Raw genomic sequence first — 57671 nt, 5'->3', positions numbered from 1 at the left:
GCGCCTGGGTCTGGAAGCCCACGGTCAAGGCGATATCCACGAGCGCAATTTCGGCCTGCTTGAGCAGCTCCTGGGCACGCTCGATGCGACGCCTCAGCAGATACTCGTGAGGCCGAACACCGACGGCCGCGCGGAACTGTGCGGCGAAATGCATCCTGCTCAGCCCGGCGACGGCGGCCATGCCCTGAAGCGTCATTTTGGCAGTCAGATTCTCGTCGATATATTGCAGGACGCGCTTGAGACGCCAATTCTGCAGCGACCGTACGGGCCGGCCGGCGTCCTCCTCTTGAATGGCGTCGGCCGGGTCGAGCTCGGCCCGTGCGCTGGAGGCCTGCCGGCTGAACGTCCGGGTGAGGATCGCAAGCCGCAGGGCGTCGGCCATGATGGCGGAATGGGCGTCGTGCGTGGCTTCGGTCACTGCGAGCGCATCGGAAAGGCGCCGCATAACCGGATCGGTGAATTCTCCCGCCGCAAACGCCCGCTCGCTCTCGGCAGGCGGCCCCGCGAGAAGTTTTGCGGAGAGCCTGAAGCCAGGCCCGCGAACGGCGGAACGTTCGACGTCTGCCGCATGCTCGACCGCCAGGGCCATGTCCAGATGGACGAAAGACAGCATTGACCCGCCTTCGTCGAACCGGCCAGGGAGTTTCGATAGCCCGAGCCGATCGCGATCGATTGCCGAGATATCGATCGCGCGAACGTCATGATCCTTGATTGCCTGTGAGCGTGACATCTGCAGCGACATCGTCGAATCTCCTTGTTCCCGTTTTCGATCCGGCCAGGCCTGACTGCCTTGCCCGAATGTCATGGGAACAGCGTAATTCGGCGGTGCGTGCGATCCATTCTACGCGCGGGTGCGTCGATAGGTTCTCAGGTTGACCGCATCATACCTAGGTATGATCGCAACGCGCTCGTCGGGTGAGCGCATTGGCGCGACGTCTCACCGGCATCGCGGATGCGGCAGGACTTGCGGCGTGACGCGCCTGCGGTAAGTTGACGCGCTTTTTGCGCACCATCCACCGGTGGGACCACGCGAGCGCCCCGGTTTTTCCGGGGAATGCCACCTGCCGGCGCTTTCGTCGGATTGAGCGGCGCGACAGGTCTTCCACGAGAGCACGAAAATCGTGCGGCTGGATGTTGTGAACGCGATCAAATCGCGGCATCAACGCTGCTGATATGAGAAGAACGACTTCCAGCGACGATGACGACTCATGATCGGACCAGGGGCTCATCCATGAGCCGCGCCGGCTTACGGTTCTGGTCCGCCGTCCTCGCCTTTGCGGTTTTCCTGGTTGACGTGCTGACGCCGCTCGAGGGCGCGGTGGCGGTTCTCTACGTCGTGGCGATCCTGCTCGCAGCGAAGACCAACCGGCGCGACGACACCATCGTCGCCGCAGCTGGCTGCATAGCCCTCACGATAACCGCCTATCTGCTGTCGCACGATCTGCGGACCATCGCCTCGCCCGCGCTTCGCGTGCTGGTGAGCCTCGCGGCAATCGGGATCACGACCCTGCTGGCGCTGCAGAATCACGCGGCAACGAAGCGCCTCGCGGCGCAGGCGCGCCTGCTCAACCTCTCGCACGACATGATCTTCGTCAGGGATTGCGGCGGCGTGATCACCTTCTGGAACAAGACGGCCGAGCAGATCTACGGCTGGTCGGACGACGAGGCGCTCGGGCAGTTCGCCGACGAGCTCCTGCAAACCAGATATCCCGACCGGCGCGAGGTCATCGAAGCGGGCCTGCTCGACACCGGTCGATGGGAAGGCCGCGTGCAGCAGCGAACGAAAGACGGCGCCGCCCTCACCGTCGATGCCCGATGGGCCTTGCAGCACGACCGCCTCGGCACGCCCGTCGGGGTCCTTGAAACGCACACCGACGTCACCGACCGCATGGCCGCACACAGCGCGCTGGTGCAGAGCGAGCAGCGATACCGCCGGATGTTCGACGCAAGCCGGATCGGCGTGGTCGAAGAGGACTGGAGCGAACTCCGAACCGCGCTGCAATCGCTGAAGACCGCAGGAGCCGGCCTGCGCGACCATCTGGCGCGACACCCCGATTTCGTCCGGCATGCCCGCCGGCTCGCTGGAATCACCGACGTCAATCCGGCCCTGCAGGCGATGGCAGGGGCAAACGGCGCCGCGATGTTCATTGAGAACGTGGACCGGCTTCTCGGCGAGAACGACCGGAATTTCCTCGGCGCATTGGTCGCGTTTGCGGAAGGCGAGCCGTTCTACGAAGGCGAGACCGAGCTCGTCAGGCTCGACGGACGCAAGGTTCCCGTGCTGTTTACGATCGCCTTTCCCTCCGGGCCCGACGGCGATCGCAACGTGCTCGCCTTCGTCATCGACATCACCGAGCGCAGGCAGGCGCAGGATGCGTTGCTCGCGGCGCAGGCCGAACTCGCTCATGCCGCGCGCGTCGCCACCCTCGGCGAGCTCACCGCCTCCATTGCCCACGAGGTCAACCAGCCGCTGGCGGCAATCGTCACCAGTGGCGAGGCCGGCCTGCGCTGGCTGCGGCGCGAGGTGCCTGATCTGGACGAGGTTGGAGCCACGATCGTCCAAATCGTCGCGGAAGGCCGCCGTGCCAGCGAGATCGTGGCGCGCATCCGGACTTTCCTGAAGAAGGCCCCTGCCGAGCAGGACAGTCTCGATATCGCCGAGATCATCCAGGAAGCGGCCCTTCTGGTCGCACGGGAACTCGCGAATGATGACGTCGTCCTCACAGTCGAGACGGAACCTGGCCTCAAGCCAATCCGCGGCGACCGGATCCAGCTTCAGCAGGTGCTCGTCAACCTGCTGGTCAATGCCGGCCAGGCCATGTCGGACCAGCGCAAATCCCGCGCTGTCAAGCTGCGCACCAGCGATGTCGACGGCGAAAGCCTCGCCATCATGGTGCAAGACAGCGGCCCCGGCATCCTTCCCGACGATCTGCCGCGCCTGTTTGATCCGTTCTTCACGACGAAGCGCGGCGGAATGGGCATGGGACTTGCGATCTGCCGAACGACGGCGGAAGCTCACGGCGGCCAGTTGTCCGCCGAGAGTACCCCCGGCGCGGGAGCGACATTCCGCCTGACACTGCCATACAGCCAAGAAAACACTCGACCATGACACGACCAGATCACGCGCAACCGCCGGGCGGATCCCTCAACTCCGTCGTCATCATCGTTGATGATGATGCGGGAATCCGCGCCTCGCTCGACAGCCTGTTCCGATCCGTCGGCCTCGAGACGCGCCTGTTCGGCTCGCCGGCCGAACTGCTCGGCGGCTCGCTGCCCGACGGCCCTGGCTGCATCGTGCTGGACATCCGCCTTCCCGGTGTGAGCGGGCTCGATCTGCAGAGCCATCTCGTCCGGCAGGGCATTAGCTATCCGATCATCTTCATGACGGGCCATGGGGACATTCCGATGTCCGTGCGTGCCATGAAGGCCGGCGCCATCGATTTCCTCTCCAAGCCGTTTCGCGACCAGGACATGCTCGACGCAGTGACGGCGGCGCTCGAGCGCGATGCACAGCACCGGACCGAAGCCGCGACCAAGGAGGACATCCGCGCCCAGTACGAGACCCTGACGGCGCGCGAGCGCGAGGTGATGGGCCATGTCACCGCCGGCCTGATGAACAAGCAGGTCGCCGCCCTGATCGGCCTCAGCGAGATCACGGTCAAGATCCACCGCGGGAACGTCATGCGCAAGATGGGGGTCCGGTCCTTCGCCGACCTCGTTCGTAAGGCCGAGGCACTCGGAGTTTCCCAGACCCGCAGGACTACGGACCAAACCTGAGTATAATTCCGGCGGGACTGCCTCGGGTGCATAAGGTCCTATCGGCCGCGCAAAGGGAGATTCTCTCCTTGCGGAACACCGCGGTCAGGATCACGCGCCCATGGCCAAGACCCCGGTGATTGCGATCGTGGATGACGACGAAGGCGTTCGCGCGTCGCTGGCGAGCCTCGTGCGTTCGGTCGGCTACGAGGCGCGGGCCTACGAAACCGGCATGGACTTCCTGCAAAACGCGCCGGGAGACGATCCGGCCTGCATGATCGCCGACGTCCAGATGCCTGTCATCACCGGAGATGAGCTGCAGGCACGGCTGGTTGCCGCAGGCCGCCATTTCCCGATCATCTTCATGACGGCGTTTCCGAGCGAATCCGTGCGTCAGCGCGTCATGGCCGCTGGCGCGCATTGCTTTCTCGGCAAGCCTTCCAGCGGTGACGAGATCATCCGCTGCCTCGAAGAGGCGCTGGCGGGCCACGGCCGCAATAGTCCGGCCCGCGGCTGAGCGGACGACAGCCCTTTTCTCGCGACCCAACGTGCATTCCGGCAACCAGATTGGTGAACCGGAAATACCGGCGAACCCGGCACATCTCATACTCGGAGGCGTATCACGACATTGGCAGCGCCGACCGCTCTGCCGGGAGGATCTCGCGCGATGCAAATCAATGCCGATGCTGCCGCCGAGGCGCGCCGGTTGGTCTTCGCCGGGTTTCCGGCGAGCTGCTGGGCCTTTGCGCTGCGGGTGTGGCTCGCGATGCTTCTCGCGCTCTATGTGAGCTTCTGGCTCGAGCTTGAATCGCCCTCGTCGTCAGCCCTCACGGTAGCGATCCTGGCACTGCCCACGCGCGGTCAAGGCATGGAAAAGGCCGGTTACCGGCTGCTTGCAACCGGCATCGGCGTGGCGGCATCGATCGCGATCGCCAGCATGTTTTCCCAAACCGACGGTCTCCTGCTCGCGGTGCTCGGCATTTGGGTTGGCCTTTGCGTCTACGTCGTCGGGATGCTCGACGGCAATCGCGCTTATGCAGCGTCTCTCTGCTGCACCACGGTCGCGCTGATTGCTATTCAGCAGATCGACAACCCGCTCAGGGTATTCCCGACCGGCATCGCGCGCGGCGCCGCCATCGGCATCGGCGTCCTTGCGGTGGCGCTGGTCAACGAGGTGCTGGCCGCGCCGGACTACCATCCGGTTCTGGCAAGCCGCCTGGAGGCGCTGCGCCGCCGCGTCTTGGACTTCGCGCAAGGCGCCGATCGCGGTGAAGCTTCATACGTACCGATCGCGGCAGGTCTTTTGCACGATATCGCGGCGCTGCGTCCGGAGATCGCCAGCCTCGCGACGGAGTCAAGCAACGGCTCGGCGAGAACCGCGGCCGCGCGCTCGGTGCTCGTCGATCTCGTCAGCGCGTTGTCTCTCGCCCGCATGCTCGCAGCGCTATCCGTCGCTTCCGTCGCGGCCAGGGACGATCCGCATCACGGCAGATCGGCCCTGATGACGATCTGCCGGACTTACCTTCGCAGCGACATCGACCGCAAGAACGCAGACGTGCGCCGCAGCCTCAATGCACTGCACGACGGAAGGTACCCCTCCCACGCGTGGCGTGCGCCCCTGTATCGCTCGCGCCGCATCGCGGCCGAAAGCGGCGCGCGGGCGGCGATCTATTTCGCGCTGGGCGCGGGCTTCTTCATGCTGGCGGGCTGGCCCGCTACCGAGCTCTGCCTTTCGCTGGTCGCGGTCATTACGGGCCTCGGCTCGACGTCCCCCGAGCCACGCAGTTTCACCATGACGGCAATGATGGCAACGCCGATCGCGTGCGTGCTGGCCGGCGTCCTGAAATACCTCGTTTTCAACGCGTATCCGAGTTCCAACTGCTGGCGATCGGTCTTGCGCCCGTCGTCATCAGCCTTGCGCTGCTGATATCGCTGCCAAGCCGCATATTGTCACCACTGGGACGCCTCACACTGGTGTTCACGCTCGCCACCCTCACGCCGACCAACCCTCAGAGCTACGATCCAGAGGTGTTTCTGGTGACGTGCCTCTTTGTCTGTCTGTCTTCAGCCCTGGTCTTGGCGGCGCAGCTTTTGCTCCCTCCCCTGTCGGGCGAGCAGCGGATCGGGCTGTTGCTGGAAGAGGCAAAGCGCGAGCTAGATCACCTGGACAGCGGGCGAACCCGGCATCTCGCACCCGGGGAAGCCACGTTTCGCGATGCGGCACGGATCGAGCAGATCGTAACGGCCAAGGGCGCTTCCCCGATTGCCGATCAGACCGTCGCCGAAGCGATGCACTGTTTCGACAGGGCGGCGATTCTGCGGCGATGCCGCGCGGAAATAGAGCGGCTAAAGGCAGGACCGCTTGCCGGTGCCGCGCGTGCCGCTGAAACAGCAGTAGCGCTGCGGAGCGGTGCAGCGATCCTCGGGGCTGCCGAGGCGCTGCGCCAAGCGGCAGCTCAAAGCGGCCTGTCTGCCGATGCGGCTCTTGCCGTGCTCGTCCCTGCGAGCATTACGTTCGGAGCGCGGCAGACTCTCACCGGCCCCAGCCAAGAGAAGCGGTCATGATGAACACGTATCGGGAGCTCGTCTTTGCTCCCATCGTCTCCTATGCGGCTATCGCGCTGATCGCGTTCCTGATGCTTCGGCCGGTGCTGCGCCTCGTCGGATTTGCGGAATGTTTCAGTAACCCGTCACTGGCCGAGCTCAGCCTCTATGTGGCGATGTTCGGTCTGTTGGCATTGTTTTTCTAGGAGAAGAGTCATGGCTAGCGCCCTTCCCCAAGATACCTCTCCACTGTTCTATGACGAAACGCGGGGCGGAGCACAGCGGGGTGCCTCCGACACCGTTGATCGATCCGGCCTCGACGAACCCGAGGCGCGCGACACCAGAAATCGGAGCGCCGACGACAAAGCGCCCTGGCAGGCGCCGCCCCCCGCGATGCCACGACGCAATCCCCTCGGACGGTTCAAGGCCGGCGTCGGCAGGCATCTTGCGACCCTCGCAATCGCGCTGGTCGCCGTCCTGATATCGGTCGCGACGTGGCAGCATTACGTCACCGCGCCCTGGACGCGGAATGGCAGCGTGCGCGTCCAGGTCGCCAATGTCGCGCCGCAAGTTTCAGGCAAGATCGTGGAGCTGCGGGTGGCCGACAACCAGTTCGTCCACAAGGGCGACGTCCTCTACATCGTCGACCCGTTCGACTTCGACGTTGCCGTCCGCGTCGGCAAGGCCGTCCTCGACCAACGGGCGGCGGACCTGGAGGTCAAGCAAGCCCAGTTCAACCGGCGCCAGCATCTGTCCAATCTTGCGACGACACCCGAAGAACAGCAGATCTTTGCAGGCAACGCAGCGCAGGCAAAGGCCGCCTACGAGGCGGCAGCGCACCAGCTTGCACAGGCGGAACTAAATCTGAAACGGACCAGCGTGACCAGTCCCGTCGATGGCTACGTCACCAATCTCCTGCTGCGCGCAGGAGACTATGCCGCCACTGGCGTCAGCAACATTTCAATCATCGACTCCAACAGTTTCTGGATCGACGGCTATTTTGAGGAGACCAAGATGGCCCGAGTCTGCGTCGGCGATCGCGCCGAAGCGCAACTGGTCGGCTACTCGAAGCCGATTCTGGGGCATGTGAAGACCGTGACGCGCGGTATCAGCGTGTCGAACGCCGCCACGGGCACGCAGGGCTTGCCCAACGTCGACCCCATCTACACGTGGGTGCGGCTTGCGCAGCGCGTTCCGGTTCGCGTCGCCATCGACGCGGTGCCGCCGGAGGTGCCGCTAGTCTCCGGCATGACGGCGACGGTGACGATCCGGCAGCCCTCGAGCGAACCCCAAACCCCGTTTGAACGGTTGCGCGCGAATTTCGTCGATCCCGTCGCCGATCTGTTCGGCGCGGGACATCCGCCTCGCGCGAACTGCCTTCAAGCCACATCCCAGCAGCGCCCCGAGGTGGAAGCGGTTCCGTATTCGCGCGAACTCGTGGCTCCCCCGGCGGACACGATCGCACCCGGCCTCGGCGCCTCGCCACGCCTGCCCTGAATCGCACGAAGAAGCCCGGCCGGGGAGACCGTACCGCATGCACCTCTGGTCCGGTGGTGCCGCGCCTAACATCAGACATCACTAGACATGTACTTGATCTCTTTGGTTCAATTGAACTTTTCGCGACATGCGGTCGCACCTCTCGCATTTGCAAAATCTAATACCGCTTAAGCTTCCTTAACGAGCCTTTCGACAAGGTCGCACCTATCGTTCGAACAAGGATCATTTGCATTCAGCAGCCGTCGCGACGGCAGCAGAATCCAGGATACGGGGACGAACGATGCTCACTGATATGCAAGCGGCCGGCGCCCGGGTGACGTATCAACCCAGCCAACACGAACCGGATTCCCCGCAAGAGTCTCGCGCAATTTCCCTCGAACGCAGGTGGCGCCAGCCTAACCAACGTGCCGGCACCGCGTCCGAGGACATTACGATCTCGCGTTGGATCTCTGCGCAACCGGCCAGAAGGCACGAAGAAGCCCGGACGCCTTGCGACCGATACTTCCTGGCCATCGCCTTAAAGACAACACGCGTCAAACTGACCAGAGGCCGTCACACCATCTTCGACGGCGTCATGCCGGCAGGCACGCTGTATATCGGCGCACCGTCGCAGCAGCTCAGTGCGCAGTTCTACGCGCCGTGCGATTTCCTGCACTTCCACGTCTCCGCCGGCGGCTATTTTTCGCCTCTGCGGCCTGGAGCAGGACCCACCGCGCCGGAAGGCCTCAACGACCTCGTCCTGCTCCGCGACCCGTTTGCCGAGCAGCTCGCGAAAGCGCTGACCGAACGCGGCCATTGGGCCGACCGGGAATTCGCGCGCTGCATCGGTCAGACGCTAGCAATGCACATTGCCCGGCGCGAACTCCCGCACGCGAAAGTCAATGCGTTGCCGAAATGGCGGCTGCGGCGCATCGAAGAGTATGTCGGGACGCACTTCGACCACTGCATCACCCTGTCCGAGCTTGCCAAGGTCGCGGGACTGTCCCGGATGCACTTCGCGGCGCAGTTTCGCGCCGCCACTGGATACCGACCGCGGGAATACCTGCTGCATCAGCGCATCGAGCGTGCGAAATCGCTGCTATCGAATTCCGAAACGGCCCTGGTCGAGGTGGCGCTGACCGTCGGCTTTTGCACGCAGGCGCATTTCTCGACCGTCTTCAGGCGGATCACGGGCGAAACTCCCGCGCGCTGGCGATGCGCCAGCCGGAACGCGTCGGCTCCCTCCAGATTCGCCGGCAGCGATCTGGCTTCGACCTGCAAGGCCGTGTCTTGCGTGCTGCCCGCGGACTTCACGTGAATCATGCGAAATGAGAAACAGCCGGGGTTCGTGAAATACTTCGGCCGCGGGATTGGCGATGCTGCGCGTGTTAGGTGACTGAGACCCCCAAGTCACGGCTCGAGCCTTTCTCCTCCCTGGGCATACGAGCATTTTGGGGCCGTCCTCCCCCCAAGGACGGCCCCTCTTTTTCGACGACGCGATCGACGGCATCGTCTCTCTTGTCGCGTTTAGGCGCTCAGGTGAGGCGCAACCCAGGCGCGGACGCCCTGAAGACTCCTGAAATCATCCAGAGAGCGAGCCGGAAGTCCGGCCGCGATTTCCGCGGCCATGCTGCTCAGCGCATGTCCCGGCCCCAGATCGAGAAAACCCGTTGCACCCGCTTCGACACAGGCTTGCAGGCAATCTGCCCACTGCACGGTGTACGAGATCTGTGCGGCAAGCTTGTCGAGACCGCTCTCGGCCGAGACGACCGGACTGGCATCTATTCCGCTCAGAATGCGCGCACCGGTCCTCGGCGGGAAGACCACCGGTGCCAGGCGCAAGGTTTCACGAAAGACGGCGGACGCCGCGGCGAGCCGTTTGGTGTGGGAGGCGACCTCGACCGGTAACGTGACGATCCTTGCGGCGTGCATGGCCCGCGCGTCGATGGCAATCCCGCTCAGCGCCTCACGGCCGCCGCCGATGACAAAGGCGTCGCCCGGATTGACGATGGCGATCGCTGCGCCGTGGCACTCGCAAAGGCGACCGATCGCGTCTCGCGAAAGGCCGCGGACGAAGATCAGCCCGTCGCCCGCGCGCGTAGCCGCATCCATGGCCTCTGCGCGGCGCGCCACGAGATCGAGCGTGGTGGTAGCATCGAACAAGCCGCCCACACCCCAGGCGGCGACCTCGCCGACGCTATAGCCGGCAATGATGACGCCATGTGGGATGACCTCCGCGAGCGCGCGCGCCGCAGCGAGCGACTGCAAGGTGCAGAGAATCTGGCCGGCACGGTTGCGATGCATGGCCTCATCGGCTTCGCCGCGCACCAAGTCGCGCGGATCCCTGCCGCCGAGCAATGCGGCCGCGTGCCCAAACAGCTGCGCGGCTTCCGGCGCATCGCCCGTGAGAGCGAACATGTCCCGATGCTGCCTGCCTTGCCCCGCGCAAAGGATCGCAAGCGTCATGGTCCCGGCCTAATGAGGAAAGAGCAGCGCGATCGCGATCGCCAGGGTCACGGCGCTGAATCCGGTGCTGGCGATGACCATGGACCCTGCCCTTGCGGAATCCAGCCGGTAGTTGACTGCGAATAAGATTCCAAAAAAGCCCGAGGGGATGGCGGCGAGCAGAATAGCCGTTTTCGCAGCATCTTGCGTGATCGGAATGACGCAAATGACCGCAACCGCCAACAGCGGGCGCCCGATGTCCGAGGCCACCGTTGCAGCGGTGATCTTCCAATCCAGCCGAAACGACTGCGCCGACAGAATGGCTCCTGTGAGGAACAGGGCGACGCCGGCGGCCGAACTTCCGATCAGCGCGAGGCTCGCATGCGCAAGCGCGTCGAGGCTCACATCCGACAACGAGAACAGGATGCCAAGCCCGGGCGCGAGCACCACCGGTTTGGTGATCGCACGCCGGATTGCCGTCAGGACCTGCAGCGTCGCCATTTGCTCGCCGCGAGCCTTGGCGGCGCCCATTTCCGCGATGATCAACGTTAGCGGACTGATGAGAATCGAGCCCGCCGCCAATGCAACGGCAACCGGGACAGTGCCGGCCGGCCCCACGACCGACGTCATGATCGGAAGGCCCACGCCGGCGAGATTTGGAAAGCCGATCGTCAACGCCTGTAACGATGCCTCCGACCGGGAGACCTTGGAGAACCCACGTGCGGCAAAATACCAGGCGATATAAAGCAGCAGCATCGTCACGCCCAGCACCAGGAAGAGCGGGATCTGCTCGACCATCTCGCGGCGCGACGCCGAGGCGGTCGCGGCGAACAGCGAGGCCGGCAACGCAAAATCCATCACGAGTGCGTTGAGGGCGTCGACATGAAGATTGTCGACGATATGAAATTTTCCGGCGGCATATCCCAGCAATAGAACGAAGAAGACCGGCACCAGCGCCATCAGGATCGCGTTAGACATCATGGAACCGGCCTTTCGTGGGCGTAGACGAAGAGCGTCATTGCGAGCAGGTCGGCCGATCCACCCGGGCTGAGACGGCGGGCGACGAAGCTTTCGTGGATCGATTGCGCCCGCGCACGCCAGCCGGGCGCGCGGACGCCGCCTGAAGCGATGAAGCTCCGCGCCTCGTCATGCGCGAAGCGGAGGCCGTCGAGCCCGCCGCGATGTAGAAGATTGGTGTCTTCGACGGATGCGATCAGGGCGAAGCACGCTTCAACCCGAGCGGCTTCCACATCCTGCGGCACGACAGACGTTGCTCTGCGCAGGGACGGCAAGCCGATCCGGTACACGCTGGGAAATCCCGTCGCGGCCTCGATGCGCGCACCGCCCGCGCGAAAGCGGCGGCGGGCCACGCTGCCGTGACTGTGCAGCAGCACTGGACCATCGAGTATGCTGTCGCCCCACAGGCGCGCCACGACATCGCCGAGCCGAAGCGCGGGATCGACCAACCCGCCGGCTCTCGCGCCGGCCGCCGCGCACAGCAAGCCGAGTCCGAAGATCGCGCCACGATGCGTGTTGACCCCCGCAGTCGCCGCCAGCATGGCGCGCTCCGCTTCAAGGCCGATGATGCGAAGCCGCCCCATGCCGCAGCCATGCGCGCCCGCATCGGCCAGGCGTTGCAGATAGGGTCTGATGGCCGCGGCGCTGCGACGAAACGTGGCCGCATCCATGTCGTCGTGACTGCCATTGTCGACATGGCTCACGAGCCCCGGCTTCGGCCAGGTTTCGAGCTCCTGGACGAGGCAATCGGCGGCGACAGCGCCGACCGCGGAGACATCGGGCCCGATCAGCGCCCGGCGCAGAACCGGCCGTTCCACGCCTCTTGCAGCCGTGGTGATCATGATCCCCTAGCTCTCGAAATGAATTGCTGCCTGCCGAGCAAGACCACCCGCTCGATGCTCTTGACCAGAAGCTCGCCCGCGCCGCCGTGGAATTCGCGCCAGTTGACCGCGGCGCCGTCGGCGCCCATCAGCTCGCCATCAAGCCGCATCGGCGCGCCGGTCTCGACCGCGGCGACTTCGGCAACGAAACGATCGATGTCGGTTTCACCTTGAAACTCGAACAGGACATCGAGGTCGGAACGACCGGTGACGTAGTCGAGCCCGGTCAACGACTGCCAGGCCAGGCTGCCGAAGACGCGCGCGTCCACCGCATGGCGAAGCGCCAGCCCGTCGAGCCGGTCGAGCGTCGGCCACCAGTTGCGCGGCGCGTAAGCCCGCGCCTGCCGCAACAATGGCGGCCTCGCGACCGAGGCGACGTGGTCGATATCAACCATAAGGCAGATCCGTTTCTTGCCGGCCGAGGGCGGCAAGGGCAGGCCCAGCGCGAGGCCGCCTGCCTCGCATGGCAAAGCGCGACGCCTGATCGTCGGCCATCGCATTTTGGGCCAGCGCGCGAGAAGGGAATCGGCTGCGAGATCGTCGCGCGCGTCCAGCATCGCGCGCCATCCCGCGGGCTGACGAAGACGAGGTCATGACGACCCGGTGGATGCTCACCGTGCTTGCAGGGCCAGGTCACGAACACGCTCCGCAATCTCGGCGGCCTTGAGCCGGCCGCCACGCTCCTTGCCGAGCGCATCCCGCCGGTCCTGCGCGGCCGGCATGTCGGCGAGCAACGCCTCCAGCTGGTCGGCGAGCGAACCGGCATTGCTCCATGTCATGTGAACGGCGCCCATCTGCGCAAGATTGGACAAGCCCGGCGCGAACACCGGCGTCGACTTCGCCTTCTCCTGCAGCGCGTCCATCGACAGCTTGGTGACCTTCGCCATCGACGGCAGGTCCATCACCGCGGGATCGGCCCCGGGCAATCCGACCAGCACGCGCGTTGCAAGGCCTGTCGCAAGCAGGGCACCCGCCGCCGAACGACCGTACAGGAGGCCGATGGTCGGGCGACCGTTCATGTCCGCATGGATCAGCACCTTCGCCAGATGCGCGAGAAATTCATTCGGCCCGAGCAGCTCGTCGCGCTTGCTCATGCGCTGGCTGTCGCTGTCGACCAGCACCAGGATCGGACCGGAATTCCGGCCGATCGACTCCAGGACATGGCCTGACAATCTGATCGCCTCGTCGACGCCCAGCGCAGTCCGGTCTGCAACGCCAAGCACGAGCATCCGGCCACCGGATCGCATCGTCGCCGAGCCGAGGATGACGCCCTTGTCGCGCCTCACCTCGTGGCCGTCGGGAAAGAGCGAGGCGATAATATCATCGAGCGTCACGGCTGGTCCTCCCGATCCGGTTGGCAAGGGCAATGAACTCATCGGCCGGCAGCTCGGGAACGGCTTGAGCATCCGCGATGCCTTCCACCGTCCAGATGTCGACGGCATCCGCGCAGGCACCGAAGCTGCGCAGCCGGCCGGCAAGCCGATCCTGTTCGGCCTTCAACCTGTCGAGACCGAAAGGTCCGACCAGGCCGAGCAGTTCCAGCGCGGCCTCGCGAAAATCCTGCACATTGTCGTCGGCGAATGCATCGGCGGCGCCGAGCAGACGGCGATGCTTGCCGCCCATGGTACGCCAGACCAAAGCGCGATCGCGGGAGTCGAATTCCTCAACGCCGCGATTGGTCTCGATGACTTCCGGGCCCGACACCGCGATGCGCCCCGGCTCGGAGACGGCGAGCGCGGAGCAACAGCCTGCGATCAGGCCGCCGCCGCCATAGCATCCGGACCTGCCGCCGATCAGACCGATGACCTTCACGCCGGCGCTACGCGCCTCCATCACGGCGCGCATGATCTCGGCGATGGCAAGCTCGCCGGCATTGGCTTCCTGCAACCGGACGCCGCCGGTATCGAACAGGATCAGCACAGGAAACGAGCCGATCTGGCGCGCGGCGCGGAGCAGCCCAGTCAGCTTGGCGCCGTGCACCTCGCCGAAGGCGCCGCCCATGAAACGGCCCTCTTGCGCGGCGACGAACACGGGCGAGCAATCGAGTCGGCCGTGACCGACGACGATGCCATCGTCGAACTGCTCGGGTAGATCGAAGATCTTCAGATGCAGGCTGACCTCGCGCTGCTCCGGCCCGATGAACTCGACGAAGCTGCCGGCATCGAGCAGCAGCTCCAGCCGCGTGCGGGCCGACGCCTCGTAGAAGCTGGTGCTGCGGGCCCGTTCGGCCGGGGCGATGTCCTTGAGTTGCGCGGTCATTGGTCGTTCTCCGCTATCAATCGCACCGCCTGCGCCAGCCGAAGTGAGACGGTATCGGGACGCGCGCCGCCGTCATTGATCGAGAACTTCAGCCCGCCGGGTGAATAGCGCTCGACGAAATCGCCGATCACGGCACTCCAGACCTCGCCGAAGCCGACCGCCGCGGTCTTGATCTCGATGGCGCATTCCGCGTCCGGCAGCACACGCTCCACCAGCACCTCGAGGTTGCCCGAGGCGACCACGCCGACAATCGCGCTTCGCCTGGCGCCGTCCGCGCGGGAGCGGACCGGATGTCGAAAGCTGAGATCTTCCATGGCGGGTCCTCACCAGTTCCTGAATTTCGACGGAGGTGCGTACAAACCGCCTGACCAGCGCACGAGATCCTTGATCGAGCGCGCCGCCAGCAGGCTGCGATCCGCATCGAGCGGATTGATGCCGAGATCCTCCGGCCGGCGGATCACGCCGCGCTCGCGCAAGCGCGAGACCATGCCGCGGTCCCGCCGACGGCCGACATCGGTATAGCCAGCAACGCCGCGAATGGCCTGCTCGCGCTCCTGCGCGGTGCGGCACAGCAACAGGTTCGCGACGCCCTCTTCGGTGACGATGTGCGTGACGTCGTCGCCGTAGATCATGACCGGCGCGAGATCGAGCTTCAGCTTCTCGGCGAGCTCGATCGCATCGAGCTCCTCGACGAACAGCGGCACGTTCTTGTCGCCGAACGTCTCGCCGATCTGCACGACCAGCTTGCGGCCACGGCGCATCAGTGCCGCGCCGTCCGGATCGGCCTCCGCTCCGGCCTTCAGCCAGGGCTCACTCGGATGACGCCGCCCACGGGCATCCGCCCCCATGTTCGGGGCGCCGCCGAAGCCTGCAATGCGCGAGGTGGTGACGGTCGACGAATTACCTTGTAGATCGATCTGCAGCGTGGAGCCGATGAACATGTCGCAGGCATAGAGCCCGGCGGTCTGACAGAAGGCGCGGTTGGAGCGCAACGAACCGTCGGAACCGGTGAAGTAGATGTCGGAGCGGGCGCGGATGTAATCGTCCATGCCGACCTCCGACCCGAACGAGTGGATCTGCCGCACCCAGCCGGACTCGATTGCGGGAATGAGCGCGGGATGCGGATTCAGCGCGAAGTGGGTCGCGATCCTGCCCTTCAGCCCCAGCCTCTCGCCGAACGTCGGCAGCAACAGCTCGATCGCGGCCGTGCTGAAGCCGATGCCGTGATTGAGCCGCTTCACACCATAAGGAGCATAGACTCCCTTGATCGCGAGCATCGCCGTCAGTATCTGGCCTTCCGTGATCGCAGCCGGATCGCGCGTGAACAGCGGCTCGACGAAGAACGGCTTGTCGGCCCTGACGATGAAGTGGACCCGGTCGGCCGGGATATCGACCCGCGGCACGGTCTCGACGATCTCGTTGACCTGGGCGATCACGACACCGTCCTTGAACGCCGTCGCCTCCACGACGGTGGGCGTGTCCTCGGTGTTCGGGCCGGTGTAGAGATTTCCGTCGCGGTCCGCGCTGACGGCTGCAATCAGCGCGACGTGCGGCGTGAGGTCAATGAAGTAGCGGGCGAACAGCTCGAGGTAGGTGTGAACCGCGCCCAGCTCGATCTTGCCGCCGAACAGCATGCGCGCAATGCGTGCCGATTGCGGCCCGGAATAGGCATAGTCCAGCCGCTTCGCAACGCCGCGGTCGAAGAGGTCCAGATGTTCGGGGAGAACGACACCCGACTGCACCATATGCAGATTGTTGACCTTGGAGAGATCGACCGCCAGCAGCGCGCGGCTCAAGAGATCCGCCTGCTTCTGGTTGTCGCCCTCCAGGCAAACCCGGTCGCCCGACCGGATCACGGCCTCCAGCAGGCGCGTCACGTCGTGCGCTTCGACGATCTTGCCGCGGGCAAGGCCAGCTCCCGCCGCAATGCGCGCATCGCGCGCGGCTCGATTGTTCTGCCAGCTCGTCATGACCGTCATTCCCTCAGACCGGCGCCGCACAGAAGCATCAGCGCTTCTTCGATTGCGTTCGTGAATTTTGGGACAGTCGGGACGGCGGGAGGGTTGTAACTCCCGCCGTCCTTCCTTCTGCCGGTCGTCCGTGCGTCAGGACCAGCGAAGGGTGATCAGCGCGTAACCGACGGCTGGATACTGCGCGCGGCGCGGGTGATGACCGCCGCCACTTCCTTCGGACGCGACTCGTACACCGAGTGGCTGGCGCCCGGGATCACGGTGGTCTGGCTCTTGGCGCGCTCGTAGTACCAACGCTCCAGATCCGGACTGATGATCTGGTCGTTGCCGGCGACGATGCCCCAGCTCGGCTTGGTCTTCCACGCCGCCGCTTTCAGCGGCGTGCTGAAGACCTGGGTCGCGGCCGGGACCTGCGAGCGCGCGACGAACTCGGCCCGCTCGCGCGGCAGATCCGGCGCGAACAATTTCGGGAATTGCACGGGATCGAGATAGGTGAACTTGTCGGGCGTCACCTTGATGACGCCTTCGGTCTTCCCGAGCACGCTCGGCGTCTTCTTGCCCAGCGCCGATTCGTCCTCTCCGACGTCAGGCGCATGTGCGGCGACGTAGACAAGACCAACGACGTTGGGATGAACGCCGGCCTCGGTGATGATCGAACCACCGTAGCTGTGACCGACGAGAAGCGTCGGGCCATCCTGCAGATCGAGAATGCGCTTGGCCGCAGTGACGTCGTCGGCGAACGAGGTCTCGGGCTCCTGCACCATGGTGACGCGGAAGCCTTCCCTGGTCAGGATCTCGTAGACCGGCTTCCAGCCGGACCCATCCACCCAGGCGCCGTGCACCAGCACGATGTTCTTTAGCGGTTCCGCGCGCGCCGGGGCGACGGTCGAGAATAGCGAAACGGCGGCGGCAAAGGCGAGGCCAGCGTTGAGGTGTTTCATGTCGGGATCACTCCGGGTTGGGCTGACGCGAGACTAGTTTCGAAGCTTGCTTGCGTATTTCCGCAAACAACTATCCTTGCCACTTCGCACGCCCGGAAACGTGAGCTGCGACGATCACTGTTCGACCATCCTCCGGACGCGGCCCGGCCGAGAGATGCATTTCCGAGGCTCACGTGATGCACGCTGACATTCATGACATGACATGACCTCTCGCAAGCGTGAACGGCCGGCGTTCGTACACGAAAGACGATCGATACGCGCTCTGTCATTCACGGCAACGTTCCTGACGTCACCCGAAATCCAAGCATAGGATCGAACAATGACATCCATCGCAAAGTACAGCGCCGCCCTCTTCGCACTGCTGTGCGCAACGATGCCGGCTCGTGCCGGAACCTGCACGGATGACATCGCGCACACCCAGGCCCAGCTCGATCTGGCCATAGAAAAGGACGCGGGCTCCCACGGCTGGCAGCCGGAGAGCCTCAGCGCGCTGCGCGGCCATCAACCCACGCCCCGCTCGCTCGCGGAAGCAGCAGGTGGCAACGGCGTCGATTTCACCGACGCGCTCGACTCGCTCGATCGCGCGCGCACCGCCAATCGCGGCGGCGACATCGCCGCGTGCGGCCGGGAGATCGCGCACGCGCGGGCCATTCTGAGATAGCGAAAGCACTTTCAGGGCCGACGACGAGGCGGCCCGCCAAAATGGTCGCGCGAGAGCGAATGCGGCGCACGAAGTGCCTCGTCGTCGTGCAGCCGAGCAGCAGGACGTGCGTTCTGGAAATACCCGCGCTCGCGCGGCTTCCTATTGTTCGATCGCAGTAGCCGGAGCTTTCATCCATGCGACAACAGCATTCAACATACAACGGTGTGATGCTTGCGACCGCCATACTGTGGCTGGTCCCGGCTGCGGCCATCGCGCAAACAACGGTGCCGGGCATGCAGCCGCCTACGGGCATGCTTGCGACGTCACCCCTCAACCCGCAATCCACGCGGCCGGTGGGCATCCCGCTGGGATCGACCGAAATCGCAACCCCCGGCATTTCCCCGATCAATCCTGTGCAAAGCACGATGGGCTGCGCCGGGTCCGGCAACGCCGCATCGACCGGAGCATTGTTCGACGGCGGCGGGTTGTCGGGCACCTCATCGACCAATTGCGCCGGCAGCACCGCAGCGGTCTCATCCCTGCCCTCGACGTCGACGGTCGGCCGCGTCGGAATTCCGCTGGGCGCGACTGAAATCGGCGGCGCCGGAATCAGTCCGTCCGTGCCGGTGGCCGGCCCCACGTCCTTGAACGGCACAACATCGATCGACGGCTCCGGCAATCCCCAAAATCAAGGAGGATCATCACCGTGAAACGGAACCTCACCGTTGCGCTTGTTACTCTCGTTGCGGTCATGGTCGGCGCCGGATTCTGGTTCTTCGGCACCGACCGCACGCCGGGCGTGGCAGCCGCACCCGTGGCCGCTGCCGTGCCGGTGGTCGCCGCCACGGTCACGGGCAAGGACGTTCCGATCTATCTGCGCGGCATCGGCACGGTGATCGCCTACAACACCGACGTCGTGCGCAGCCAGATCCAGGGGCAGATCGTCAAGATCGCCTTCACGGAAGGACAGACCGTCAAGGCCGGCGATCTCCTGGCCCAGATCGACCCGCGTCCTTACGAAGCGCAGATCGAGCAGCTCACGGCCAATCGCGACAGGGACCAGGCGCAACTCACGAACGCCGAGGCCAATCTCTCCCGCTACAATCAGCTCGGGGACAAGGGCTATGCGACCCCGCAACTGATCGAGACGCAGACGGCGCAGGTGGCGCAGCTCAAGGCCGCCGTGAAGGCGGACCAGGCCCAGATCGACGAGGCGAACGTCCAGCTCAGCTATACCCGCCTGTCGTCGGCCGTTCCCGGCATCACCGGCGTTCGCCAGATCGATGTCGGCAATGTCATTCATCCGACCGATGCCAACGGCCTCGTCGTCGTCACCCAGATCGAGCCGATCTCGCTGCTGTTCACCCTGCCGCAGGCAGACCTGCCCATAATTCAGGAGCACGCCGCAAAGGGCTCCCTGAAGGTCGTCGCCTACAGCCAGGACAACAAGACGAAGCTCGATGAAGGCACGCTGCTGCTGGTCAACAACGAAATCGCAGGAACGACCGGCACCGTCCAGCTCAAGGCCGTGTTCCCGAACCATGAGCACCGGCTGTGGCCGGGCCAGCTAGTGAATGCGCGCCTGCTGCTCGACATTCAGAAGGATGCGCTCACTGTCGCCGGCTCGGCCGTGCAGCAGGGCCCGAACGGCACCTATGTCTATGTCGTGACCGACGGCCAGACGGCCGCCTTGCGTCCCGTTCACGTCGTACAGATCCGCGATGGCCAGGCCCTGATCGACCAGGGGCTGAAATCAGGTGACGTTGTCGTGATCGACGGCCAGTACCGGCTCGCGGAAGGCAGTCGCGTTCGCGAGCTGCACGGCAAGGCGGCGCGCGAAGCCGACCTGCAAAGCGCCGTGCAGGACGCAATCCCATGAACCTCTCCGCGCCCTTCATCCTGCGGCCGATCGCAACCGCTCTGCTGATGGCGGGCTTGCTGCTGTGCGGCGTTGCGGCTTATCCCCTGCTGCCGGTCGGCGCGCTGCCGAACGTCAACTACCCGACCATCCAGATCTCGGCGCAACTACCCGGCGCTGATCCCGGCACGATCGCCTCGTCGCTGGCCACGCCGCTCGAACAGCAGCTCAGCCAGATCCCCGGCGTCACCCAGCTCACCTCGTCCAGTGCGCTCGGCGTGGCCCAGCTCACGGTGCAATTCGAGCTGTCGCGCACGGTGGACAGCGCGGCGGTGGACGTGCTGGCCGCGATCAACGCCGCGAGCCCGTTCCTGCCGCCAAACATCCCCTACCCGCCGACGATCCGGAAGGTGAATCCGGCGGAGACGCCGATCATGTTGATCGCGCTGACGTCGGACTCGCTGCCGCTGACCACGGTCGATGCCTATGCGGAAAATATCCTGCTTCCGAAGATATCGCAGGTGCCAGGCGTGGGCCTGGTCGGAATCGGCGGCCAGCAGAAACCCGCGATCCGTGTTCGCGTCAATCCGCAGGCGCTTGCCGCCCGCGGCATCGGCCTCGAAGACGTCCGCAACGTAATCGCCGGCGCCAACGTCGATCTGCCCAAGGGCACGCTCAACAGCCCGCGAGTAACCTATACGCTGAACACCAACGATCAGTTGCTCAAGCCATCTGCCTATGAAGACCTCATCATCGCTTATCGCAACGGTTCGCCGGTACGGATACGCGACATCGGCACGGCGATCGAGGGGCCGGAGAACGACCTCCTGGCCGGCTGGTACGGTAAGGACCCCGCCGTCATTCTGGCGGTCCAGCGCGTTCCCGGCGCCAACGTCATCGAGACCGTCGACCGCATCAAGAAGCTGCTGCCGCAACTGCAGGCCTCCGTTCCGCCCGCGATCAAGGTGACGATCGCCGCCGACCGGACCGCCACCATCCGCGCCGCAGTCTCCGACGTTCAATTCACGCTGATGCTGACGGTCGCGCTGGTGGTGATGGTCATATTCCTCTTCCTGCGGAATTTCTGGGCCACCATCATTCCGGCAATCACGGTTCCCCTGTCGCTGGTCGGCACGTTCGCGGTCCTGTACGTGCTCGGCTATAGCCTGGACAACCTCTCGCTGATGGCGCTCTCGATCGCGGTGGGCTTCGTGGTCGACGATGCAGTCGTCGTGATCGAGAACATCGTGCGCCATCTCGAGCAGGGCATGACGCCGATGGAGGCCGCGCTCAAGGGCTCCGGCGAGATCGGCTTCACGATCGTCTCCATCACCCTGTCGCTGATCGCGGTGTTCATCCCGCTGTTTCTGATGGGCGGTTACGTCGGAAAGCTATTCCAGGAATTCGCCATCACGATCACCGCCGCGCTGCTGCTGTCACTGGTCATCTCGCTCACACTGACGCCGATGATGTGCGCGCGGCTCCTGAAGCACGACCCGCAGAAGAAGCACGGCCGGCTCTATCTCGTCTTCGAACACAGTTTCGATGCACTGCTTTCGCTCTATGCGAGGGGCCTGCGAATCGTGCTGCGCCATCGCTTCGCGACGCTGCTCGTGATGCTCTCGACCGTTGCGTTGACCGGCTATCTGTACGTGATCATTCCAAAAGGCTTCTTCCCGCAACAGGACACCGGCCAGATCGTCGGCATCACCGAGGCCGCACAGGACATATCCTTCCCCGCCATGTCGGAGCGCCAGCAGGCGATCGTCGACATCCTCTCAAAGGATCCGGCGGTCCAGTCGGTGGCGAGTTATATCGGCCCGGGCGGCCCGACCGCAACGCTCAACCAGGGACGCATCTTCATCGTCCTGAAGCCGAAGCCCGAGCGCAAGGCCAGCGCCGATCGGGTGATCGAGCGGCTGGGGCCCCAGCTCGCCCACATCCAGGGCATAAGGCTTTACATGCAGGCCGCCCAGGACATCACCATCGGCGCACGGCTGTCGAAGACGCAGTATCAGTACACGCTGACAGATGCCGATTCGAACGAGCTCACCAACTGGTCGACGACCTTCCTGGCAAAACTCCGCGCGCTCGACCTCATCACCGACGTCGCGAGCGACCAGGCCAATGCCGGCCCGAGGCTGGAGGTCACCGTCAATCGCGAGGTCGCATCGAGCTTCGGTATCCTGCCCACGACGATCGACAATGCCCTCGACGACGCGTTCGGCCAGCGCATCGTCTCCACGATGTTTACCTCGCTGAACCAGTACCATGTCGTGATGGAAGTCGATCCGCGTTTCCAGTATGGCCCCGAGGCACTAAAGGACATCTACCTGAACTCGGCCACCGGCCAGCAGGTCCCCCTGAGCACGCTGGTTCACAGCGTCATCAAGCCCGCGCCGATCCTGATCAATCATCAGAGCCTGTTTCCCTCGGTGACGATCTCGTTCAACCTGAAGCCCGGCATCGCACTGGGCGATGCGGTGACGGCGATCCAGAATATCGAGAGGAGCACCGGCAAGCCCGCCTCGCTCTCGACCTCGTTCCAGGGCAACGCGCAGGCGTTCCAATCCTCCCTGTCGGGCACGCCGTTGCTGATCGGGGCCGCCCTAATCGTGATCTACATCATCCTCGGCGTACTCTATGAAAGCCTGATCCACCCGATCACGATCCTGTCGACGCTGCCCTCGGCCGGCATCGGCGCACTCCTGCTGCTGCTGGCAGTCCACATGGATCTCAGCGTCATCGCCATCATCGGCATCATCCTGCTGATCGGCATCGTCAAGAAGAACGGCATCATGCTGGTCGATTTCGCCCTCGAGGTGGAGCGCCAGCACGGATTCAGCCCCGAAGAGGCGATCTACCAGGCCTGCACGCTGCGCTTCCGCCCGATCCTGATGACGACGATGGCCGCGCTGCTGGGCGGCGTGCCGCTGATGATCGGCTCCGGCACCGGCGCGGAGCTGCGCCAGCCGCTCGGCTACACGATCGTCGGTGGCCTGATGCTGTCGCAGGTCCTGACGCTCTACACGACGCCCGTCGTCTATCTCTATCTCGACCGGCTCGGCAACCGGCTGACCGGGCGGAAGCCACGGGCGACCGAGACATCCGCTCCATCCACGAGCGAAGCAGATACGGGATTGCGCCGTGAATCCGCTTGAGCAGGTCACCGCCGGCATGATGCCGGCTCGATTTCGGATTCGTGCGTTTTGACAAAGCGTCGACGAAAACGCAGAAGACCGCTCTTCGGCGGGGCGGTAAACCGTTTGCATGACGCTCGAACGCCTGGATGGCTCTAACCCCGTACAGCCCCAGCGATGGTGGCGCCGTGTGCTGCCGATCCAGACAATACAGGATCGCATTCTCCTGTGGGCTTGGGGCAGCCTTGTTTTGACCCTGCTGTCCTTCGCCTGCTCACTGCTCGGAGACAATTTCACGGCGATCGCTTTCGCCGCTTTTCTGGCCGCTTCGCTGACGCTCGTCGGCGCGATCATGGACATCACGGCCCTGAGGAAGGCCCATGTCGAGCTGGAGCGGAGCGAGCAGCGCTACCGCCATTTGTTCAGCCGCATGCCGATCGCATTCCGGCAGCTCGATGCCAGCAGGCTGGTCGTGCTGTTCCGGAGATTGCGCGCCGAAGGCGTCAAGGATCTCGGCGCCTATTTCGACAGCCATCCCGAATTCCTCCGAACTTGCATGGACGCGCTCTCGTTTCAGGAGGCCAACGAACGGGCCATCCACATGTTCGGCGGCGGCGCCGGCGACTATGTCGGACGTTCCATGGCCGAGACCTGGAGGGATCGTCCCGATACATTCCGGCGCGCCATGGAATCCCGTTACCGCGGTGAGACGAATTTCGAGGAAGAGACCAGGATGGTCACGTGGGACGGCCGCGTCGTCGACGTTCTCTTCACAACGGCCCGGGTCGGCCCCATCAACGATCTCGAAGTCAGTCTGGTCGGCACCATCGACATCTCACAGCGTGTTCGCGCCCAGCAGAAACTCCAGCAAGTACAGGCTGAGTTCGCGCATGCCGCGCGAGTCTCGATGCTAGGTGAACTCACCGCGTCGATCGCCCACGAAGTCAACCAGCCCCTGGCCGCGATCGCCACCAACGGCGCAGCCGGGCTGCGATGGCTGAACAGGCCCACGCCCGATACCGTCGAGATCCGCAAGACAATCGAGAACATCGTTGTGGATACCCAGCGCGCCGCGAACATCGTGGCGCGCGTTCACGGGATGGCTTCGCGGAAAGCGCCCGAGCAGGCATTGCTATCGTTCGACGAGATCATTCGGGAAGTGCTTCTGTTCCTTCGACACGAGATGGAATCCCGCGGCGTGACGATCCTGCACCGGCCTGATCCGGGCACGCCGCAGGTGCTCGGTGACCGTACCCAACTCCAGCAGGTCATCGTCAATCTGGCCATCAACGCGGTGCAGGCGATGACGCAAGCGGGATATGACGATCGCAGGATCATCATCAGCACGGTCATACAGGACGCGGCCACGCTGTACTGCTCCCTGGAAGACAACGGTCCCGGCATCGCCGCCGAACATGTCGACCGGCTGTTTGAGAGCTTTTTCACGACCAAGGAGAGCGGAATGGGCATGGGATTGCCAATCTGCCGGTCGATCGTCGAAGCGCATGGCGGCCGGATCGGTGCCGAAGGCCATGGCGCGAATGGTGGCGCCCGCTTCTGGTTCACGCTGCCGATATCCGCTTCGCCTGCGGACTCGCCCCGCTGCGACCGCCGGGCCGATACGTGATCGCGACGTTTCCAGCCCGGCCGCTATTCCCCGGACACGGCCGAACGCACGAGGCGGATCGGGACGCCCTTATATGACGGCGTGAAGCTGAGAGGATCGCGGGCATAGAGCGGGACCAACGGATTGGTCTCCGGATAGTACGCGGCGCAGCAGCCGGTCGGGAAGGAATAGGCTACGACGCGGAAATTGCGGACGATCCGCTCGGCGCCATCTGTCGAAGCGGTTACCAGGTCAACGCGGTCGCCGTCGGCAAGCCCGCGCTTCCTCAGCTCGTACTCGTTGAGGAAGATCACGTCGCGCTGGCCGAACACGCCACGATAGCGGTCGGACATCGAGTAAAGCGTGGTGTTATACTGGTCGTGACTGCGTACGGTGGTGAGCCAGAGGAAATCGGGATCGCTCTGCGGCGGGTCCTCGCCGCACCCCGGAAAGACCAGGAAATTCGCCTTGCCCGACGGCGTCGCCCAAATGCGCTCGCGTGCAGTCGAGGTGAGATGGAAACCGCCGGGGACGCGGATGCGGGCATTGTAGCCCTGGAAGATCGGAAACACAGCCTCGATCGCATCACGGATGCGGTCATAATCGGCAACGAAGCCGTCCCAGTCCACCACCGTGCGCTCGCCCAGCGTCGCCTTGGCGACGCCGGCGACGATCGCGACTTCGCTGAGCAGATGCTCCGACGCCGGCTTGTTGCGACCACCGGACGCGTGCACCATCGACATCGAATCCTCCACCGTGACCGACTGCGGCCCCGATTCCTGCACATCGATCTCGGTGCGCCCAAGGCACGGAAGGATCAGGGCGGCGCGGCCGTGGATCAGGTGACTGCGGTTGAGCTTGGTCGAGACGTGGACGGTCAGATCGAGGTTGCCAAGCGCCGCCTGGGTCGCCTGCCAGTCCGGAATAGCCGCGGCGAAATTACCGCCCATCGCGAAGAAGGCCCTCACCTCGCCGCGGATCATGGCCTCCAGCGCGGCCACCACGTTGTGACCCGGCGCGACCGGAGGCTTGAAGCCGAAGCGTTGCTCCAGGCGCTCGAGGAAATCTGCCTTGGGAACCTCCGTGATTCCCACGGTCCGATCGCCCTGCACGTTGGAATGACCGCGAACCGGGCAGACACCGGCGCCCTCGCGCCCGACATTGCCACGCAACAGTGCGAGATTCGCGATCTGCTGGACGTTGTTCGCTCCGCGCCAGTGCTGCGTGATGCCCATCCCGTATACGAGGATGGCGCGCTCGGCCCCCATATAGGCGCCGGCCGCATATTCCATGTCTTCGCGGGTCAGACCGGACTGACGTTCGATGTCGGGCCATTGCGTGCGCTTGAGATCGTCGGTCAGCGCCTCCACGCCAACAGTGTGACCGCGAATGAAATCCCAGTCCAGGATCTCGGGCTGCTCGGCCGCACGAGCGGCCTCGTCGGCTTCCACCAGAATCTTCATGATTCCCTTGAGCACGGCGACGTCGCCGCCGACCCGCACCTGGAGCAGTTTTGAGCTGATCGTCGTCGACGACAGCGTGATCATCTCGACCGGGCTCTGCGGTGCCTGGAAACGTTCCAGCGCCCGCTCACGGAACGGGTTGAACGAGACTATGGAGGCGCCGCGGCGTCCCGCATTGCGCAGGCTGGTCATCATCCGCGGGCTGTTGGTGCCCGGATTCTGGCCGAAGATGAAGATGCAGTCAGCCTTGTCGAAATCCTCCAGCAGCACGGTGCCTTTGCCGACGCCGAGCGAGTACGGCAGGCCGACGCTGGTCGCCTCGTGGCACATGTTCGAGCAGTCGGGGAAGTTGTTGGTACCGTATTCGCGCACGAAAAGCTGATAGAGGAAGGCGGCTTCGTTCGAGGTCCGCCCGGACGTGTAGAACTCCGCCATGTTCGGATCCGGCAAGGCCCGAAGCTCGCGACCGATCATGTCGAATGCATCGCTCCACTCCACCGGGAGATAACGGTCGGATGCGGCGTCGTAAGCCACCGGATGGGTGAGCCGCCCGACCATTTCGAGATCGTAATCGTTCCAGCTCGCGAGCTCCGTGACGGTATGCTCGGCGAAGAATTCCGGCGTGCAGCGCTTCGATGTCGTCTCCCAGGCGATCGCCTTGCCGCCGTTCTCACAAAATTCGAAAGACGAGGTGTGCTTCGGATCGGGCCAGGCACAGCCGGGGCAATCAAAGCCCTCCGGCTGATTCATCCGGCTCAGCGTCGCTGCGCCCTTCAGCGGCGCCCGCTGCACCAGAAGCGCCTCGCTGAGCGCCTTGAGTGCGCCCCAGCCGCCGGCAGGTTCACGATAGGGCCGAACCGATTTCGTGGTCATCTCGATATCTCTCGATATGGCAATTCTCCGGTTCAGTTAAGGATCGCGCGGGCAGAGCCGTCTTTTCAAAACGAAGCCGAATTTCGCAATTGCACACGTTCGGTCCCGGGCGGCCGGCCGCAGCAGCCATGCATTCCGGCAAAAAGAGCACCGTTCGCGGAAGCAGAAACGGCAACCGGAAACTAGATTTGTCGGCCAGAGCCCCGTCGCTACGGAGGGCTTTCGACATTTTTCAGGAGCGACCCAACATGTTCTCACGACGTGATTTGCTGGCCATGTCCGCGGCAGGCGCCGCCATGGTCGGTTCCAGCGCGCAGGCCGCAACCTTCGGCAATCCGGACGAGCCGCCGCAAGGGGCCGTGAATGCCAAAAGCCCGGGAAGCCTGACCGATCCCGGTCCGCAAAATCCTGAATTGGCCAAGCAATTCCCCTCCGCGCAAACCCCGCCGCCGACCGATGTTGGCGGCCTGCCGATGGATTGGGCCTCGTTCAACAATGCGCCGAGGCGCATCCAGAATGGCGGCTGGGCACGGCAGGTCACCGTCGAGGATTTCGCCATCTCGAAGGAGATCTCCGGCGTCAACATGCGGCTGTCCGCCGGCGGCATCCGCGAGCTGCATTGGCATCAGGCGGCCGAATGGGCGATCATGACCTACGGCAGCTGCCGCATCACCGTGCTCGACACGCAAGGACGCCCCTATGTCGGCGACCTCAAAGCCGGCGACCTCTGGTATTTCCCACCGGGCGCGCCGCATTCGCTGCAGGGCCTGGGGCCCGACGGCTGCGAATTCGTAATCTGTTTCGACGACGGCCACGCCAATGAGTTCAACACGCTGCTCGTGACGGACTGGCTCGCCCATACGCCGCCCGAAGTGTTGGCGAAGAATTTCGGCGTCCCGGCTGACGCGTTCGCGAAGATCCCGCTGCACAATCGCTGGATCTTCCAGGGCACGGTGCCCGGCGATCTCGCCGCCGATCGTGCCGCAATCGCCAAGCATGCCGAAGCACCGCCCTATCCGTTCATCCATTCGCTTGGCAGTTCGGCGCCGGTAAAGGAGAGTCCCGCCGGCAGCATCCGCGTCGCCGACAGCAGCAACTTCAAGGTGGCCACCACCGTCGCCGCGGCGTTGGTGACGATGCCACCGGGAGCAGTCCGGGAGATGCACTGGCATCCGAACGCCGACGAGTGGCAGTACTATATCAAGGGCAAGGCGCGGATGACGGTGTTCAACACCGGCCCCAACGCGCTGACGACGGATTTCTCGGCCGGCGACATCGGCTATGTCCGGCGCAATCTCGGCCATTATGTCGAGAATGTCGGCGACACCGAATTGCAGTTCGTCGGCGTGTTCCGTGCGCCCCGCTACGAGGAGGTGTCCCTTTCCAACTGGCTGACGCACACGCCCGCCAGGCTGGTCGCCCAGCATTTCAACATCGACCAGAAGCTGGTCGCCCAATGGCCGGACAACAGCCCCGGCGTCATGCCCAAATCCTGAACCAGACCTCTGACAAAGGGGCCTGAACGAGAAAGGCGCCAAAGCCGGCGCCTTTCTTTTCGTCCATGGCGGCCCGCTGCAACTTCGAGCGTGCAGCCGTCAGTAGTGATCGACCGCAGGCGCCGCCTTGCCGCGGAAGACGCGATATCCGACGGCGACATAGAGCAGCATCAGCGGAAATACGAACAGGCCGGCGCCCCAGAACATGAAGGCGAGACTTGCATGAGGCGCCGCGGCCTCGTCAATCGTGACAACGAACGGAATCATGTAGGGCCAGAACGACAGAGCGAGCGTGGCGAAAGCCGCCACGTAGATCAGCGCGACCATATGGAACGGCCAATAATCGTCATGGACGAGGATGCTCTTGGCCAGCATCGCGGCCGCGCCGGCGCCGATCGCGGGAAACACGAGCAGATAGGGCCGGTCGGTCCAGCGCTGCAGAATCGGAAGATGTTCGGCAAGCGCATAAGCAAAGACAACGACCAGGAACACCAGGACGCCGATCGCCAGCGGCGGGATCTGGCGCCGTGCGGCATCCCGAACGGGGCCATCGCTCTTTCTCACCAGCCAGCAGGCGCCGAGCAGCGAATAGCCGAAGCAGAGCCCGATCCCGCACAGGGCGGAAAAGGCGGTCAGCCAGCCGAACGTTCCGCCGGTATAATCGCCGTTGGAGAACTGAAGTCCTTCGACGAGAGCACCGACCATCGCGCCCTGCATGAAGCTGGCCGCAAACGAGCCCGCGACGAAGCTGACGTCCCAGACCCAGCGCGACCGGAGCGCCTTGCCGCGAAACTCGAAGGCCACGCCGCGCAGGATCAATCCGAGCAGCATTACGACGACAGGGATATAGAAGGCCGACATCACCATGGCGTAGACCACGGGGAACGAGCCCCACATGATCACGCCCGTGACGATCAGCCAGGTTTCGTTGCCGTCCCAGACCGGAGCGACCGTGCTCAGCGTGGCATCCCGCTTCGCCTCGCTGCCGGCTACGCCGAACAGCATGCCGACGCCGAGATCGAACCCGTCGAGGAGGAGATAGATCAGAATGCTGATGGCAAGAAGGGCAACCCAGTACATCACCATGGCTATTCTCTCGCCTCGAGATAGCTGCGCGCGGCCGGCACCTGATCGGCGAGCGACATCGGCCGATTGGGCACGGGAACGTGGAGTGGCTTGCCGCCGAGTCCCGCCGGGCCGGCACGCAGCAGCCGATAGATGTAATACGTCCCGAACGAGAAGATGAAGGCGTAGACCGCGACGAACAGGATCAGGGAAGCCATCGCAGCCGACGCGGTCAGGAACGGCGTCACGGCGTCCGCAGTGCGCAATACGCCGTAGATAGTCCACGGCTGGCGCCCCACTTCCGCGGTGTACCAGCCAGTGAGGATCGCGATCCACGGCAGTGGGAAGCTGAGGAAGATGCCCCACAGCAGCAGGCGGCTCCGATCGAGCCGATGCTTGAGGCCGAGCCAGGTCCCGAGCCAGGCCAGCCCCAGCATCACGAAACCGCAGCCGACCATGATGCGGAAAGCGAAGAACGGGATCGCCACCGGCGGTCGGTCCTGCGGCGCGAAGCTGGTCAGGCCGACCTCCTTCGACGTCAGGCTCATGCTGCCGATGATGCTCCCGAGCACCGGAATCGAGATCGCGTATTTGTTCGATTCAGTGCTCGAATCGGGAATTGCGATCAGCACCTCCGAGGCCGGCTGCTCGTCATGCCAGCGTGCCTCGATCGCGGCGAACTTGGCCGGCTGGTAGTCGTGGACATAGTCGCCGACGAGATGCCCGATGAAGAGCTGGGCCGGCAGCAGCACCGCCGCGAGCGCAAGGCCCATCCGCAGCATCACATGCGCCTCGGCGCGATAGGTCCGCTGCAGCAGATACCACGCGCCGGTCGCCGCCACGCAGAACGCGCCGGTCAGGTAGGACGCGAGCAGCATGTGCGGAAATCGGACCCAGACCACGCGATTGAAGATGATCTGCGCCCAGTCATCAGGCACGAACTGGCTGTTCTGCAGGACGTAGCCGGTCGGCACCTGCATCCAGCTGTTGTTGACCATGATCCAGAAAGCCGACAGCGCGGTTCCGAGCGCGACCATCGCGGTCGAGAACAGGTAGAACCACGGCGGCACTCGGGGACGACCGAAGATGAGGATGCCAAAGAAGCCCGCCTCCAGCATGAAGGCGGTGAATGTTTCATAGGACAGAAGCGGGCCCTGGATCGGACCCGACATCTTCGAGAGCACGCTCCAGTTCGTCCCGAACTGAAACGCCATCACCACGCCCGATACGACGCCCATGCCGAATGCCACGCCGAAGATCTTCAGCCAGAACTCGAACAGGGTCCGGTAGACGGGCTTGCCACTGGACTGGTGCATCGCTTCCAGCACGGTGAGCCAGGCGGCAAGCCCGATCGTGAATGCCGGAAAGATGATGTGGAACGAGATGGTGAAGGCGAATTGCAGCCGCGACAGGAGGAGTGCCGTCGGATCCATCGGATAGTCTCCCGTTCGCTCACGCCCGATTCGCCGCCATTGGCGCGCGTGCCGCCGGCTGCGGAATGTTGTCGACCTTGAGGACCTCCGCCGTCGCCGCGCGAATCTGGCGGCAGAAATCCGCGTCGTCGATCAGCGACACGCCATAGGACGGGACGATCTGCTTGAGCTTCGGCAGCCAGGCGCTCGCCGTCAGCTCGCCGGCAAAGCACCTCTCCAGCACGCTGATCGCGATGAAGGCGGCGGTGGAGGCACCCGGCGAGGCGCCGAGAAGGGCGACCAGAGAATGATCGTTCGCGCCGACGAGCTCGGTCCCGAACTCGAGCAGACCGCCGCGCTTGACATCGGGCTTGATGATCTGAACGCGCTGGCCCGCGACCTGCAGCCTCCAGTCCTTCGGGTCGGCCTTGGGGAAATATTCGTCGAGCGCCGCGAGCCGGTGTCCCTCGGATTGCAGCACCTGCCCGACCAGATATTCGGTGAGATCGAAATTGTCCCGCGCCACCGAAAGCAGCGGCTTGACGTTGGCGGGACGAATGGACTCGAAGAGATCCAGCAACGAGCCGTGCTTGAGGAACTTGCTCGAGAAGCCCGCATAGGGGCCGAACAGCAACGAGTGCTTGCCGCCGATCACGCGCGTGTCGAGGTGCGGCACCGACATCGGCGGGGATCCGACCGCGGCCTTGCCGTAGACCTTGGCATGATGTCGCTTGTTGATCTCCGGATCATCGCAGCGCAGCCAGATCCCACTGACCGGAAAACCGCCATAGCCGCGTCCTTCCGGGATACCGGATTTCTCCAGCAGCGGCAGCGCACCGCCGCCGGCACCGATGAAGACGAATTTCGCGCGAACCGAACGCGTCTCGCCGCTCGCGGTGTCCCGTACCTCGATCCGCCACCGGCCGCCCTGCTCCCGGTCAAGACCGGTGACACAGCTGTTGTAGTGGACCGCGCAGCCCGGCTGACTGACAAGATGCCCGATCAGCAGATGCGTCAGCGCGCCGTAATCGACGTCGGTACCGGTGGTGATCCGCGTTGCGGCAACCGGTTCGTCGCCACTCCTTCCGTCCATCACAAGCGGCGTCCATTCGGCGATCTGACTGGGATCCTCGGTATGCTCCATGCCCTCATAGCAATGATGGGCCGACATCGCCTTGAACCGCTTTCGGAGAAACGCGACGTTCTCCGCGCCGTGCACAAAACTCATGTGTGGCACCGGATGAATGAAGGACCTGGGATCCACGATCGCTCCCCGCCCGATCAGGTAGGACCAGAACTGTCGGGACAGATCGAACTCGACGTTGACCTGGAGCGCCTTGGAGATGTCGACGCTGCCGTCGGGCCGCTGCGGCGTGTAGTTCATCTCGCAGTTTGCCGCATGGCCGGTACCGGCATTGTTCCAGGAGTCGGAGCTTTCCCGCGCGCAATCCCCGAGGATCTCGAACGTCTGGATCGACAGCGAGGGTTCGAGCTCCTTGAGAAAGACACCGAGGGTCGCGCTCATGATGCCGGCGCCAATGAGGACGACGTCGGTTTCGCGGTCGGAAGCTGTTGACATGGCTTTTTCCTTCGTTGGCTATTGCTGTTCCAGATGGTTCGATCAGGCCCGCGCCGATTGCCGCGCTTTGGCGCGGAACGGCACGTCCGCTCCCGGCCGCAGGATCACGTAGGCACGGCGCCAGGACGAATCGTCGGTCAATTTCCAGCTGTGCCCGGAGCCTGCGGTATCTTCGGCCAGCAGGACGTTGCCAGGGTGGATCAGGAAGTGGTGGCCGTCACGCGTCTGGAAATCGAGTGTACCGCTCAGCGTGATCACGAGCTGCCGGATCGGCGCAGTGTGCCAGGCGAAGGCCCCGCCTGATTCCGTCTCCTGGAAGGAGATGCTGACGGCATCGATCTTGCCGGTCAGGAAGTCGCCACGCTGGCCCGGCTCCAGCTCGAGAAAGCCGTCCTCGAAATGCGAGTTGTTATCCTTGCCGGTCCATAGACGCACACAGCGGATCATTGTGTCTCTCCTTGCATTGTTGCTGCTTTGCCCGAGCGAGATTGTGCGCGCCGGATCATGGCTCTTGCTCCCTTCAAACGGCTTTCGCGCCGATCGCCAGCGGCACCTTGATCTCGGCAACGTAGGGCTTAACCATCTTGGCGGGATCCACGATGCGGTCGAACTCCGGCTCGGCCACGAAGCCGAGCTTCAGCGCCGCCGACTTCAGCGTGAGATCGTTGTCCATCGCGTAATGCGCGATCCGCGACGCCTTGTCGTAGCCGATCACCGGAGCCAGTGCCGTCACGAGCATCAGCGACCTCTCGACATACTCCTGGATCTTCTTGCGGTTCGGCTCGGTACCTTCGACGAGGAAGGTGCGGAAATTCGTGCAGCCGTCGGTGAGAATGGTGATGGACTGCGCGATGTTGTGGATGATCAGCGGCTTGTAGACGTTCATCTGCAAAAAGCCTCCGGCACCGCCGAACCCGACGGCGACGTCGTTCGCCATCACCTGCACGGCGATCATGGTCAGCGCCTCAGCCTGCGTCGGATTGACCTTGCCCGGCATGATCGACGAGCCGGGCTCGTTCTCGGGTATCCTCAGTTCGGCAAAGCCTGCGCGCGGACCGCAGGACAACAGGCGGATGTCGTTTGCGATCTTGTAGAGCGAGCCGGCGAGCGTGCGCAGCGTGCCGGAAAGCTGCACCAGCGCGTCGTGCGCGCCCTGCACTGCGAACTTGTTCGGCGCACTGACGAAGGGCAGGCCCGTCAAGCGCGCGATCTCGGCGGCGACGGCCTCTGCAAAGCCCGGCGCGGCGTTGATCCCGGTGCCAACGGCCGTGCCACCCAGCGCGAGACGGTAGACACCCTTGAGCGTGTCGTCGATACGCGCCAGATTGTCAGCGAGCATGACGGCGTAGCCGGACCACTCCTGACCGAGCGTCAGCGGAGTGGCGTCCTGCATGTGGGTTCGGCCGATCTTGACAATGTCGTCCCACTGGCTCGACTTTGCCGCGATCGCGTCATGCAGAGCCTCGACTGAGGGAACGAGGCGCTCCGTCACGTTCAGCGCGGCCGCGATGTACATGGCCGAAGGAAAGCTGTCGTTCGACGATTGCGACATGTTGACGTGGTCGTTCGGATGAACCGGCAGCTTGCTGCCGAGCGCGGTGCCCGCGAGCTGGCAGCATCGATTCGAGATCACCTCGTTCACGTTCATGTTGAACTGCGTTCCGCTGCCCGTCATCCAGACGTGAAGGGGAAACATGTCGTGATGCTGGCCCGCGAGAATCTCGTCGCAGACGTGGACGATCAGCTTGTGGATCTTGCCGTCGAGACGACCGCCGGCATAATTCGCGTTCGCCGCCGCCTTCTTCAGGATCGCGTAGGACTGGATCATTTCCCGCGGCATCAGGTCCCGGCCGATGCTGAAATGCTCCAGCGAGCGCTGCGTCTGCGCACCCCAGAGCTTGTTCGCGGGAACGTTCACTTCACCCAGGCTGTCTGTCTCTTTGCGGAGGTCGTTCATCCTTGCCTCTCGTGGCAGTTGATGTCGGAAAGTACCTTGGCGGTACTGATCGAAAGTGTACGAACGGCACGGTGAGCACGCTTCCGCGAACGAACGTGCTTTTGCCGAATGGCATGGTGGGCGCCTCGGCCTGCAGCAAGCGAGCCCTGCGAATGAAGGCTAGAAATGTTGGCAAGGCTTCAGTGCGGATGGCTTGGATACCGGCACAGCCAGAGAACCCATGCCGACGACGCGATCGGCAGAGCGAGGCTCCATGTTCCCAGCCATTTCGTTATGCAACCACCGACGGCGGCCCCGAGCAGGAACATCAGGCAGAGCGCAAGCATGGTTCCGGCGCCGCGCTCCGCATCGCGATCGGACGCCGCAACGAATTGATCGATGGCGCGGAGCATGTTCCCAGTAACGGTCACCGAGAGATACTTCCAGCGGCCGACCTCTCTAAAACTCGCCGATTGCAGCGCGACGCCAAAGGAGATGATAAGGATCACGATCTCATCAGGAAGGCGATGAAGCATCAGCATCGCCGCCGCCAGGCAGACGATCTCTCCGACGAGGCAGCGTCGCGCCGCCCGGCTGCGGGCCGCCACCAGCGCTCCCAGGATGAAGGCAGCCAGCGGAAGGAGATGATGGAGCGCGCGCTGCCATTGTCCGGACTGGGCAAAGACTCCGAGGAAGACGACATTGCCGGTCTGCGAATTCGCGAAGACGCCGAGCGAGAGCCACGTAAAAGCGTCGAGGAAGCCTCCCGACATGCAGAGCAGAGAGGCAACCAGCAACGATCGTTCCGGAGCGTGAATCTCGACGCGTGTCCCGGCCAAAGGCTCCGTTGTTACGGCTTGCATCACCATGTTCGCCGGTCGGCGGATATCAGCGGCCGGCGCGCGGCACGGCCTCGTCAGGCAGCAGAACGCGGCGCGGATGCGTGAAGACGCCGTATCCGTCATCACGGGCGACGGCGAGAAGCGTGATCCCCGCCTCGTTCGCGGTCTGGATGGCGAGCGCGGTCGGCGCGGAAACGGCGACAACGACTGGCACGCCCATCATCGCGGCCTTCTGCACCATTTCCACTGAAACGCGGCTCGTCAGCAGCACGGCGCCGTCGCGGGCCGAGTTGCCGTCGCGGACCATTGCACCGGCGAGCTTGTCGAGCGCGTTGTGCCGGCCGACATCCTCCCTGACCAAGGTAATGCCGGTGCCCGGATGCCAGAAGGCTGCTGCGTGAACGGACCTCGTCTGTTGATTCAACGTCTGGAGAGGAGACAGCGCCTGCATGGCATTCAGCAGGTCCCGCGCGTGAAAGGCAATGCCCGGACCCCCGACCCGCGACGGAGTGCGACGCGCCTGTTCGAGGCTTTCGATGCCGCATAACCCGCACCCGACCGGCCCGCTGATGGCGCGCCGGCGAGCGGCCAGGGCCGCCGCGCGGTCGCCATCGAGCCACATCCGCACTTCCATGCCGAGCTCGTTCGAGATCAGCTCGATGCTCCTGATCTGGCTCGCACGATCGACGATGGCCTCGGTGAGGCTGAAGCCGACACCAAAGTCCTCCAGATCGGCCGGCGTCCCCATCATCACGGCATGGGTCGATCCGTTATAGGTGAGCGCGATGGCGCTCTCCTCGGCCACCAATCGCGACGTCGATGTCGTGCGGCCGCCGCGCCAGGCGATCTCCCGGTGCCGCGTGAATGTCGAACCTGTCATCATGGCTCACACCGTCGCCGGCTCGGCCGAATGCCGCGAGGCCCGGCTCCGGAGCGCGAGCCCGAATGCAATGAAAGCCCAACCTTGGAAGACCAGATCGACGACCAGCATCGCACCGAGCAGCCAGAGGCCAATGGCAGGCCAGACCGCAACCAGTATCACGCCGACGCAGAACGTCACAACGCCGGCAGCCACGATCCAGCGCCAGCCTGCAGCCGGCCGTATATGGAAGCCTGCCCAGATCCGCGTCACCCCGGCAGCGACCAGGAAAGCGCACATTACGAGCGACAGCGAGACCGAGGCCAGCGGCGGATCGTAGAGGATGACGGCTCCGGCAGCGGCATAGACGATTCCGGCGAGCAGCCAGCACAGGAAGCCACGCAGGCCGTGCACCGAAAAGGCATGTACGATCTGGGAGATCCCGGCGACTGCCATCGTGGCGCCAATGACGAGCACGGAGGCGAGGCTCGCCGCCATCAGATTGGCCGACGCAATGCCGCCAAGGATCAGTTCACCGCCCCCCAGCGCAACGAACCAGCCCCACTTTCCGGCGATTGCGTGAATGGCCCTTCCGAGCGACACCTTCGAGTTCGACATATCCGTCATGGCGTGATCCTTGTACGTATGACAGGCCTGCCGGTCATAAATGCGGTCAAGCGTATAGATATCTGCGTCCAGTCATCTTTCGCGGATGCAGCGACATTGTTTCATCCGCACGATGCTGGCCCGGCGCGCCCGCCTGTTCGATCAATTCGAAGACAATCAACCACCAACACGCGGAAGCGAGGGTCTCCCTCGCTTCCGCGCCGCCGCAACGATCGGCCGGCGCTTTCCGGCCGCATGATATACCCAGTGCTTACGAGTTCGGCCCGCCTCGGCCGGTCTCGTACAGGAACCAGATCCGCCGCTCCGTCTCGTCGATCCAGTTTTCCAGCAGGCTTGCAGTCGCGACGTCGCCGTATTCGTCGCAGAGCTCGTGGACCCGGCGCATTTCCCGTGTCAACTGTTGGTTGTCGCTCCGCAGCTCGGCCAGCATGTCCTGCGGATCGACGTAATCGGCGTCGTTGTCGAGAATGCGCTGCTCGCGCGCGATCTGGCCGATCGAGCGCAACGTCGTTCCACCGATCTTGCGGCCCCGCTCGGCAATATCGTCGGTCATGGCAAAGATCTGCTCGGCCTGCTCGTCGAGCAGCAGATGATAGTCGCGGAAATGCCTGCCCGACACGTGCCAGTGAAAGTTCTTGGTCTTCATGTACAGAGCGAAGACATCCGCCAGCAGCGCTCTCAGCGCGGCTGGAACGTCACGGTTCGCATTGGCCCCGAGATCCGTCGGGCTTTGGAGGTCTGCCTTGGTCATTGCCGTCATCCTTGCTGGAGGTTGAAAGACTTTTAGCCACGCGTTTCGCCGCCGCGCGAAGCCCTCATTCTGCCGGCGTCGTCCTGTTCCGAAGTGGAAAGAGTGCGATCGCACCGAACACGCCGTCGCGGCGGATCAATGCGTGGAACAGCCCGGCCGCCAGATGCAGCAGCACAAGGGCAAAGAACGCTAAGCCCAGATAGACGTGGGCCTGCCACAGCAGCGTGTGCACGGGGTCGCTCTGCGGCAGCAACGCCGGAATTCGGACTCCGCCGTACAGGACGACCGGATAGGCCGCGGTCCAAAGCATGCCGATGCCCAGCAACGGCATAATGATCATGAAGCCATAGAGGAGCAGATGCGACAATCTCGCTCCCAGCTTTATCGCCGGCGGAAGATCAGCCGGTAACTGCGGCGCGCCGTAATGGCGCCGCAGAGCCAGCCTGATCACGACGAGAACCAGAAGCGTGAGGCCGAGCGTCTTGTGGATCACGATCAGCGGCAGATATGTCGGCGTCACCGTGGACACCATGCCGACGCCGATGAAGGACATGGCAATGATACAGGCCGCCATCAGCCAGTGCAGGAGCCTCTGAATCAGGGCGAAACGATGAGGAGCAATGCTCATGGCTTGGTGGTCTCAGTTCGCGGATAGTCGCGGGCTTCGGCCGCGCGTAAATCGTAGGACTTGCGGTAGACCGACGAGCGCGCAGCCGGGAAAGGATCGTCCGACACCCGGATTCCCCGCGGCAGCACGGTCGGGTCGAAGTTGATGTCGCGGCAAGGCCCATCCTGCTCCGGCTCGATCCGCTGCGCGATGAGCGTTCCGACCTTCACCGTGCGGCGGTTCTCCGGCCAGGCCTTGCTCGGGTCCGCGGTCGGATCGCCGGGATCGGCGACCGTCGTGACCATGGTCCAGCGTTGCGCGCCGACGGTCCGGACCCGCTCTGTTATCTCCCGCTCGAGAAAATCCGGACCGTGCGTTTCCAGCTCAGCTTGTGAGACCGGAACGATCTGTGCCGTCGGCAGCAGCGACCACCGAACTGCATGCTCGCCGCCCTTCGCGTCCGTGAAGATGAAGCTGTCGAGCCCGTGGTAAGGCTCTTCCGCATAACTGCCGGTCCAGGGCGCCGTCTTGGCCCAGGCCGCGAAGGCGGCGAATTCCGGATTTGCCTGGATGAAACTCTTCATCGCCTCCGGATCCTTCTTGCCGGATGCAATCAGCAGGTCGTGAAAGGCCTGCGGCGTGGACACGGCAAAGAACGGCGGATTGATCATCGCCATCCGCCACTCTTCGCCGTCCGCCGCTGCAATCTGCAATCCCAAACCGCGCACGCGGACAGTTGCATCCACGGCGTTCGGATCGGTGGTGCCGAGATTGAAGCGCCCCAGAGCCGGATAGGTGCCCCGTTCAAAGACCCTGGCCCGCGAGAGCTCCACACCGTCTCCGTTCGCCTCGAAGATGCCGGTGAAGCAGATCCCCTTCGCATGATTTCGCCGGTGCCCGAGCGGCGCGCCGCTCGGGGGCGTCAGCGCCGCGATCATCCGCTCCGGCGTCAAGCGCCCGGGTGAGAGCCAGCCTGCGGTGTAGGCGAACGCGGCAGCGCCGCCCCCGAGGACGGCCGCGATCAACACGAGCGATCCGAGTCCCGAACGCGGCAGGTTGCCCGACTGATTCATCCGCTTCTCCTTGCAATGCGCGAGCTACCGCAGACCGCTCACACGGTCCGTTCTATCGAGCGGCTCGGGTTCCTTGTAGCCGGCCGCCGCGGCCGCGATCTTCTGAAACCCAACGCGAATTTCGCGAAGGCACGTTCAGGGTTGTCCGGCCAGCGGGAGGCTCGTCCTGTCCCGCCTTCGGGCTTTTTCGAAATATTTCGTGCGATCTGAAAATTAGCCGCCGGGCTCGAAAGACCCGTCTTGCGCCCGGCCGTATTTCTGAGGCTCTTCGCGCAAGGCCAGCGGTCGATTGCCGAACGACGACCTGTCGCGACGGCGCTGGCGTCTTTGCGGGAGGTGGAATGCAAATGGGGTTCGAATGCGCAAAGTGATCATCGTCACGGGAGCTGCGAACAGCATCGGACGAAGCACCTGCAAGAAATTGGCCCAGGCCGGCCACACGGTCTACGTTTCAATGCGGGAAACGGATGGCCACGATGAGCACGGCGTCGCGGGGCCGGAAGCCGAGGCCGGCAAGCACGGCGGGGATCTCCGAACCATCGCGTTCGACTTCTCTTCGGAAGCCTCCGTAAACTCGGCCATCGATGCCATCGTCGCCGAGAACAACCGCCTCGATGTGATCGTGCACAACGCCCGCCAGGTCCTCTACGGACCGGTGGAGGCCTTTACACCGGACCAGCTTGCCGAGCTCTACGACACCAACGTGCTGAATGCGCAACGGCTCAATCGGGCCGCATTGCCACAGTTGCGCAAGCAGGGCCAAGGCCTGCTGATATGGGTCTCGTCGAGCAGCGCGCGTGGCGGCTCGGTTCCTTTCCTCGGCGCCTATGCTTCGTCAAAGGCCGCCCTTGACGCGCTGGCGCTCGGTTATGCCGGCGAGCTCGCGCGTTGGGGCGTCGAGACGACCATCGTCGTCCCCAGCGCGCTCGAACCCGGCCACTACATTCGCTCCGGCAGGCCGCTGGACACCGTTCGGGCCGAGGAATACGCGGATGGTCCGACGGCCGATTTGAGCGAGGTCGCGTTATCGGCGCTTGCGCAGCTCTCGGCGAAGGATCGAACTCCCCAAGACGTCGCGACCGCCATAGCCGATGTCGTCGACATGCCATTCGGACAGCGTCCGCTACGCGCTCATTTCGGTCCGGACGACGACGGAGCCGCAACCGTCGACGCCATCGCCGACAGCGCCCGCGCGGAACTGCTCCGCCGCATCGGACTGGAAGACATTCTCAAGCCGACATTCATCGGATAGGACGTTCCGAAAGATTCAGGATTGACTTCGAGCCCCAGACGAAAGTGATAGGCTCTGATCCTTTACCCTGAAACTGCCGGATGTTACCTTTCGCGGGCCACTACGTTCACACGTCTTGGTGTGCTTCCAAGTCATAGAACGTGACGAGTCGTGCGCCGGGTTGAAATCCCCAAATGGCCCCCGCTGGCAAAGCAACAACGTGATGACCCCCGCTGACCGCTGCGCCCAGGACGAAGCCTCCCGGGAGATCTTCGTCTTCGGGCCGTTTCGCCTCGACCCATCGCAGCGGCTGATTGAAAGAGACGGAGACCCGCTGCAACTGTCGGGTCGCGCATTCGACATCCTGCTCGCCCTGGTGCGGCAGGCCGGCAACGTCGTCAGCAAGACGGATCTGATCGCCAAGGCGTGGCCGGGCACTGAAGTCGAGGAAAACATCCTGCGTGTCCATGTCGCCGCACTCCGCAAGGCACTCGGAGACGGCAACGACGGCGTCAGATATCTGAGCACGGTCTCCGGGCAAGGCTACTGCTTCGTCGCTGCGGTCTCGCACCCGGAACAGAGGCAATCTGCACCGACCGACCCGGTTTACGTCCACAACCTGCCGGCGCCTCCCCGGCAGATGGTAGGGCGCGAGCAAACCATCCAGGACATCTCAGAAAAACTGAGAGCTCAACGCTTCGTCACCGTCGTCGGCCCGGGCGGCATCGGCAAGACCACGGTTGTCGTTTCCGCAGGCCAGGTCCTGCTCGATGAATTCGTCGGTCACGTCCACTTCGTCGATCTCGGCAAGACCGGCAACGCCGCTCCGGTGCCGGCAATCGTCGCATCTTCACTTGGACTGCTGATCCGATCGAATGATCCCACGAGCAACCTCGCGGCATTCCTGCGCAACAGGCGCATGCTGCTCATTCTGGATTGCTGCGAGCCCGTCATCGAGGCAGCGGCGGCGCTTGCCGAGCGGCTCTACCAGGCAGCGCCGGAGCTGCACATCCTGGCCACGAGCCGGGAGCTGCTGCGCGTCGAAGGCGAATTCACATACCGTCTCCCGCCGCTGCCGAGCCCGCCGGAGAGGGCCGTTCTGACGGCCGCGAACGCCCTCGCCTATGCTTCCGTGAAACTCTTCGTCGAGCGCGCGACTGCGGGAGGCGGCGAGTTCGCGCTGTCGGATGCGAATGCCTCTGATGTCGGCAACCTTTGCCGCCGGCTCGACGGCATCCCGCTCGCCATCGAGCTCACCGCCGCCCATGTGGGCGTATACGGCGCGAGAGCGATGGTCCAGCTCCTCGACCAACACCTCAATCTGCTATGGGAGGGACGACGCACCGCACTGCCCCGACACCGGACGCTGCGCGCAACCATCGAATGGAGCTACAATCTACTAAGCGTATCGGAACGCGTGATCCTCGGTCGGCTGTCAGTGTTCGTCGGCAGCATGACCCTGGATGCCGCGCGGTCGATTGCCGCGACCACGGAGGACGACGACACGATCCTGGCGATCATCGACAGCCTCATCGCCAAGTCGATGCTCGCACTGAACATCGGCTCGCAACCGGCCCGCTACCGCCTTGCGGACTCGACCCGGGCATACGCGCAAGAGAAACTTGCCGCCAGCGGGGACGCCGGCGCGATCTCGCGACGTCACGCCTGCTACTTTCACGGCCTCCTTGAAAATATCGGCGGCGAAGCGAACCGAGACCTCTCGGCGGCTGCCGAGGAATTTGGCAACGTCCGTGCCGCACTGACGTGGTGCTTCTCCGATCAGGGAGACCGCAGAGCCGGCGTGGCCCTCGCCGCAGCGTCAGTACCGCTATTCTTCAAGCTGTCGCTCCTGGCAGAATGCGAGTTCTGGGTCACCCGCGCCATCGAAGCACTCGATGAGACCAATGGAAACATCAAGCAGGGCCTCGTCCTTCACGCTACGCTTGTGGCCGCCCGCATGCTCACGGGACAGCTGGATGAATTGGGCGCAAATCACCTCCACCGGGCGATCGAGCTGACGGAAAAGATCGGCGACATACAAGGGCAGATCCGCCTGATCGATCAGTTGCATTTGCTGCAATTGTTCGTCGGCAAGTATGATGAGGCATTGGGCACTGCCAAACGCGGCGAAGCCATTGCTCTCGCCAGCAACGATTCCATTGCGGTGGCGCGCATGCGCGTGTTGCTCAGCATCTCCTGCCAATATCTCGGAAAGTTCGCAGCCTCTCGCTCATACATCGAATCGGCGTTGCTGCATCCGGACCTGGGTGGGGACGTCCCTAGCAGACTTACGCTCGAATATCCCAAACGCGCTCAGATCACCCTTGCACGCGTCCTCTGGCTTCAGGGACATTCGGATCAGGCGACGCAAATGGTGCGCCGCGCCATCTCGGACGTCATAGCAGCGAACCATCCGGTGATGTTCTGCCGGGCACTGCCATGGGCATTCGGCGTCTTCTTCTGGAATGGCGAAACGGAGGATTGCGAAGACCATATCGACAGATTCATCGTGGAGGCTCGAAGGCACAACCTCGCCATCCTCCAGATGGTAGGCGAGGCCATGAAGGGGATTACGCTGCTGGCTGGAAGCGAGACCGGCATCGGGCTCGCGATGTTGAAAGGTTCGATCGAGAAGCTGCAGAGCTTGAGTTTCGGCGCGGTGGCAGGGCTTCGCATGCCTCTCGCCGAAGCCCTGGCGGCGACAGGTCACGGCGACGAAGCTCTGGACACCATTGATCAGGCGATCGCCCAGGCCCGGCGCTGCAACTTCATGATGGACATGCCCGACATGTTGCGCACAAGAGCGGAAGCGCTGATGCACAAGAGTAATCCGGATTTTTCGCAAGCCGAGCTGAGCCTCGTGCAGGCGCTCGACGTCGCCCGCCATCAGGGAGCGCTGGGCTATGAGCTTCGCGCGGCGATTGCGCTCGCGAGATTATGGCAGCGAGGCGGGCGGCACCAGCAGGCGCACGATATGCTTGCGTCCGTCTATCAGCAGTTTACCGAGGGATTCCAGACACGCAGCCTCGTGACGGCAAGGGGCTTGCTTGCCGAGCTGAGCCCGCCACGCTCGTGCTCGTTTGCGGCCAAATGACCGCCGTGCAATCGCGATAGTGGGGTGCAGTCTCGAACGACTCGTGCGGGCTGCCGGTCCACGCTGCGCATGCAATGAGACGTCGGCGCGCGGCACAAGCGGCCTTACACGCGAATTGTGGAACGTTCCAGAGCACGGGGATGCGGCGCTCACCGAGGCCGCACCGGCATCCGATGAGTTAAATCGGATGTCGCTCCCCGGGGCTTCGCCTACGACCCCAGCTTCGCCAGCATTGCGCGCGCGTCGCGGAAGTCTGCTGTCTCGAAGCCTTCGGTAACCTTGCCGTATGCGGACGCCAGAACATGGCGCGCATCGGCCGGACGCCCCTCGCTCATCCGCAATCGCGCCATGCTGATCGCCGTCCTGAGCTCCCAGAACAACGCGCCCTGGCTCCGGGCAACTTCGGACGCCCTGTCGAAGGCCTGCGCGGCAGAGATCGTCGAGCGGCGCTCGCCGGGAAGCAGCAGCAATTCGCCCTTGATGCGCCAGAGTTCGGCGACATACCACCCCTCGTCCCTCGCCTCGCATCGCGCGAGCGCCTCGTCGGCGGTCGCAAGCCCCTGTGACACCTCGCCGGCTTCGCCGAGACATACCGCGAGTTCGCCGAGCATAAGCAGAAAGCGCGGCAGGTGACGCGCCTCGCGGGCAAGCTCGAGCGTCTTGCGCAGCAACGGCAATCCGGTCGCAAGGTCGCCCCGGCGCGCGATCAACAGGCCCTTGAAGGCGCGCGCCCACAGATTCCACAAGCGGATCGGGTGGCGCTCGGTATGTTCGAGCAGCATCGTGCAATAGCGCTCGGCCGCGTCGAGATCGCCGGTCAGGAGGGCAATCGGGCAAGCACCCTGGCCGAGGACGCTGCAGAAAGTGAGAGCGTGACCACTGGTCCGGCCTTCCTCGACGTTGTGCTCGACGACGCTCAAGGCCTGATCCGCGAGGCCGAGCAGCCACAGTATCCGCGCCTGGAAGTAGCGCGTCGAGACCCGCAGATCGAAGCAGAACCGGATGACCTGAGGCTTGGCCGCCAGATCCGAGAGGCGAGACAGGGTTCGCCCGATATGATCATAGGCCTGCCGCTGATCGCCGAGATAGTGCAGCGTCGTCGCAAGCAGCCGGTCGGCCATCATCCGGTCGACTGGATTGCCGGAATCAGCCACGACCGCCGCGAAGCGATGCGCAAATTCGAGCGCCCTGCGGAATCCGCCGTTGTTGAACTGATCGATGCAGAGTCCCCAAAGCGCGCGCAACAGATAGTCCCTGTCCCCGAGCTGTTCGGCAAGCCGAAGGGTCTCAGCCCAGGCGGGACCGGCCTCCCGGGCCCTTCCAACACCGTACATCAGCGACCAGCCGCGCGCGGCCGACAGCTGCATACGAAGCCGCGGCGCGTTCGAGGCCGTCGGATCGAGGCGCGCCAGGGCGAGTTCGGTCCGCTCGCGGCATTCGGTGAGGAGCGACAACTGCACCCAGAGTGGGACCGCAGCCGCCGTCAAGGCCGCCCCAAGTTGCGAGTCTCCGCCGGACGAGAAGGCCCAATCGAGGCTCGTGCGGACGTTGTCGATGTGCCGGCCATAGATGGCGAGCCACTCCGCCTGCGGCCTTACTTCGCTGTCTGCTTCGGCGCGGGCAAAGACTCCGCAATAGTATTTCGCCTCGCGGCAGGCCGCGTCGGGATGTTCGCCGGCGGCGTGCAGCTTCTCCAATGCATAGGCACGTGTTGTATCCAGCAAGCGATAATGAGGACTGTCGCCGCGAATATCAGCGAGAACGAGCGACTTTACCACCAGCCGGGCAAGCTGGCCGGTCACGTCGCTGATGCCCTCGCCGGCGACCCCGATCACTGCATCGAGCTCGAATTCGCCAGCGAATATGCCGAGCTGCCGGAGAAGCCACGCCTCGTCGTCCGGCAACAGGTCATAGCTCCAGTCGAGCGTTGCGCGCAGCGTTTGCTGTCTCGGCAACGCCGTGCGCCGTCCGGTCGTCAGAAATTTGAACCTGTCATCGAGAAGTGCGGCGATCTTCGGCGGGCTGAGCATGACTGCGCGCGCCGCTGCAAACTCGATGGCAAGCGGAATGCCGTCGAGGCGCCGGCAGATGGTTGCGACGGCGCTAATGTTCTCCTCGTCGGACGCGAAGCTTGAACCCAGCGCCTTCGCCCTGCTCGTGAATAATTCCACTGCGCTGTACGCAGAAGCGCCGGCGGATTCGAACCGGGATTCAGGCGGCACATCCAGAGGGGGCACGCGGTAGACATGCTCCCCCTCGATGCGCAGCGCCTCCCGGCTCGTCGCAACAATGAACGTCCCGGAACAGCGGCTGACAATCAGCTCGGCCGCAACCGCCACGGCATCAATGACATGTTCGCAATTATCGAGAATGAGCAGCAATGGCCGATGGCCGATTGCACGCGCGATGGCATCAGGCGAAATCTCCTCGCCCTCGAGCTTGACGCCGAGCACGCCGGCGATGACCGAGCAGACGAGCTTGGGATCAGACAGCGAGGCCAGCTCGACCAGCAACCGGTCAGCCACAAAGCCGGGCGGCGGCGTCCTGGCGGCCTCGAGTGCCAGCGACGTCTTCCCAATGCCGCCAGGCCCGACCAGGCTCACGATGCGATAGGCCGACAGTAGCCGCCACAAATGTACGATCGCAGCCGTTCGGCCGATGAGATCGAAAGCTGCGTTGGGAATGTTGATCGACGGCGGCAAGCCGGTTGCGACAGATTGTGGCGGGGTGTCGATGTGCTGGATCTGCCACGCTCCCAGCAAACGATAACCGCGGCCGACGGCGGTTGACAGCATGTCGCGGTCAGGACCAAGCGCCTTTCGGATCGCCGCGATATGCACGCGAAGTGCGCTCTCTTCGACAAAGACGCCCCGCCAGACGCGTTCCGTTAAATCTTTCTTGGTGACGAGATGGCCCTGCGCCTGCACCAATTCGGCAAGAATCTCAAAGGCACGTCCCCCCAAGGGAACGAGCTCTCTCGTCAAGCGCAATTCGCGTCTGGCAAGATCTATTTCCCATTCCCGGCAAATGTAGACGGTACGCTGGCCTGGCTCAGCCATCATTGGGACAGCCCAAGCGGTTTCATCATTTTCTACCCAGCTTACCATCAATTCTTTCGAAAGACACGGGTAGCCGGGCGGCGCAGCCGCCCCACTCCCGTCTTGCAATGCGCGCTGTTTAGCAGCCGCGGCAGATCGATCCTTCCAGCATCTTCTCGAGCCGGGCGTCTTCCTTGTCGATGGTCTGGTCCGTGCCGAGCAACGGCCCCTTAGTCGCGTGACCACCGCTGCCCGAAGACGGAAGCGCGGTGCCGAGCGAATTCGTTCCTGGTGCGGCGGCGCTCGTACCGAGCGCACCGCCGCTCTCCATCGACATATGCGATCCCATGCCACCGCGGGCAGACGCGGTGCCCGAGAGCGCAACGCCGGCGAGGATACAAACAACAGCAAATGATCTCATTGCTCACACTCCAGATGTTCAAACTATCTGCCTTCCAGAAACGGACACTGGACGCGTTTGACCACGCACAATCGCGCGAGAATTCTGACAACGAAGACAGAATCTTCCCGCAAGAGTGATGCACATACGCCGGGGTTTTCCACCAGGACGACCTACATAACCATCAAGAACAATTTCGGAAACGCCACTAGCCGAGCAGCGATCATCGCGAAGCGACTCTCCGCACAGAGCAAACAATGGAGAAACGCTATGAGCGTATTCAAAATCCTAATCGCCGCTGCGCTACTCTCAACGGCAACGATATCATCCGCATCCGCAGCCTGGTCCTTCGCCGATCAGGAGCCAGCCGCCTTTGCATCGATGTACCCCGATCGCGACGTGCTGAATGGTGGCGCGCTGACGCCGGCCGGGCGAATGGGCCTCGAGCGGCCCGGTGGCGCCACGCCCGTCTTCGCCGCGGGCCACCTTCACAACCGCAACTGGCACCGATGACGGAACACGGCAATCGAGCATCCTGCGTTCTGCCAGGTGCAAATGATGGTGTCCGCAGTCCGGGAGTGCGACCGCGCCATGCGGCGCACCTGCCGGCTTCGAAGCAAGGTCGATCACATCCATTCCGATAACTGCAAAACTTAACAGTTCTTCGGCATCTGGAAACGTGCAATGCGCTCGCAATCTTGGCGCGCCCTCGGCACGGAAAGCATTCGCCTGACTAGTGCGCGAACCTCTTTGTCGGATGGGCCGTCGATGTCTGAGGTCAACGCGCCGCGACGACTCCGTGCAAAGGCGAAAATGTTCGTCGATCAACACTGCGGATCCGGCGCGCACATGCACATGTCCCGTGAGCGGGCCGAGACGTTCCCGGCGTCGCTTTCTCAAGGAGATGTTCGATGACTACACTGAAGCTCTTGTCGGCCGGATTCGTGATCGCAGCCATGATTGCCTCCCCCGTGATGGCTCGCGAAGGCAACGCGAAGCGTACCAATGTCGACGCTTATGCGTCGGCTCAGCGCGTTCCGGTCACCTCCAAGCACGGCTGCGCCCGTGCTCCCGACGTCGGCGCTTACGCAACCGCTCCCTGGCGCCGGCCGCCCTGCGAGCCCACGTCGGGCTACTGAGCTCCCGAACCGGAGCAAGTCCGGTTGACGCCGACTGGAAATTGATCCTCTCAACGTTTCGGATTTTGGCCCCTCGGCGGTAGGAAGGACGGCGGCTCACGATCAGGCCGCCGTTCTTGCGACTGGTGCACGTCTCCTCGAAGCATCGTGCCTCGGAGTTGTTGCGCTGACGTCTCCCGGCGATGTGAGCGAATGATGCCTTCACTGATGGCATCAGCCTCCTTCCGAACGACTCTCCCAATCTGACACACGCCCGACCTCGTCACGAATTCGTGTATCGAACACGAACGCGTCGGGTGCCAGCATCGACGATGAACGAAGCGCCGGCGACTGAGTGGGCCTTCTTGACACGCCAACAACCTCCCCTGTAGGAGACCCAAGCGCATTGACGCTTTCAAATTCTGCCAAGGGGCGGTGATCTCAAGGGCGAGCTCGTGATTTCCGCCGGATCACGGCAGCGAAATTGATTCACGGACCCCCGATGTCATCACCGACTGATCGCACTTACTCTTTCGGACATTGGCTGATCGATTGCCAGCGAAGAGAGCTGAGATACGACAACGTCGCGGTGCCAATCGGCAGCCGCGCATTCGAAATTCTCGAGAAACTGGTCGGTTCGGCGGGCCTCCTCGTCACGAAGGACGATTTGATGCGGATACATACTCGCCGGGACCTGGCGAAGCGGGCATCTGGACTACCCTTTGGCCACACCTGTCACGGTGCCCGCCGATGCACCCTTTTCCGGCAACCTGCCGAGCATCCGCGCGCCTCTCATCGGACGCGAAGACTGTCTGAGACAATTGGCTGATGTGCTATCGGCATATCGGGCCGTGACCCTGGTCGGGCCCGGCGGCATCGGAAAGACGAAGCTGGCAATCGAGCTCGCGCGCAGCGTCGCCTCCACTTTCAACGATTCCGTTGTGCTGGTCGAGCTCGCGACCCTGCAGGATGCGGCACTTGCGGCATCCGCATGCGCCCGTGCACTCAAGCTCGTCTCGAATGACAAGGAAGTCTCGGCCGCGAGCATTGCCCAAGGCATCGGGACCCGCCGTCTGCTTCTTGTCCTGGACAATTGCGAGCATGTGATCGAAGCGGCCGCGCAGATCGCCGGCGCCGTGCTGCGCTATTGTCCGAACGCCACGGTCCTCGCGACCAGCCGCGAAGGCCTCCGTATCGATGGCGAATACGTTGCGGCCATTCCGGCGCTCTCGGTTCCTGGTGCCGATGTGCACGATCCCGACCTGCTGCTCCGGGAAAGCGCTGTGCAGCTGTTCGTCGCACGAACGCGGGCCTTGCGCGCAAGCTTCGCCGCAGGCGCTGAGGAGCTTCAGAAGGTCGCCGCCATCTGTCGTCGGCTTGACGGCATTCCGCTCGCATTGGAATTTGCCGCGGCCCGGGCCACCAATCTCGGCGTAAACACCGTATTGCTTCGCCTCGACAAGCGCTTCGAACTCCTCAACGGCGGCCGCCGCGATCAGTTGCCACGCCACCAGACCCTGCGGGCGACACTGGACTGGAGCTATGACCTCTTGCCCCCGGCAGAGCAGAACCTACTTTGCCAACTCGCGGTGTTTCCTGCCGGCTTCACGCTCGATGCAGCCAGCGCGATGATGAACGACACTTTGTCCCGGTCGGACGTCATCGAAACCCTGTTCAATCTGGTCGGGAAATCGCTAGTGTCGCTCGACCCCTCGTTCGAAGGACGATGGCGCCTCCTGGAGAGCACCCGCGCCTATGCGCTGGAGAAGCTCGCGGACGCAGGCCTCGTCGAACAGGCGGCCAAACGGCAGGCCGGCTTTCTCAGGCAGATCATCGCGCCGCTCGGCGATGCCTCTCCTGCTCCCGACGACATCTCCCGTTTCGCCCAGGAGATCGGAAACGTGCATGCGGCGCTCGATTGGGCGTTCTCGCCCGGTGGCGATACCGCGCTGGGAATCGAGCTGACGGCCGGTTTCGTTCCGGTATGGATGCAGCTGCTGTCCTTCGTGGAATGTTCGACACGGATTGAGCATGCGCTTGCACATTTCAGTCCCGGGTTCAGCTGCGTTCCGAAGCTGAAGGCGCAGCTCTGTGTCGCCCTGGGATTCTCACTTCTCAACACGACGGGATCGGCGGATCGCATGAAGGCGGCACTGAGCATCGGCCTCGTGCTCGCCGAGGAATTGTCCGATCTCGAACTTCAGCTCAAGGCGGTCTGGACTTTGTGGAGCTATAACCTCAACTCTGGTCAATATGCAGCGGCCAAGGAGGTCGGCGAACGCTACCTCGAGATCGCACTGCGCACGGAAAATACCGCCAACGAGGCGGTAGGCCGTCGCCTGATCGGCGCCGCCAGCCATTTCTTTGGCGCGCAGGAGGATGCGCGGCGCGAACTGACTCTGTCGCTGGACCAATCGGCTCACGGATTGAACGGCGGTGTGAACCAGATGTGGTTTCTGCTGAACCAGAGCGTTCTTGCCAAGGCGATGTTGGCGCGCGTCCTGCTGTTGCAGGGAAAGATCGCCCAGGGCAGATCCCTGGCCGCCGAATGCCTCCAGGAGGCCCAGCGTGAGAAGGACAAGCTTGCAATCGCCTACGCACTCCGGAATGCCGTCTGCCCCATCGCGCTGATGACGCATGATCTCGCTGCCGCTGATCAGGCGATATCCTCCCTTCTCGAGCTCGTCACACGCGAGGGGATAGCTTTCTGGACCAGCTGGACGTCTTGCCTGAAGGGACAATTGCTGGTCCTGCAAGGCAATCACGACGACGGAATTGCTCTGCTGCGCAGCGGCCTGAAAGCGCGGACCGAGAACGGATGGCTGATGCGCAATCCCGAGTTTCTCGGATCGCTCGCCGAAGGCCTGCTCGCGAGCGGCGAGGCTGCGCAGGCACTGGGCGCGGTGGAAGAGGCCTTTTCGATATCGCGGCAAGGCCGCCAGTTGTGGTGCCTTGCCGACCTGTTGAGGATCAAGGCTGAAATTCTGCTCGCCAATAATCCATCCGATCTCTCGCGATCGGAATTGCTGTTTGCCGAGGGACTATCTGTGGCCCGAGACCAGCAATGCCGCTTCTACGAGCTGAAGGTTGCGGCGGCGTGGGCAAGGATCATGGCTGGATCGAACCGTCAGCAGACTGCCCTTGATCTCGTCGGTCCGGTCAGTGCTCTGTTCGATCAGGAGATCGATCTTCCCGCGCTCGCCTTCGCCCGCGCTCTGGCTGAAATACCGGGCATCTCACTTTCGACATGCGACAGCGACCGGCCCGCGTCTTGCACCTGCCACTAGGTTGCTAGGCTCGGCCGAGACAACTTGTCCTGCACTGCCAAAATGACCCATCATTCCATCTTGCGGACTTGCTCGATGAACATCTCTCGACGACAGATTCTGGCCGGCATCGGCGCTTCGGTGTTTTCGCCCGGCCTGATCCGTGCGCAGGGCACTCGACCGATCAGGATCGGCGAGATCAACTCCTATAGCAGCGCACCTGCGTTCACCCTGCCCTATCGTCGCGGCTGGCAACTGGCGGTCGAGCAGGTCAACGCGAAAGCAGGCCTTCTCGGGCGAGAGCTGCAGGTCATCAGCCGGGACGACGAAGGCAAACCCAGTGTCGCAATCCGCGCGGCGGAAGAGCTCGTGCGCAGGAACGAGGTCGATCTGCTGGCAGGTGCCTATCTGTCGCATGTGGGCCTCGCGGTCAGCGACTTTGCCAGGCAGAATCGAGTCTTGTTCGTCGCAAGCGAGCCGCTCACGGATGCCCTCGTCTGGGAGCGGGGACATCGATATTCCTACAGGCTCCGCCCCTCGACATACATGCTGGCAGCGATGCTGGTGGAGGAGGCAGCACAACTCAAGGCGACACGATGGGCGACGATCGCTCCGAACTACGAGTACGGGCAGTCGGCCGTGAGGTGGTTCATGCAGCTTCTCAGCCAACGTCGACCCGACGTCCAGTTCGTTGGCAGTCAGTGGCCGCCCTTGGGCGCCATCGACGCCGGCATTGTCGTGAACGCCCTCGCTCAGCAGAATCCCGAAGCGATCCTCAATGTCACCTTCGGGCCCGATCTCACGAAATTCGTCCGGCAAGGTAATGATCGCGGCCTGTTCGAAGGGCGAGACGTCGTGTCGTTCACGACAGGCGAGCCCGAATACCTCCATCCGCTCGGAGAGGACGCGCCGAAAGGATGGATCGTGACCGGATACCCCGTGACCGAGATCCTGGATCAGGCCAACAGCTCCTTCGCGTCGGCCTATTCCTCGCGATATGGCGAGCCTCCCACCATGGGCTCCGTGGTCGGTCACGCCATGATCAGCTCCATCGTCGCTCCGATCGAGCGCCTCGGGAGCCTCGATACGGAAACGATGGCGGACGGGTTTGGCAATGCCAGCTTCGATACGCCGTTTGGACCGGCGGCCTGGCGTTCCATCGACCATCAGAGCACGATGGGGACATTCGTCGGCCGCACCACGGTCAGGGGCAACAAGGCGGTCATGGTGGACTGGAAATATAAGGACGGTGGAACGATGCTTCCGCCGGATGCCGAAGTCCGCAAGCTGCGCCCGGCAACATGACGGGCGAATTCGGTGTGATGCAATGACACGGAAGCCCTGCAATTCCGCCTCAGCATCCCGGCGGAAGGATCGGCGACACGCCCGGCGTCGGTGCTGCGCCTGAGGCGTTGGCCGGCAACACCGTCGCAGGCTCCGCCTGATTCATCGAGACCCCTTCCGCGCAGGCCGAGCTGTTTGGGCTGGGCACAACGGCGACGTTCGGGTCTATGCCAGTGCCGCCGGCGCCGCCGATGTCTGCCAGGATCGTGCCAGGCGCGGGGCTTGCAGCCACTTGCGGTACCGAAAGCGGCAGGGATGCAGCGCTTGTCACCTGCCCTCCCGGCGTTGAGCTGCATGCGACACTCGTACCTGTTCCCACCGGCGTAGCGGCGGAGACAGTCCCGATGGAGCTGCCGTTCTGTCCCATGGCCAGCAGGATCGGAGCTGCGATGCCCGATGTCGAAAGGCCCGTGGCCGATACCGTCGGAGTCGCCGGCACCGGCGCCGGCGATGACGACGATGGAGCGCAGACGACGACCGTCCCCGGCGTGGTCGGATCCGAAGCGAGCGGAACAGGCGCCAGCGTCGTATCCGGAGCACCCGGCACGGTCGTCGCCGAAAACGGTCCCGGACTGTTGAGCGGCGAAATCACGATCGCGCCCGGCACCGTCGGCAGATCCATTGCCGTGCTGCCGGTCGTTGCGACCTGTGCGTGGCCCGGAGAACCGGCGAGCAGGAGAGCCATCACCGTTGCGAGTGCGATCCGCATCATTTCCGTGTCCCTAACTCACCTCGGTCTTGCGAACGGTGACCTTGCTGCCCTCCGCCAGACTGACCGCCGGATTGAGCACGACCTGATCGCCGGCCTGCACGCCGTCTCGTACTTCCACCGTGGTACCGAAGTCCCGGGAGATCGAGACCTGCTGAAATTGAACCGTGCCGTTCCGTACGACCACGACATGGAGGCCGTTCTGATCGAAGACGAGCGCGTCGGAGGGAATCGTCACTGATGGCGTCCTGCGCGGGATTGACAATTCGACGGTGCAATAGATCCCGGGACTGAGCAGGCCATCGGGATTGGGGACGTCGATCTCGGTCAGCAGCGTCCGGCTACCCGGCTGCAGCGCGGTCGCGATCCGCGTAACCTTGCCTGCAAACGTCCGCCCCGGAATCTCGGGGACGCGGATTTCCGCATCGACGCCCGGCCCAACTCCGAACGCCTCGTCCTGCGGTACGAAAACCTGGGTGCGGACCACGTCGGAATGCATCATCGTGAACATAAAGGTGGAGCCTGCTTGCACCAAGCTGCCATTGTCCACGTTGCGCTGGGTGACCACGCCGTCGAACGGCGCCACCACGCGCTGGTAAGCCTTCTCCTGTTGGAGGACGCGAATCTGCGCCTCCTGCGCCGTGATGTTCGACTGGGCAACGCCCACCGCACCCTGCTGCGCGCGCAGGGTGAGTCGGTCGTTGTCGCCCTGTTGCGCCGTCAACCAGCCTTGCTTGACGAGATTGCTGTCCCGCGAATTGGTGACGTCGGCCAGCTCCCGGCTCGCCTGCGCCTGCTGAAGGGCAGCCTGGTCCTGGGCGAGCGTCGCCTGCGCCTGCGCGATCTGCTGGTCCAGCTCGGGCGCGGTGATTTCCGCGAGGAGATCGCTCTTCTTGACCCGATCGCCGATATCGACATAGCGCTTCTCGATATAGCCGCTGGTCCGCGCGAAAATGTTGGCCGCTTCGAACGCAGTCGTCGTCGCCGGCAAGCTCACCTTCATGATGTTGCCGCTTGGCTTGACTGTCGCCACCCGAACTTCCGGAACGTTGGTCCGAACCTGCTCTGCCACCGCGGCAACGTCACGCGCGGCCTCGTAGTGCCGCCAGCCGCCGATGCCGAGACCGCCCGCAAGCAGCAGGAGCACACCTCCCCCGAGCAGCGCGCCACCGTAACGGCGTCCGGATCGTGCGCTCTTGCCCGGCAGCTCCACGACCCGGAAGCTCTCTGCCCCCGGGCGGTCTCGAGCCCCCTCGTCATCGGTCCTTGCGCGAACATCACTCATTCCGGTTGCTCCTCGAATACGCCGTGGCGAGGCTTGCCGTCATTGCCCTTGCGCAGCACGGCGAAGAGATAAGGCACGATCAGCAAGGTGGTCGGGTTGCGAACAGCAGGCCGCCGATGACTGCCCGCGCGAGCGCGGCATTCTGCTCCTCGCCCGGCCCGCCGATCGCCATCGGGATCATGCCCACGATCATCGCGGCCGCGGTCATCAGGACGGGCCGGATCCTCGTTCGGCCCGCGCTGAGCGCCGCCTGTAAGGCCGTGTGTCCCTTCAACTGCTCGTCACGCGCGAAGGTCACGAGCGGGATGGAGTTTGCCGAGGCGACGCCGATCGCCATGATGGCTCCCATCAGCGAGGGCACGTTCAGCGTGGTCGTTACAATGCCGCAGAATGTCGCCGGCAGCGCCAGGATGACGACGAAAGGATCGCCAAAATTCTGGTAGTTCACGACCATCAGCAGGTAGACCAGGATGGCGGCGAACAGCAGTCCGATTCCAAGATCGCGGAACGACTGATGCATGCTCTGGATCTGTCCCAGAACCTGAATCGAATTGCCCGGCTGCAACTGCTTCTGGAGGTTTGACGTCACCTTCTCGATATCGGCCGCGACGCTGCCGAGATCCCGGCCTTGGACGCTCGCATAGACGTCGAACACCGACTGGACATTCACCTGGTTCGAATTGGTGGGAACGGTGCCCCGCTTGAAGGTGGCGACATTGCTGAGCAGGCCGGGCACCGTCTGCCCGCTTGCGGCAAGCGAGGCCGACACCGGCGTGTTGCTCAGTGCGTTTAGCGAGTTGGCCCTGTATTCGGGCGTCTGCACAGCCAGGTAATACGGGATGCCTGATGTCGGATCGGTCCAGAAATTCGGCGAGACCTGCGCGGACGAGCTGAGGCTGACATTGATGTTGGTCGCCACCGTGCTCGCATTGAGACCCAGCTGCGCCGCGCGGGTGCGGTCAATGTCAGCATAGAACGCCGGAGCATCGACCTCCTGCTGCAGATGCGCGTCGACTATTCCGGGGATCTCCGCCAGTCTCTTCTGCAGCTCCTTGGCCACGGCCAGGTTGTTAGCGCCGTACCCGACCGTGCGGACATCGATCTGCGCCGGGAGACCGAAGTTCAGGATCTGCGTGACGATGTCGGCCGCCTGGAAATAGAAGGTGTCCTCCGGGAATGCCGATGGCAGCACCTGCCGCAGCTTCCTGACGTAATCCGCAGTCGGCTTGTGCCCGTCCTTCAGCGACACCAGAATTGTGCCGTCGTTCACCCCGATCGTGGAGCCGTCGGTGAATGCGAGATTGTAGGCCCGCGCCGGGAGACCGATATTGTCGACGATCAGCGCCCGGTCATGCTCCGGAATGACTTCACGGATCTTGTCCTCGACCGCCTGGAAGATCGCCTCGGTGCGCTCGATGCGCGTGCCCGCGGGCGCGCGGACATGAAGCTGGATCTGGCCGCCGTCGATCAGGGGATAGAAATCCCTGCCGACATAGGCGAACATGGTGGCTCCGAGCGCCAGCACCAGCACGGCGACGACGGGTACGACGGCGCGACGCCGCAGCACTTTCAGCAGGAGATCCGAGTACCCATCGCGCAGGCGCTCGAAGCCGCGCTCGAATGCTGCGGAGGCGCGCGCGAAGATCCCCGACGGGCGCTCGCCCTCACCATGGCGTCGCTCCCCCTTCAGCAGCAGGCCGATAGTGATCGGCGTGAGCGTCCGCGATAGCCCGTAGGACGCCAGCATCGCGAACACCACGGCGAGGCCAAGCGGCGTGAACAAATATTTGGCCGGCCCCTCCAGAAAGACGACCGAGGTGAACACGCAGCTGATCGCGAGCGTCGACACCAGCGTCGGCACCGCGATCTCGGCGGCGCCATGCAGGGTCGCTTCCGACAACGGCATGCCTTCCTCGGTCCAGAGCCGGTGCGTGTTCTCGATCGTCACCGTCGAATCGTCGACGAGGATACCGACCGCCAAGGCAAGCCCGCCGAGTGTCATCGTGTTGAGGGTCTCGCCGAGGAAATAGAGGACGATCAGCGAGGACAGCATCGCCAGCGGGATCGAGATCAGGACAACCAGCGTCGATCGCCACGATCCCAGAAACACCAGGATCATCAGCGCTGTCAGGCCAGCAGCGATAGCACCTTCGCGCAGCACGCCATTGACCGAATGGGTGACGAATATCGACTGATCGAACAGTTCGTTGATCTTCAGCCCCGCCGGAGCCGACGCGCGGATCGACGTCAAGGCCGCCTTCACGCCGTTGACGACGGCGAGCGTAGAGGCATTTCCGTTCTTGATAACGCTCAGCAGGACCGCGCGGTGGCCGTCCTCGCGCACGATGTTCTGCTGGACCTGAGCGCCGTCGCGGACCTGGGCGACATCCTTCAGGAAGATCGTGGCCCCGTTCGCGAACTTGACCGGGATCATGTTGAGATCCTGGATCGTGCCCGGCGTCGCGTTGGTGCGAACGGTGTACTGGGTGTTGCCGATCTTGGTCGTGCCGGTCGGCAACGTCAGATTCTGGGTGTTCACCGCATTGACGATGTCGAGCGGCGTCAATCCGCGCGACAGCAACTTGTTCGGATCGATATCGACCATGATCTGGCGGTATTTGCCGCCGGCAGGTGTGGGCAAGGTCACGCCTGGAACGGGAGCCAGCTGCTGACGGACCCGGTAGATGCCGAAGTCGTAGAGTTGCTGCTCATTGAGACTGTTCGACTCGAGGCTGAGCTGGAGCACCGGCACGCTCGAGGCATTGAACTGCACGATGATCGGCGGCTGGATGCCCGGCGGCATCAAGGCGCGGATGGCGTTGGTCGCCGAGACGATCTGCGCGATCGCAAGATCGAGATTGACGTCCGGCTGAAAGTAGATCTTCTGAATCGACAGCCCGTTGAGGGTCTGCGCCTCGATGTTCTTGATACCGCTGACGTTGGCGCTGATCGAATACTGGCTGTAGGTACTGACGCGCTGCTCCATCTCCGGCGTCGAGAGGCCGGTGTAGCTCCAGATGACCGTAACGACGGGGATCCGAATCTCCGGGAAGATATCTGTCGGCAT

General features: G+C 63.9%; 46 protein-coding genes and 3 pseudogenes (2 of these 49 running past the window's edge). 21 read left to right on the top strand and 28 right to left on the bottom strand.

The window, feature by feature from the left end:
• Positions 1-742 carry the 5' portion of an AraC family transcriptional regulator gene (locus IVB27_RS23700; RefSeq protein ID WP_247445623.1) on the bottom strand. The gene continues 110 nt to the left of window position 1, outside the view, so only the first 742 of its 852 coding nucleotides appear in the window; the start codon lies at positions 740-742; the stop codon falls past the left edge of the window.
• Between the two features lie 489 nt (positions 743-1231).
• On the opposite strand from IVB27_RS23700, the gene IVB27_RS23695 reads away from it, so the two are divergent.
• The 8 genes from IVB27_RS23695 to IVB27_RS23665 all read left to right on the top strand — a co-directional run bounded on the left by IVB27_RS23695 (position 1232) and on the right by IVB27_RS23665 (position 9094).
• On the top strand, positions 1232-3109 hold the full coding sequence (locus IVB27_RS23695; RefSeq protein WP_247445622.1) for a PAS domain-containing sensor histidine kinase: 1878 nt from the start codon (positions 1232-1234) through the stop codon (positions 3107-3109).
• Positions 3106-3777: a response regulator transcription factor gene (locus IVB27_RS23690; protein WP_247445621.1), complete on the top strand. Its 672-nt coding sequence runs from the start codon at positions 3106-3108 to the stop codon at positions 3775-3777. Before IVB27_RS23695 ends, IVB27_RS23690 begins: the two co-directional genes overlap by 4 nt.
• A 100-nt stretch (positions 3778-3877) precedes the next feature.
• Complete coding sequence (locus IVB27_RS23685; protein WP_247445620.1) at positions 3878-4273, top strand: response regulator transcription factor; 396 nt, start codon at positions 3878-3880, stop codon at positions 4271-4273.
• A 150-nt stretch (positions 4274-4423) separates the two neighbouring features.
• Positions 4424-5683 carry an FUSC family protein gene (locus IVB27_RS23680; protein WP_345946911.1) on the top strand — a complete coding sequence of 420 codons (1260 nt, stop codon included), beginning with the start codon at positions 4424-4426 and terminating at the stop codon, positions 5681-5683.
• Positions 5578-6321: an FUSC family protein gene (locus IVB27_RS43325; protein ID WP_345946910.1), complete on the top strand. Its 744-nt coding sequence runs from the start codon at positions 5578-5580 to the stop codon at positions 6319-6321. The genes IVB27_RS23680 and IVB27_RS43325 overlap by 106 nt, the downstream gene beginning before the upstream one ends.
• Complete coding sequence (locus tag IVB27_RS23675; RefSeq protein WP_247445619.1) at positions 6318-6506, top strand: DUF1656 domain-containing protein; 189 nt, start codon at positions 6318-6320, stop codon at positions 6504-6506. The genes IVB27_RS43325 and IVB27_RS23675 overlap by 4 nt, the downstream gene beginning before the upstream one ends.
• A 10-nt stretch (positions 6507-6516) precedes the next feature.
• Positions 6517-7797, top strand: a complete 1281-nt coding sequence (locus IVB27_RS23670; RefSeq protein ID WP_247445618.1) for an HlyD family secretion protein — start codon at positions 6517-6519, stop codon at positions 7795-7797.
• Positions 7798-8077: 280 nt separating this feature from the next.
• Positions 8078-9094 (top strand): helix-turn-helix domain-containing protein, encoded by a 1017-nt coding sequence (locus tag IVB27_RS23665; RefSeq protein WP_247445617.1) that lies wholly within the window; start codon positions 8078-8080, stop codon positions 9092-9094.
• Positions 9095-9303: 209 nt separating this feature from the next.
• Here the strand turns inward: IVB27_RS23665 and IVB27_RS23660 are convergent, their stop codons facing one another.
• The 9 genes and pseudogenes from IVB27_RS23660 to IVB27_RS23620 form a co-directional block, all read right to left on the bottom strand.
• A complete protein-coding gene (locus tag IVB27_RS23660; RefSeq protein WP_247445616.1) occupies positions 9304-10242 on the bottom strand; it encodes an ACP S-malonyltransferase in 939 nt (312 codons plus the stop codon).
• A 9-nt stretch (positions 10243-10251) separates the two neighbouring features.
• The gene (locus IVB27_RS23655; RefSeq protein ID WP_247445615.1) at positions 10252-11202 is read right to left on the bottom strand and encodes an AEC family transporter; all 951 of its coding nucleotides are present in this window, start codon (positions 11200-11202) and stop codon (positions 10252-10254) included.
• Complete coding sequence (mdcB, locus tag IVB27_RS23650; protein ID WP_247445614.1) at positions 11199-12080, bottom strand: triphosphoribosyl-dephospho-CoA synthase MdcB; 882 nt, start codon at positions 12078-12080, stop codon at positions 11199-11201. Before mdcB ends, IVB27_RS23655 begins: the two co-directional genes overlap by 4 nt.
• A pseudogene (gene mdcG / locus IVB27_RS23645) lies at positions 12077-12756 on the bottom strand (malonate decarboxylase holo-[acyl-carrier-protein] synthase). Before mdcG ends, mdcB begins: the two are co-directional and overlap by 4 nt.
• Positions 12731-13453: a biotin-independent malonate decarboxylase subunit gamma gene (mdcE, locus tag IVB27_RS23640; RefSeq protein ID WP_247445613.1), complete on the bottom strand. Its 723-nt coding sequence runs from the start codon at positions 13451-13453 to the stop codon at positions 12731-12733. The pseudogene mdcG and the gene mdcE overlap by 26 nt, the downstream one beginning before the upstream one ends.
• Entirely contained in the window at positions 13440-14378 is a 939-nt protein-coding gene (locus tag IVB27_RS23635) for a biotin-independent malonate decarboxylase subunit beta (RefSeq protein WP_247445612.1), read from the bottom strand. The genes mdcE and IVB27_RS23635 overlap by 14 nt, the downstream gene beginning before the upstream one ends.
• A complete protein-coding gene (mdcC, locus tag IVB27_RS23630) occupies positions 14375-14692 on the bottom strand; it encodes a malonate decarboxylase acyl carrier protein (RefSeq protein WP_247445611.1) in 318 nt (105 codons plus the stop codon). Before mdcC ends, IVB27_RS23635 begins: the two co-directional genes overlap by 4 nt.
• A gap of 9 nt (positions 14693-14701) precedes the next feature.
• Positions 14702-16348, bottom strand: a complete 1647-nt coding sequence (gene mdcA / locus IVB27_RS23625; protein ID WP_247445610.1) for a malonate decarboxylase subunit alpha — start codon at positions 16346-16348, stop codon at positions 14702-14704.
• Positions 16349-16503: 155 nt separating this feature from the next.
• Positions 16504-17289, bottom strand: a complete 786-nt coding sequence (locus IVB27_RS23620) for an alpha/beta hydrolase (protein ID WP_247445609.1) — start codon at positions 17287-17289, stop codon at positions 16504-16506.
• 319 nt (positions 17290-17608) lie between these two features.
• Between IVB27_RS23620 and IVB27_RS23615 the strand changes: the two genes are divergently transcribed.
• From IVB27_RS23615 to IVB27_RS23595, 5 genes are all read left to right on the top strand, one after another.
• Entirely contained in the window at positions 17609-17950 is a 342-nt protein-coding gene (locus IVB27_RS23615) for a hypothetical protein (RefSeq protein WP_247445608.1), read from the top strand.
• A 176-nt stretch (positions 17951-18126) separates the two neighbouring features.
• Positions 18127-18642, top strand: a complete 516-nt coding sequence (locus tag IVB27_RS23610; RefSeq protein ID WP_247445607.1) for a hypothetical protein — start codon at positions 18127-18129, stop codon at positions 18640-18642.
• A complete protein-coding gene (locus IVB27_RS23605) occupies positions 18639-19811 on the top strand; it encodes an efflux RND transporter periplasmic adaptor subunit (RefSeq protein ID WP_247445606.1) in 1173 nt (390 codons plus the stop codon). The genes IVB27_RS23610 and IVB27_RS23605 overlap by 4 nt, the downstream gene beginning before the upstream one ends.
• Complete coding sequence (locus IVB27_RS23600; protein WP_247445605.1) at positions 19808-22951, top strand: efflux RND transporter permease subunit; 3144 nt, start codon at positions 19808-19810, stop codon at positions 22949-22951. Before IVB27_RS23605 ends, IVB27_RS23600 begins: the two co-directional genes overlap by 4 nt.
• A gap of 109 nt (positions 22952-23060) precedes the next feature.
• Positions 23061-24557, top strand: a complete 1497-nt coding sequence (locus tag IVB27_RS23595) for a sensor histidine kinase (RefSeq protein ID WP_247445604.1) — start codon at positions 23061-23063, stop codon at positions 24555-24557.
• A gap of 23 nt (positions 24558-24580) precedes the next feature.
• Here IVB27_RS23595 and IVB27_RS23590 read toward each other — a convergent pair whose 3' ends face one another.
• Positions 24581-26872, bottom strand: coding sequence for an FdhF/YdeP family oxidoreductase (locus tag IVB27_RS23590; protein WP_247445603.1), 2292 nt, complete (start codon positions 26870-26872; stop codon positions 24581-24583).
• 248 nt (positions 26873-27120) lie between these two features.
• Between IVB27_RS23590 and IVB27_RS23585 the strand changes: the two genes are divergently transcribed.
• Complete coding sequence (locus IVB27_RS23585) at positions 27121-28368, top strand: oxalate decarboxylase family bicupin (protein WP_247445602.1); 1248 nt, start codon at positions 27121-27123, stop codon at positions 28366-28368.
• A 99-nt stretch (positions 28369-28467) separates the two neighbouring features.
• Here the strand turns inward: IVB27_RS23585 and cydB are convergent, their stop codons facing one another.
• From cydB to IVB27_RS23530, 11 genes are all read right to left on the bottom strand, one after another.
• Entirely contained in the window at positions 28468-29454 is a 987-nt protein-coding gene (gene cydB, locus IVB27_RS23580; RefSeq protein ID WP_247445601.1) for a cytochrome d ubiquinol oxidase subunit II, read from the bottom strand.
• Positions 29455-29456: 2 nt separating this feature from the next.
• Positions 29457-30866, bottom strand: a complete 1410-nt coding sequence (locus IVB27_RS23575) for a cytochrome ubiquinol oxidase subunit I (protein WP_247445600.1) — start codon at positions 30864-30866, stop codon at positions 29457-29459.
• A 19-nt stretch (positions 30867-30885) separates the two neighbouring features.
• On the bottom strand, positions 30886-32424 hold the full coding sequence (gene mqo / locus IVB27_RS23570) for a malate dehydrogenase (quinone) (RefSeq protein ID WP_247445599.1): 1539 nt from the start codon (positions 32422-32424) through the stop codon (positions 30886-30888).
• 42 nt (positions 32425-32466) lie between these two features.
• The gene (locus tag IVB27_RS23565) at positions 32467-32871 is read right to left on the bottom strand and encodes a cupin domain-containing protein (RefSeq protein WP_247445598.1); all 405 of its coding nucleotides are present in this window, start codon (positions 32869-32871) and stop codon (positions 32467-32469) included.
• Between the two features lie 73 nt (positions 32872-32944).
• Positions 32945-34381: a class II fumarate hydratase gene (gene fumC, locus IVB27_RS23560; protein WP_247445597.1), complete on the bottom strand. Its 1437-nt coding sequence runs from the start codon at positions 34379-34381 to the stop codon at positions 32945-32947.
• Between the two features lie 179 nt (positions 34382-34560).
• Entirely contained in the window at positions 34561-35157 is a 597-nt protein-coding gene (locus IVB27_RS23555; protein ID WP_247445596.1) for a YoaK family protein, read from the bottom strand.
• Positions 35158-35248: 91 nt separating this feature from the next.
• Entirely contained in the window at positions 35249-36085 is an 837-nt protein-coding gene (gene fdhD / locus IVB27_RS23550) for a formate dehydrogenase accessory sulfurtransferase FdhD (RefSeq protein WP_247445595.1), read from the bottom strand.
• A 3-nt stretch (positions 36086-36088) separates the two neighbouring features.
• A complete protein-coding gene (locus tag IVB27_RS23545) occupies positions 36089-36688 on the bottom strand; it encodes an HdeD family acid-resistance protein (protein ID WP_247445594.1) in 600 nt (199 codons plus the stop codon).
• Positions 36689-36938: 250 nt separating this feature from the next.
• Entirely contained in the window at positions 36939-37439 is a 501-nt protein-coding gene (locus IVB27_RS23540; RefSeq protein WP_247445593.1) for a Dps family protein, read from the bottom strand.
• Positions 37440-37503: 64 nt separating this feature from the next.
• Entirely contained in the window at positions 37504-38067 is a 564-nt protein-coding gene (locus tag IVB27_RS23535) for a cytochrome b (protein ID WP_247445592.1), read from the bottom strand.
• A complete protein-coding gene (locus IVB27_RS23530; protein ID WP_247445591.1) occupies positions 38064-39119 on the bottom strand; it encodes a catalase family peroxidase in 1056 nt (351 codons plus the stop codon). The genes IVB27_RS23535 and IVB27_RS23530 overlap by 4 nt, the downstream gene beginning before the upstream one ends.
• 358 nt (positions 39120-39477) lie before the next feature.
• On the opposite strand from IVB27_RS23530, the gene IVB27_RS23525 reads away from it, so the two are divergent.
• Both IVB27_RS23525 and IVB27_RS23520 read left to right on the top strand, forming a co-directional pair.
• Complete coding sequence (locus IVB27_RS23525) at positions 39478-40371, top strand: SDR family NAD(P)-dependent oxidoreductase (protein ID WP_247445590.1); 894 nt, start codon at positions 39478-39480, stop codon at positions 40369-40371.
• Positions 40372-40573: 202 nt separating this feature from the next.
• Positions 40574-40843 (top strand): annotated as a pseudogene (locus tag IVB27_RS23520) (winged helix-turn-helix domain-containing protein); the annotation flags it as partial.
• A gap of 357 nt (positions 40844-41200) precedes the next feature.
• On the opposite strand, the gene IVB27_RS23515 reads toward IVB27_RS23520, so the two are convergent.
• On the bottom strand, positions 41201-41662 hold the full coding sequence (locus IVB27_RS23515) for a hypothetical protein (protein WP_247445737.1): 462 nt from the start codon (positions 41660-41662) through the stop codon (positions 41201-41203).
• Between IVB27_RS23515 and IVB27_RS23510 the strand changes: the two genes are divergently transcribed.
• Positions 41642-43444 carry an ATP-binding protein gene (locus IVB27_RS23510; protein ID WP_247445736.1) on the top strand — a complete coding sequence of 601 codons (1803 nt, stop codon included), beginning with the start codon at positions 41642-41644 and terminating at the stop codon, positions 43442-43444. The two genes, IVB27_RS23515 and IVB27_RS23510, sit on opposite strands and share 21 nt — an antisense overlap.
• Positions 43445-43653: 209 nt before the next feature.
• Here the strand turns inward: IVB27_RS23510 and IVB27_RS23505 are convergent, their stop codons facing one another.
• Positions 43654-46428: an ATP-binding protein gene (locus tag IVB27_RS23505; RefSeq protein ID WP_524536499.1), complete on the bottom strand. Its 2775-nt coding sequence runs from the start codon at positions 46426-46428 to the stop codon at positions 43654-43656.
• Between the two features lie 193 nt (positions 46429-46621).
• The gene (locus tag IVB27_RS23500) at positions 46622-46903 is read right to left on the bottom strand and encodes a hypothetical protein (RefSeq protein ID WP_247445588.1); all 282 of its coding nucleotides are present in this window, start codon (positions 46901-46903) and stop codon (positions 46622-46624) included.
• A 249-nt stretch (positions 46904-47152) separates the two neighbouring features.
• On the opposite strand from IVB27_RS23500, the gene IVB27_RS23495 reads away from it, so the two are divergent.
• From IVB27_RS23495 to IVB27_RS23480, 4 genes are all read left to right on the top strand, one after another.
• The gene (locus tag IVB27_RS23495) at positions 47153-47395 is read left to right on the top strand and encodes a hypothetical protein (RefSeq protein ID WP_247445587.1); all 243 of its coding nucleotides are present in this window, start codon (positions 47153-47155) and stop codon (positions 47393-47395) included.
• Positions 47396-47793: 398 nt separating this feature from the next.
• Positions 47794-48021, top strand: a complete 228-nt coding sequence (locus IVB27_RS23490; RefSeq protein WP_247445586.1) for a hypothetical protein — start codon at positions 47794-47796, stop codon at positions 48019-48021.
• A gap of 830 nt (positions 48022-48851) precedes the next feature.
• Positions 48852-51287, top strand: coding sequence for an ATP-binding protein (locus tag IVB27_RS23485; RefSeq protein ID WP_247445585.1), 2436 nt, complete (start codon positions 48852-48854; stop codon positions 51285-51287).
• Between the two features lie 75 nt (positions 51288-51362).
• A complete protein-coding gene (locus IVB27_RS23480; RefSeq protein WP_247445584.1) occupies positions 51363-52571 on the top strand; it encodes an ABC transporter substrate-binding protein in 1209 nt (402 codons plus the stop codon).
• 49 nt (positions 52572-52620) lie between these two features.
• Here the strand turns inward: IVB27_RS23480 and IVB27_RS23475 are convergent, their stop codons facing one another.
• The 3 genes and pseudogenes from IVB27_RS23475 to IVB27_RS23465 form a co-directional block, all read right to left on the bottom strand.
• Positions 52621-53322: a hypothetical protein gene (locus IVB27_RS23475; RefSeq protein WP_247445583.1), complete on the bottom strand. Its 702-nt coding sequence runs from the start codon at positions 53320-53322 to the stop codon at positions 52621-52623.
• Positions 53323-53332: 10 nt separating this feature from the next.
• Positions 53333-54604 (bottom strand): efflux RND transporter periplasmic adaptor subunit, encoded by a 1272-nt coding sequence (locus tag IVB27_RS23470; protein WP_247445582.1) that lies wholly within the window; start codon positions 54602-54604, stop codon positions 53333-53335.
• Positions 54601-57671, bottom strand: a pseudogene (locus IVB27_RS23465) (efflux RND transporter permease subunit); it runs 93 nt beyond the window's last position. Before IVB27_RS23465 ends, IVB27_RS23470 begins: the two are co-directional and overlap by 4 nt.

Origin of the sequence: Bradyrhizobium sp. 197 (assembly GCF_023073375.1) — a bacterium.
Taxonomy (GTDB): Bacteria; Pseudomonadota; Alphaproteobacteria; order Rhizobiales; family Xanthobacteraceae; genus Bradyrhizobium.
The sequence above is the reverse complement of the archived record's forward strand: the minus strand, read 5'-3'. Positions and strand labels throughout refer to the sequence as shown.

Bases quoted from the DNA above. Each gene is read 5' to 3' on its own strand.
- cydB (WP_247445601.1), bottom strand. From the start codon at position 29,454: ATGGTGATGTACTGGGTTGCCCTTCTTGCCATCAGCATTCTGATCTAT.
- IVB27_RS23590 (WP_247445603.1), bottom strand. From the start codon at position 26,872: ATGACCACGAAATCGGTTCGGCCCTATCGTGAACCTGCCGGCGGCTGG.
- mdcC (WP_247445611.1), bottom strand. From the start codon at position 14,692: ATGGAAGATCTCAGCTTTCGACATCCGGTCCGCTCCCGCGCGGACGGC.
- IVB27_RS23635 (WP_247445612.1), bottom strand. From the start codon at position 14,378: ATGACCGCGCAACTCAAGGACATCGCCCCGGCCGAACGGGCCCGCAGC.
- IVB27_RS23695 (WP_247445622.1), top strand. From the start codon at position 1,232: ATGAGCCGCGCCGGCTTACGGTTCTGGTCCGCCGTCCTCGCCTTTGCG.
- IVB27_RS23675 (WP_247445619.1), top strand. From the start codon at position 6,318: ATGATGAACACGTATCGGGAGCTCGTCTTTGCTCCCATCGTCTCCTAT.
- IVB27_RS23620 (WP_247445609.1), bottom strand. From the start codon at position 17,289: ATGAAACACCTCAACGCTGGCCTCGCCTTTGCCGCCGCCGTTTCGCTA.
- IVB27_RS23535 (WP_247445592.1), bottom strand. From the start codon at position 38,067: ATGAGCATTGCTCCTCATCGTTTCGCCCTGATTCAGAGGCTCCTGCAC.
- IVB27_RS23615 (WP_247445608.1), top strand. From the start codon at position 17,609: ATGACATCCATCGCAAAGTACAGCGCCGCCCTCTTCGCACTGCTGTGC.
- fdhD (WP_247445595.1), bottom strand. From the start codon at position 36,085: ATGATGACAGGTTCGACATTCACGCGGCACCGGGAGATCGCCTGGCGC.
- IVB27_RS23500 (WP_247445588.1), bottom strand. From the start codon at position 46,903: ATGAGATCATTTGCTGTTGTTTGTATCCTCGCCGGCGTTGCGCTCTCG.
- IVB27_RS23670 (WP_247445618.1), top strand. From the start codon at position 6,517: ATGGCTAGCGCCCTTCCCCAAGATACCTCTCCACTGTTCTATGACGAA.
- IVB27_RS23575 (WP_247445600.1), bottom strand. From the start codon at position 30,866: ATGGATCCGACGGCACTCCTCCTGTCGCGGCTGCAATTCGCCTTCACC.
- IVB27_RS23680 (WP_345946911.1), top strand. From the start codon at position 4,424: ATGCAAATCAATGCCGATGCTGCCGCCGAGGCGCGCCGGTTGGTCTTC.
- IVB27_RS23685 (WP_247445620.1), top strand. From the start codon at position 3,878: ATGGCCAAGACCCCGGTGATTGCGATCGTGGATGACGACGAAGGCGTT.
- IVB27_RS23530 (WP_247445591.1), bottom strand. From the start codon at position 39,119: ATGAATCAGTCGGGCAACCTGCCGCGTTCGGGACTCGGATCGCTCGTG.
- IVB27_RS23470 (WP_247445582.1), bottom strand. From the start codon at position 54,604: ATGAGTGATGTTCGCGCAAGGACCGATGACGAGGGGGCTCGAGACCGC.
- IVB27_RS23495 (WP_247445587.1), top strand. From the start codon at position 47,153: ATGAGCGTATTCAAAATCCTAATCGCCGCTGCGCTACTCTCAACGGCA.
- IVB27_RS23585 (WP_247445602.1), top strand. From the start codon at position 27,121: ATGTTCTCACGACGTGATTTGCTGGCCATGTCCGCGGCAGGCGCCGCC.
- IVB27_RS23690 (WP_247445621.1), top strand. From the start codon at position 3,106: ATGACACGACCAGATCACGCGCAACCGCCGGGCGGATCCCTCAACTCC.
- IVB27_RS23660 (WP_247445616.1), bottom strand. From the start codon at position 10,242: ATGACGCTTGCGATCCTTTGCGCGGGGCAAGGCAGGCAGCATCGGGAC.
- IVB27_RS23490 (WP_247445586.1), top strand. From the start codon at position 47,794: ATGACTACACTGAAGCTCTTGTCGGCCGGATTCGTGATCGCAGCCATG.
- IVB27_RS23480 (WP_247445584.1), top strand. From the start codon at position 51,363: ATGAACATCTCTCGACGACAGATTCTGGCCGGCATCGGCGCTTCGGTG.
- mdcB (WP_247445614.1), bottom strand. From the start codon at position 12,080: ATGATCACCACGGCTGCAAGAGGCGTGGAACGGCCGGTTCTGCGCCGG.
- IVB27_RS23610 (WP_247445607.1), top strand. From the start codon at position 18,127: ATGCGACAACAGCATTCAACATACAACGGTGTGATGCTTGCGACCGCC.
- fumC (WP_247445597.1), bottom strand. From the start codon at position 34,381: ATGAACGACCTCCGCAAAGAGACAGACAGCCTGGGTGAAGTGAACGTT.
- IVB27_RS23595 (WP_247445604.1), top strand. From the start codon at position 23,061: ATGACGCTCGAACGCCTGGATGGCTCTAACCCCGTACAGCCCCAGCGA.
- mqo (WP_247445599.1), bottom strand. From the start codon at position 32,424: ATGTCAACAGCTTCCGACCGCGAAACCGACGTCGTCCTCATTGGCGCC.
- IVB27_RS23600 (WP_247445605.1), top strand. From the start codon at position 19,808: ATGAACCTCTCCGCGCCCTTCATCCTGCGGCCGATCGCAACCGCTCTG.
- IVB27_RS23665 (WP_247445617.1), top strand. From the start codon at position 8,078: ATGCTCACTGATATGCAAGCGGCCGGCGCCCGGGTGACGTATCAACCC.
- mdcA (WP_247445610.1), bottom strand. From the start codon at position 16,348: ATGACGAGCTGGCAGAACAATCGAGCCGCGCGCGATGCGCGCATTGCG.
- IVB27_RS23510 (WP_247445736.1), top strand. From the start codon at position 41,642: ATGGTCCAGCTCCTCGACCAACACCTCAATCTGCTATGGGAGGGACGA.
- IVB27_RS23475 (WP_247445583.1), bottom strand. From the start codon at position 53,322: ATGATGCGGATCGCACTCGCAACGGTGATGGCTCTCCTGCTCGCCGGT.
- IVB27_RS23655 (WP_247445615.1), bottom strand. From the start codon at position 11,202: ATGATGTCTAACGCGATCCTGATGGCGCTGGTGCCGGTCTTCTTCGTT.
- IVB27_RS23525 (WP_247445590.1), top strand. From the start codon at position 39,478: ATGCGCAAAGTGATCATCGTCACGGGAGCTGCGAACAGCATCGGACGA.
- IVB27_RS23545 (WP_247445594.1), bottom strand. From the start codon at position 36,688: ATGACGGATATGTCGAACTCGAAGGTGTCGCTCGGAAGGGCCATTCAC.
- IVB27_RS23540 (WP_247445593.1), bottom strand. From the start codon at position 37,439: ATGACCAAGGCAGACCTCCAAAGCCCGACGGATCTCGGGGCCAATGCG.
- IVB27_RS23565 (WP_247445598.1), bottom strand. From the start codon at position 32,871: ATGATCCGCTGTGTGCGTCTATGGACCGGCAAGGATAACAACTCGCAT.